Here is a 57,671-nt window from a genome sequence, read left to right as displayed (position 1 = left end):
CCGGTTCTACAGCCACTGCCAAAGCCGCGGCGGCGTCGTTAAGTGGTGTGTTTTCGAAGCAGGTCAATGAGCTGGCCGACCGAATTGTGCATTTGCGTTTGCTGCTCGAAGCCACACTTGATTTTCCTGAAGAGGAAATCGAATTTCTTGAGAAGGCAGATGCCAAAGGTCAACTTGCGGATATCTTGAATGCGCATCGACAGTTGCTCGGTGCAGCGCAGGAAGGAGTGAAGTTTCGCGATGGCTTGCAAATTGTGCTGGTGGGCGAGCCCAATGTGGGCAAGTCGAGTTTGCTGAACGCTTTGGCCGGTGAGGAAATCGCAATCGTGTCGGCCATTGCGGGCACCACGCGTGATCGAATCAAACAGGAACTGAATATTCGCGGCATACCTTTGGTGCTGGTTGACACGGCAGGTTTGCGTGACACCGCCGATGAGGTGGAAAGAATCGGCATAGCGCGAACCCGAAAGTCGGTGGAAGAAGCCGATTTGTTGCTTATTTTGAAAGACGCAACTCAGGGCCTCCAGGATGCATTGAATACCCACCTTGAACTGCCTGTTCATTTGCCCACAATCACCGTGTTGAACAAGGTTGATTTGCTGCCTGAGGTGCCACAATTGCCGAGCCATGTATTACCGGTATCCGCAAAGAACGGTCTGGGACTGGAACAGTTGAAAGACGCCATACTGGCCAAGGTGGGCATTGCCCATACGCCCGACCATGGTTTCATGGCACGGCAGCGCCACGTTGATGCTTTGAAGGTGTGTGGTCAGCATTTGGCGGTTGCACATGAGTTTGCACAACAGGACGATCGGATTCTGGATTTGTTCGCTGAAGAGTTGCGCCTGGCGCATGATGCTTTGGGAGAAATCACCGGGCGTATGTTGCCCGATGATTTGCTGGGATTGATTTTCAGCCGGTTCTGTATCGGCAAATAAGGTTTAGTCGCAAAACACCAGTTGTGGGTCGGCAAAGGCCATTTGTTCGATTAGTTCTGATTCCTGCTCAAACACGGCACTCAAAAACACCAGCTGCTCGCACAGCGATTCAATCGATTCGTTGTGGCTATCCGGATCCAGATGTACCACCTGCTGGGTGCGTTCCACTTCGTCCAGGTACTGCGCCATCAGGGTTTGCAGGGTTGGTTTGTTCAGTGCCCAGGTTTTAAGCTGGACCACCAAGGCGAAGCGTGCCTGTGCTGAGGCGGTTTTGCGCAGTTGTTGGGCAAAGTGGTTCAGGCCATGCGCCACATTGTCCAGTTCCATGGTGACTCGCGCCTCGGACTGGCGAAAGTAAAGTGGTTCACAGTCGTGTTGCTGATGTTGGACCAGTGCAATTGTCATGATGGCTTGCTCCGCAAAGGATTCGGTATGAGTCCATCTTACTGAGTTGAATTTTCTTGCCCATTCCGTGAAATGAGGATGCTTGTTTCTGATGCCCCCCCGAAATGCGGAACCCTTTGTAAAAAAAGGCAAAAAGCAGGCTTAATTGTTCCCCTGAATTCATGTACTCTTGGGGTGGAAGAAGAGACCCTAAGGTCCTGTGTGCCCGACTTAGCCTGCGAACAATGAAAAATCAAAAAATATTGGTGCTCGAAGATCATCCGCTGATTTCGATGGTGATCGAGGACGTCTGCAAAGACATGGCCCCTCACGCACAAATTCACGTGGCAACCAGTTTGGTTCAAGCCCGAGAACACTTGTTTGAAAAACCGGACCTGATCATCTTTGATCTTACCCTGACCGATTCCAAGGGACAGGAAACAATAGACTGGTTGGACTCCATGTTCCCGAAAGTGTGTGGGTTGATTTATACCGGTTTTGTCAATGAGGACATTCAAACCCGCGCCGCGCACTCGGGCTATTCGGTGGTGGAGAAAACCTGCAGCCAGTCGGCTTTGGCCCATGAAATTGAGTCTGTGCTTTTTAAATCCGGCATTTTGAATGGCAGTTCATCAGACAGCGCGCCAGCCAACGAACACCAATCCAATATTGTGGCCTATCCCGGTGCAAAACCGTTGACTTGGCGGCAAGTGGAAATCATGAGAATGACTGCAGAAGGTTTGTCTGCAAAAATGGTTGCCCAGCGCATTGGGCTTAGTCCCGAGACAGTGCGTGGACACATTCGGGAAATTTTCAAACGCTTGGAAGTATCGAACAAGGCGCAGGCGGTGAACGTGTTTCTGAAGGCTGAACGCAGCGTGAAAATGAAGCTGAACGATTAATTTTCGTCAGTGGTTGGGGTGGGGCACGCGTTTAAGATCCACGCCTACCGTGAGGGTACCTATCATGTAATCCCCGTCGTACACTGGCACGCTCACTTGGGCAATCATGGCTTTGGTGCTGTCGTCCCAGCGGGCGCGGGAAATATGCGAATCGGGTTTTCTGGAAGGCAGGTTGGTGTCAAAAATCGCGGTGAATTTTTCTTCATCACCTTGCCAATAATCGGTGGTCACCGTATTCATGGCGACGGTTTCCCCTTGGTTGCCCGTCAAAATCGCTTCTTTGAAATAACTTTGTTTGTTCATCGCGGCGGCCAGTAAACCTGAAACTTTTGAGTTCATGATTTGATCGGCCTCGGGCAAACGGCCTTTTAGTTTGATCCACCTCTCATCCAGTTCCATGATCCTTTCTTTGCCAAGTTGACGGGCATTAGACGCCTTGACGGCCTCAATGACCTCAGGCTTGCTTGCCAAGGCTTTGATCTCCTTGATCAAGGTGCCAGCGCAAAAGGCGTAGGCGTTGGCGTTTGCAAGAAAGAAGGCTGTCAACAGCAGACCCAAGTTCAACCAAGGCCTTTTGCATCCAAAATTGACGTTGTACTTGTCCATGTTCTGCTTATTTGGCGAGTTACTCGGCCAGTACCTTGATGAGTTTCAATTTAGTCTTGGTTGGATTGCCTTGCAACTCCTTTCGGGTAAGGTAGCCCAAGGCATTGGGATTGTTGGTCAGTAGGTCGACCATGTGTTGGCTGTTGCGCGCAACGGTGGGGGTTTTGCTGATGCCGATGCATTCCAGAAGTCGCTGAACAGTTCGAAATTCCTCAGTGGTGAAACCCAGGGTGCCTGAAATAAAGCGGCTGCGTTCACCAAACGCATCGTCCCGATCAATGACCAGCACGGAGGAATCACCCACAGCCTGACTTTGGCCTGTGTACAAATCGCGCAGTTTTGTTTTCGAAATTTCATTGAAATGGATGCTGCTGGAACCCACCAACACCACTTCGGCGCGAGCCACGCCGGGGGTTCCCACCATCGTCAACAACGCGAGGCTGGTAATCACTGAATGCAAAAAATGTTTCACGTCAAACCCTTGAAAATACTTTGACTACTTTGGGTAAGTTCTTGACACTACAAATACTATGAACTTTTTATTTTGTTAAATCTTGTGAACTCAGTGTAAGACATGCTGTGTGCGAACACAATTACTTGCGCACAGCTTTGTTCAATGTTTTCCAAAACGATTAATCAACACCAGAATTTTCTCGGCTTCATCCACGATGGTGGGCCACACATCTTTGATTTCTGTCATCACCATGGTTTGTGTGGTCGGATCTTCCAGTGATTTATCCATTCTAGAGAACTGTTGTTTGACACTCTCTGTGCCCAACATGCCCAGTACGCCCGCCAGGGAGTGAATTTCCCGTTTGAAGGTTTGAATGTCCTTGTTTTTTGCGCAATCTTCCAGGCGTTCAATCAGGTTTTCACTGGTTTGTAAAAATTTGCCGAGGTACTTTGCCATTCGCTCGGGCTCAAAACTGTCTACTTTGAAAATTGCAGAATGGCGTGGGCTGGTGGCTGGTTCGGTGGCTGTGGCGGCATGCTCGGACAAGGGCATGCGGGGTGTGTCATGCCTGGTTTCAAATCCTGTCAATACACCTTCTTTGTTGCGCAGGCAGCGCTTGATGGCGTCGAACAGGTTTTTCTCGTGAAATGGTTTGGTGAGCACATCGTTAATGCCGTGTTCTTCGCAACGCACACGGGTTTGCTCGAAGGCGTGTGCTGTAAGTGCCATGATCGGGGTTACACAATGCACCGCATTTTCCCGAACCCAGGTTGCCAACTGGTAGCCGTCAACAAAAGGCATTTCAAGGTCTGAAATCATCAAGTCAAATGGCTCGGGCGTGTTTTTAAGTATCTGGATTGCTTCGCGACCGTCTTTCGCACAGCGGATCTGGTAGTTTTTCGGACTCAGGAAATCCAGCAGCAATTCCATGTTCAAAGGGTGATCTTCTACTATTAACAGTTTGGCTGAACGCGCTTCGGTTTTATCAACAGCCTGTGTTTCGCTGGTTTTGGCAGCTTTGCGTGAAGTGGTGGTTTTTGTGGCTGGTGCAGGTGCAGATTGCTGCACTTGGCGCTCAGCCAGTTTCATCAGGTGCACTGGCAAAATGGGTGTAGTCAACACCCGGTTGTTGGGGTCTGCGCCGTGAATGCGTTGTAGTTCGGTTGCGTTGCGGTTGGAAAGCCAAACCAGATTGTTGTTTTGGTTCAGGTGATTTGCCTTGAGCAGAGACAAAAGTTCGGGCGAGGTGGTCGCAATATCGCTGTCGATAAATACAATGTCTTTGGCTTCAAATGGAAGTTGATCTGTGATTAGTTCCTCGGCGGATAGCACGGCTAGCGGCACATAGAACTGGTCAAGAATGCTGGAGATCGAGCGGTGCAGTTTTTGGTCCAGCGAGCAAATATAGGCTCGTTTGATGTCTGGGCCATGCAACAAATTTGGATTGCGAGCCGGTGCCTCAGCTTCCTGTGTTTTCAGGTTCAAGGTGAAATAAAACACCGAGCCGCGCCCCGGTGTGGAATGGGCATGAATGTCGCCCTCCATCAGGTGCACCAATTCTTTGGCGATGCTGAGCCCCAGGCCGCTGCCGCCGAACATCCGTGTGGTGCTCGAATCAGCTTGCGTGAACTTGTCGAATACGCGTTGCAACTGGTCTTTGCTCATGCCAATGCCGGTGTCGCTGACACTGAATTGCAGGGTAACCTGGTCGTCGAGTTGCTTGAGGACTTTGACAGTGAGGTTGATGTGTCCTTCGCTGGTGAACTTGATGGCGTTTCCAATCAGGTTTTTCAGAATTTGACCCACGCGCAAAGAATCGCCAACCAGTCGGTTCAGGGTTGATTGCAGGCCTTTGCCTTGAAGGGTGTACAGCAGGCGAATGTTTTTATCCAGCGCTGAGTTGCCTAAGGTGCCAAATACTTCTTCCAGCACATCGTCAAGGCGAAATGGACGCTGCTCCAGCTTGAACATGTCGGATTCAATTTTTGACAAGTCCAGAATGCTGTTGAGCAAGTGAAGCAGATTGTCGCCTGACAATTGAATTTTGGTCAGGTAGTCTTTCTGCTTTTCGTTCAAATCGGTTTTCAGCGTGAGTGCTGTCATGCCGAGAATCGCATTCATGGGGGTGCGAATTTCATGACTCATATTGGCCAGAAATGAGCTCTTGATTCGTGATTCGTTCTTTGCCCGTTCTTTCTCCACGTTGGCCAGGCTGACCTCTTCAAGCGCTTGTTTCACGCGTTCGCTTTTTTCCAGGTCGCGCTGGAATGAACGAATCATGCGATTGAACGCGCGAATCAGCAGGTTGATTTCATGCGAGCCTGTGCGGTTGTTTACACGCACGGTGTAATCGCCCTTCATGATTTCTTCACTGGCGTTGTACAGCGAATTAATAGGGTCGATCACCTTTTTCTTGATGGACACCAAACCGATGAACAAGCCCAACAAAAAGAGCAGGGTGAACACCACATCAAGATAAACGCTGTAGGTGAGTTCCTTGCGAGAGGCGTCAATCAAACCGAGGTAGCGGCTTTTTTCACGCGCAATGAAGGAGGACAATTCTGCAGACAGTGCATTGGTTAGTTCAATGTGTTCACGGTCGAACAACACACCGAATGTTTCTTTGACTTCGGGCGGTGACAAGTATTCGCCCTCCCGTTTCTCAACGAAGCGGGTAATACCGCTGGCAAACGCGCTGAGTTCATTTTTCTCAAGTTGATGGCGCAGGTCGAGGATTCGCTCAATGGCAGGCTCGTTTTCAGCGATAAATCTCAGCGAATAAAGCCTTTCACTGAGGTTTTGCCCGATACCCCAAGACACGGCAGAATCTTTGTTTTGACCTGTGATGACATCGACCCAGTAGTCTGCGTCGACTTCGGTGGTGTAAATACGGCTGCCGTTGTGCAGCCCAACAATGTCAAGATAGTGGTTGATGTACTCCGGGTTGCGGCTGGCTGCGTAAAGTAGCACCAGCTTGCGCATGGCTTCAAACTCGGCGAGCGTGCGGGTCAAAATGGCTTCGTCGGAAGCCCAGGCCTGATAATAATCTTCCTGAACTGTTTGCTGGTGAATCGAAATACTCTTCACACCGATGCCGAATACCGAGAACACCAGAATGAGTAAGCCAAATATTCGAATCAGCAGGGTCAGTTTCATGGGCCAGCCTTGTTATTGGTATTGTTCGGCCCAGGTTCAGTGACTTTGCGCTTCTTCAAGTAACCGCGATTGTCGTTCTGCCTTGGTGAAAATAGACACTGCATGGGCTCGATTCTGAGCGCCTAGTCTAACAAGGACTTCACGCATGTGGGCACGAACAGTCTCAGGACTCAAGTTCATGTCGCGGGCAGCCTCTTTTGCGGTCATTCCCACAGCAATGCGACGCATGATTTCAACTTGTCGCCAAGTCAGCGGTTTTTTGGAGCCTGGCGCAATGATGTTGGATTGAAACTCGTTTTTGGACTTCATTTTGTCCGCACTCATTCCTTCCTGGCAGCTCACGCCTGTGGCCATCAACCCTTTCATGACTGCATCCAACAGTTCATGGTAATCAGCAGATTTTCGCACACACGGAATTTCCATTTCGTCCAGTTCCTGGAGGATGTCGTCGTGTGTGGTGCCAGTAAATGCCAGCAGTTGCGAGAAAGGGAACAGGTTGCGCACGCGTCTGGCAGAGGCGACGCCCTCGCAGTCGGGCAAGTTCAAATCAAAAATGACGAGGCGCGGATTTTCGTGAATGTGCTGTTCACTGGCCTGGATGGTGGGCACCTTGAGCACACTCAGGTCCGGGGCGTGCTCGGTGAGCATGTCGGCCAGCATCATGGACACCAGTGGATGATCTTCAATCAAAAGTACAGCGTTGGGGTTCATTCGGCAACCTCCCAATTTGTTTGCCAAAAATAAAAACCGGTATTACCGATATGTTTGAATGATGTTACGTGTGAACCCTCGAAGCGATGCCCCTTCATTTGGAGGATGGCTTCATTTGAAGCGTGCGGGTACAGAATGATTTCTCCCTCAAATAGGGGGGGGGTCTCTTTGTGTTGATGGTGGTCAACCTGTCATCCACTAACCTATGGGTATTGAGTTTAGATGCCGTTTGGCCAGGTGAATGTCGTGAGTGAGTCGGAATCAAAACCACTGGAAGTCTGGGTTGCTGAAGATTCACCTTTCTACCGGCTTGTGGTGGAAGAGGCCATTGAAGAAATTGCCAAGGTGACTTATCTGTCTATTTCGCTGACGGTGTTTGAGCGCTTCGGTGATATCCGTGCAGCATTCAATCAAGCCGAACGGGGCTTGCGGCCTTTGCCATCTGCCGTATTGTCCGATCTCCATTTTCCCGACAATGCACACGACGATTTGCGAGACATTCTGGTGTTCTACAGCAGGTATGTGCATGCTGTGCCAGTGTCTTATATGTCTTGTAATCTGGAAAGCCTAGAGCTCGCCGAAAGCCTTGCAGAGCACCGTTCAGATGCTTTACAGCCAGCCCGGTTTTTACGCAAAGACACCGCAGAAACAATGACCAATCTAGTCAAAACCATTCATGCAATGGTGTTTGCACCACGCACTCAGCATTCAAGCCTTGGTGCCACGCTGGCCTAAACCCGGCTCTCAATCAGTTCTCAAAAACCCGAAACACGATCAGGAAACAAGGCGCGTTTCGCGCGGTGTCCAGAAACGGTGAAATCAGAATGTCGCAAGTCACCTTATTCTCCGGGTTGATCTCATATTCTGTTTTTACTAGAATTTTTTGGTGGCTTAAAAATCCGACAAGCAACTGGCGATAGTGCCTGGTCGGGATGCGACCGTGGATGAGGTGATATGGATTACGCCCTAGCCATTTGTCTCGTGCCTGGCCCACAAATGTCTCGAATGCCGAGTTTATATACAACAAACCAAATGGGTCTTTGGTGTTGCGAATGTCATTGGTCACCATAATGACTTCGCGAATTTGTTCAATCGCTGAATTCAGCATGTACAAATCGCTGCTTTGATTTTTGCGCTTGGTGATGTCTTTGATCAGGATCGTGTAACCAGTGCCCGACTTGAAGACACGTAGTGAAATCCAGCGTTTGATGAATCCTACAAACTGTTCAACAGATTTGGAGAAGCCCACTTGGTCGACTGTTTCCAGCAATGCTGCAAACTGGTTTTTGTCGAGGTCCGGGATCAATTCATTCAAGGGCATTGCATGAACAAAAAGTTCTTTGTCTTTTTGCAGCAGGGTTTTTGCATTTCGGTTCACAAAGCTGACATTCAGGCTTGAGTCGATTTCAACAAGACCATCGGTAAGGTTGTCGACAATCAGGTTGTAGGTCAGCAGATTCTTTTCAAGTGATTGCTCCACTCGGCGCGTTTCAGAGATGTCGACAATTGAGCCGTACAGTCCCATCGGCACGCCCTCGTCGCTGATGGAGGGGCGAATCATCATGCGAAACCATTTCTTTTTCTCGTGTTGCCCGAGTGCTTCAAACTCAAGGCTGGCCGGTTTACGGTTGTTGATGCATTCAATAAAAAGCACCGCGATATTGCGGCCAGACAATCTGGATAGAATGGAACTGAGGTGAAAAATTGAATTGAGCGAGTCTTTGCTGGAGCCCAATACCTCGCGAAGCATTTCAGTGGTTTTTAGCGATCCACTTTCCAGGTGGTAGTACCAGCCACCCACTTTGGCCAGAGTGCCAGTCAAATTCAGAAGACTTTCATCAAAAATTGATTTTTGAACCGAAGATGATTTGTTGATCATCGCTGTAAAATTGACGATCACCCATGGTTTTTTAAATGCAGTGAATCCTTTTTTCGGGCAAAGCTCCATGCGTAGCCATGTGCTGTTTTCATCCTGAAAGTTCAGGCGCACCCAAGCTTCCGAGGGCAAATTGTTTTTCAGGCATTGATTCAGTATTTTCGAGAACGTTTCTTGGTCTTCGCCGTAGAGCAAATCTATAAAACTTTCCTTGAGTTTTATTTTTGTGAATTCTTCATCACCTGCGCTGGCCAGGCCGGTGATTAATCCCTGATGGTCAAGTGCGAGCCTGCCTTTCACGGTTTCCCTCAAAAAAGACTTGGGAAACTTTTTCAGGTCCAGATGAGGCTCCATGCGCGACATACTGTCGGAATCGTTTGACACTTCTTGGTGAAGGGCTCCCAGCGCAGGTTCGCTGATTTTTTTCACCAAACCGAACAAGCGGTTGTCACCTGCGTTGCCGCTGTCATAAACCTGTTCTTCAAAGCGCACAATATCGCCACTGGGCAAACGGACGCGATACACAAACGCATTTCCGTCGCGTTTAAGTCGCGCTTTCTCGACCATTTCCCGGTCTTCGTCAATTGGTAAGTTATGGAACCAGCTGGCCTGTACCACACGGGTTTGCGAAAGGTTGAGCCATTTTTCCATGGAGGGCGACAGTTCAATCAGCTCACCGTGATCGGTGTTCTTCCAGCTACCCAAACCTTGATTGTTGTAGTTGTGTTGTTGTTTGGAATTCAATTCGTTTGATTCTTTGGCTTTCAGCGCACGCTCAACAAGGCTGTGTTCAACCAATTTGGCCAAGGCAATTGCAACTGACACTTCAGATTTTGTCCAGGTTCTCGCAGTGTTGTCGAGCAGGCAAAATGTGCCAATGTTGTTGCTGTTCACTGAGCGAATGGGGATTCCCAAATAAGCGCGAATCCAGGGGCTGCCAAGTACCAGGGGGTTGGTCTTGAACACTGGGTGTTCAAGGCAGTCGTTGATAACATGCGGCTGATCATGTTGAATGGTGTGAGAACAAATGGAAAGATCGCGGGGGACTTCCTTGACTTCGAAACCACGTTTTGCTTTAAACCAAAGTCGATCAGAATCTACAAATGCAATGAAGCAGAATGCGCAATTGAACGCAGACAAACCCAAGTCCACTAGCGCTTCAAAGTACTCCTCTTTTTCTGTGTCCAGAATATCGAGTTGGTAAAGCTCGGTGAGCCTGACCGCCTCGTTGATTTCTTTTGGACTGCTCATTGTGGAAGTGTCTCCGTCCCTTTTTTCTCTCGGTAACCACTTTACACTTTGTCACCCGTACGAGGGACCACACTTTTGAACTACCCAATAAAAAATAGGAAAGTTTCGTGGGTAATTACCCTAGTTCGTGCTTAAAAGCGCCCGTATTTGTTCTACGCGTTTGCGGTTTGCGTCCAGGTCGCTGTATCCAACCCGCGAGGCCGAGCGAACATGAAGTAATCCACTGCCCTGGTCTATGCGAAATTCCACATCGTCCACAAAGCCAAAAAGATCGCTTGTGAAAGTGCTGGCCATGTATTGATCATTGGAAAAATTTACATCGCCACCCAAGAGTTCGATGACTTCTTTCACCTTCAGCAAAGGTTCTTCTCCCATGCCTGGCGTAATCGGCAAGGCGGCAATGGAGTGATTGTCCGAGGGTGAACTCTCGCTGCTTACACAGTTCGGTTTATTGGGGCAGGGTGCCAACTGCCCATTGGCCAGTCCGGGGGGCGCACCGGTTTCTGAGTACAGGCCAAGGCCGAAGAAAACGATGATTACCAATGTGATCAATACGATCAAGCTGAGCGATGCTCTTTTCACGTAAAAGCCCCTTCTGTCATATACTGATTGTTGAATTTTCTCCAGTTTAGCGGTCAGTGAGATCAGATGTCCAAGCCTTTGCAGTTTAAGTTGTCCGAAGAAGATGTTTCCCGCATTGTAGAAATGGCCTGGGAAGATCGAACACCATTTGAAGCGATAGAACTTCAATTTGGTTTGAATGAATCTCAAACCATTGAACTCATGCGCGCCAGCATGAAAGCCAGCAGTTTCAAAATGTGGCGCGAGCGTGTCACTGGTCGCAAAACCAAGCACCTGAAGTTGCGTGGCTTTGTTCGCACCAAAGCCTATGCGCCGGGGCATTACAAACTTCGCTGATGAAGTTCGTTCACTGAGTAACCAAGCACCTGCTTTAACCGGGAGGTTTTAAATGCTAAAAGAACGGCACAACTCCCCATTGGCAGCGCGCAGTGGGCGGGAATGGATGCTCTGGTTCGGGCGGGCCTCGCAGCATTTGCCCGATCTTCACCGCGCATTCCAGTTTTTGGAGAGCAGTTGTGAGCTTCTCGACTCAAATGACGAAGCCGACTTGAAGTCCAGGCCACGAAAGCTGAAACAACTGATTAATCGTTTTGTTGGTCAGGCGCGTTGCCCTTCCGCGCAATCGTGCGAGCGGATAGCAATTCGCACTCAGATTCTTGATGGCTGGCTGCAATCGGAATTGCAACGCCCACACGACCCCAATTTGTTGGTGGAGTTGGGCGCACATGGACTGCAAAAGTTGTTGGCCATTTGCGAGGGCGCCGATGACAAGCACGGCTTGTTGCTCAAGGCAGTGCGCGAATTCACGCGCGACTGGTTGAGCATTGTTTCAGCGCGAATTGAAAATCCCATTGAGCGTGCGCACCTGGTGTATCCAGTAGCCATGTTGGATCAGGCTGGTCTGGTAGACCCTTCCTGGTGGTGGAAGCAAATCGCTTTGTGTGATCGCCACACCGTGTTGGGTTTGCTTGAACTCGAAATCAATGAAATGAATGAAATGCAGCCCACCAGCAATGTAAGTTGGCGTTCTTTCGACAAGCGGTGGAGAAGGCTGCGCGTTCGCGCACTTCTTGAGTATCTTGGTGAAAAGCGCCTGTTGGCCGAGTTGCTCAGGAAGTCGGCTGTTGATGATTTTGAAGCGGTCGTGGCAGTTCGCATGTTGCGCGATGCCGGTCGGTCGCGAGATGCGATTGTGCAGGCCGAGCAGTGGCTGCGTGCCCTGCCCAGAAGCCCGGTGTTGGCTGAAGCGCTGTTCGATTTGTATTGCGAGGATGGCTGGGATGAAGAGGCGTTGGCATTGGCTGTGACCCACCACGGTTACGACCCCAACCCCGTGTGGATTGAGCGTTTGGGGCGACTGGTGTTGCCCGCAGCCAAAGCGCAAGCCAAAGTTTGGAAAAAACAGCTGGCCGCCTAGGCGGAGTTACAACAAATCCATTTGACCCTTGCGGGTTTTATAGCGGAACGATTCAAGCACAGTCTTGCCCTGCGGGTTGGCAAAGTGTTTTAATTCGATGCCCGCATGCAACTGCCCTGTTTGCACCACGCGCAAATACCAGCCGCAATTGCCCTGCTGAATCATTTGCTTTGGGGCTGCACCAAAACCCATGCGAATGGCAAATTTGTGGCATGGCTCGCGTGGGTCGGTGACCCGCAGCCGAACCTCGCCCAATTCAAACTCATCTCCAATTCTTACCAGGGTTTCATCCAGACCCTCCACCACCAGATTTTCGCCCAAAAATCCCCAGGGCAAATTGGTGTCCAGGTTTTTCTCTTGGCGGCGCGCTTTCCAAAACTCATAGTGCTCAGCGGGCATCATGTACACGGCCTTGTCCAATCCACCATGCACTGACAAATTGCATTGCTCATCGCCTTCCAGACCCAGCTTTTTCAATTCGACGGGGTTCGGGTTTTGTTCAGTGCTCACAGCCTGTTTTTTGATTCCGCTTGCTTCGGTTTTGATGTCACCCGATGCCGTTCGATAGACCAGTGGGGCAACCAGGCCCGTGCAAATTGCAATCAGCTTCATGAGTCTTCCGTAGTCATTTTGTTTTGCCACTTTACATGGCCTGTGTCGGAAAGCAAACAACGTATGCGATTAGGCGATAATGCCTATAGGAAAAACTTATTTCCGTTTGCTTACAACATGTTAAACTCGAGGGCTAAGTTTGCGGATAAGCGACAAATCGATCGCCCGTGTGCTTGGTGTCATGTTCCGGTCACACTGTAGAGCAACGCCAAAGCCCCCGCACAAAAGAATTACATTTGTCTATCTGGAGGTTTTAGCATGAGTGCAGTGCTGTCTATGGTCAGCCAGACCGTGCCATCGTATGTCAAGCACAAGAAACTTGTGGCTTGGGTGCAAGAAATTGCGGCCCTTACCGAGCCCAAGAATATTGTGTGGTGTGATGGTTCACAAGAAGAGTACGATCGCCTTTGCGCAGAAATGGTTGAAGCAGGAACACTGCGCAAACTCAACCCTGAAAAGCGCCCCAATTCTTACCTGGCTTGGTCTGATCCCTCAGACGTGGCCCGCGTGGAAGACCGTACCTACATCTGCTCTGAAAAGAAAGAAGATGCAGGCCCCACCAACAACTGGGAAGATCCTGCCAAAATGCGCGCCACCTTGAACGGTTTGTTCAAGGGCTCCATGCGTGGTCGCACCTTGTATGTGGTTCCGTTCTCCATGGGTCCATTGGGCAGTCCAATCGCGCACATTGGTGTTGAGTTGTCTGATTCCGCCTACGTGGTCGTGAATATGCGCATGATGACGCGCATGGGCAAAGCGGTGTATGACGTACTGGGCGAGAACGGCGAATTTGTGCCTTGCGTACACACAGTGGGCGCGCCCTTGGAAGCTGGCCAGAAAGACGTGGCTTGGCCTTGCAACCCCACCACGAAGTACATTGTTCACTACCCTGAAACTCGTGAAATCTGGTCTTATGGTTCCGGGTACGGCGGTAATGCCTTGCTGGGCAAGAAATGCTTGGCTTTGCGCATTGCCTCTACCATGGGTCGTGACCAAGGTTGGTTGGCCGAGCACATGCTTATTCTGGGTGTTACTAACCCAGAGGGTAAGAAGTACCATGTGGCTGCAGCTTTTCCTTCGGCTTGCGGCAAAACCAACTTCGCCATGTTAATTCCACCCGCATCCATGAAGGGCTGGACTGTTACCACCATTGGTGACGACATTGCCTGGATCAAGCCCGATGCAAACGGTAAGCTTCGCGCCATTAACCCGGAAGCGGGTTACTTTGGCGTGGCCCCCGGCACCAACACCAAAACCAACTCAAACTGCATGGCTTCACTGAACGCCAATGTGATTTTCACCAACGTCGCTCTGACAGACGACGGCGATGTGTGGTGGGAAGGATTGTCCAAAGAAGCACCCGCGCACCTCGTTGATTGGACGGGTCAGGACTGGACGCCTGATTGTGGCCGCAAAGCTTCGCACCCGAATGCCCGCTTCACAGTGGCTGCCGAACAAAACCCTGTGATCGACAACAACTGGGACAACCCAGCAGGTGTTGAAATTGACGCCTTCATTTTTGGTGGTCGTCGTTCAACCACCGTGCCGCTGGTTACCGAAGCCCGCAATTGGGTTGAAGGTGTTTACATGGCAGCCACCATGGGTTCAGAAACCACAGCGGCGGCTTTCGGTCAGCAAGGTGTGGTTCGCCGCGATCCGTTCGCCATGCTGCCATTCTGTGGCTACAACATGTCTGACTACTTCCAGCACTGGCTCGATTTGGGCAAGAAGCTGGAGTCGTCTGGTGCCAAGTTGCCCAGCATTTTCTGCGTAAACTGGTTCCGTACCGATGCAGATGGGAAATTCATTTGGCCTGGTTTTGGCGAGAACATGCGAGTACTGGCATGGGCCTTGGAGCGAGTTGAGGGCAAAGGCAAGGGCATTGACCATGTATTTGGCACCTCACCGAGCTACGACGACATTTCTTGGGATGGTCTGGAGTTCAGTAAAGAGCAGTTCGACTCTATCACCGCGATTGATAAAGCGGCTTGGCTTGAAGAGTTGAATCTGCATGCTGAATTGTTCGAGAAACTGAAGCACAACCTGCCAGCTCAACTGGAAGAAACCAAAGCACAAATCGCAAGCCGCTTGGCGGCCTGATTTGGCTTGAACGTTTTGACTTTTTTCTGATACTCCGGAATTAGTCCTATGGCGGGCGCCCACAAGGCGCCCGTTTTCTTTTCTGCGGAATTTCTTCATGTTTGAAAACATTGAGTTGTGGGTGTTGCTCGCCTTGTGTGTCGCTGCATTTGGTGCGGGGCTGATCGATGCCATGGTAGGTGGTGGGGGGTTGATCCAGATTCCGGCCCTGTTCGGGTTAATGCCTTCCCAGGGTCATGCCACCTTGCTGGGCACCAACAAAATATCCAGCGTGGTGGGTACCACATTCGCGGCTTATAAATACGCCAAGGCCATTCAGGTTCCATGGAATGCAGTTGTGCCAGCCACGGCGATGGCGCTGATAGGCGCCTACTGCGGCGCATATATCGTGACGCAAATTTCGACCGAGGTGCTGCGTTTGATGTTGCCCTTGCTGTTGATCGCTGTGGCCATTTACACCTTTTTGCGCAAAGACCTGGGCAGTGTGCATGCACCCAAGTTAGACAAGAATCGTGAACGATTCTTCGGTGCTTGCGTGGGGTTGGCGATTGGTTTTTATGACGGGTTTTTCGGCCCGGGCACCGGTTCGTTTTTGATGGTGGCTTTTGTTGTGTTCTTCGGCTTTGATTTTTTAGCCGCCACCGCAGGCGCAAAAATGGTGAACATTGCCTGCAACCTGGCTTCGCTTGCCTGGTTTGCGCCCGCAGGGCATGTGATTGTTGCTTTGGGTTTGTTGATGGCTGTGTTCAACTTGGCCGGTGCAAGGGTGGGTGCCAGTTTGGCCATTCGCAAGGGTGCCGGGTTTGTGCGTAAAGCGCTGTTGGCGGTTGTGTTTTTATTGATATTGCGCACCAGTTACGACAGTTATTGGCCGTATGTGAAAGCGTGGTTTGAGTGATTGTTCCACGTGGAACATGTGGGGAAGTCGGGTTTGGCGCAATATGCGGGATGCTATATGGATGATCTGAGGCTTGTGTGCTGCACCAGCTGGCCTAAGCAAGTCTTCTGATCCCGGCTTGATGCCTCTGGCTTGGGTCATGCGAAACGCGAACGCGTCTTCGCATCGACCTTTCAGGTCGCCCCGCGCTGCGAAGTCGCCGGGAAGCCTTGCAAAGCCGGCCAGCCCGTGCAGCACCCAAACCTCACTTTGCGCACACAACGGGTATGTGTCGCAAGTGCGTTACAAGTCTATTTGCCAGCGCACTCAGGCTGCAATGCCCTCGCAGCGCCGATCAAGAAAACCTGCCCTTGGTGTTGAATTCACCGTCCGTTCGGCAAGGCCGAAAGCGCAGCCCGCCCGCTGTTTAGCGGGTGCGCTTAGGGCGGTTAATCAACAACAAGGGGGCTGTCAGGTTTTCTGGCGAAAGAGGGTATGCGCCTGAGCAAGCGACGTAAGCGAGGTGCGAGGTGCGAGGTAAGGAGTCGAGCGAGGCAAATAGGCGCGCGAGCAGGTGTGTACCAAAGCAGCCGATCAATCAGGAAAGTATGCGATTGAGCAACCTTGTCTGTTTTCTGTTCCACGTGAAACATGTTCACTTGGGCAAAATCATGCCGAAGCATATAATTGCGCCATTGTCGCCGAATCAAGTGTGTTTGATTTCGGCATTTGAATGTTGAATCCCATGTCGGATTCCGGCACCCAGTGCCAGGAGTGAATCATGTTTTATCCCGAAGAGTTTGATGTCATTGTTGTGGGCGGTGGTCATGCCGGCACCGAGGCTGCGCTTGCAGCCGCGCGCGCAGGAAGCAAAACCCTGCTACTGACCCACAACATCGAAACGCTTGGGCAAATGTCATGTAACCCGTCGATTGGTGGTATCGGTAAGGGCCATTTGGTCAAAGAGGTGGACGCCTTGGGCGGTGCAATGGCCATCGCCACCGATGAAGCTGGCATTCAATTCCGTATTCTTAACAGTTCCAAAGGCCCGGCGGTGCGGGCTACCCGTGCGCAAGCAGACCGTGTTCTGTACCGCCAGGCCATTCGAACGCGTCTCGAGAATCAAACCAATTTAAGCATTTTCCAGCAGTCTGTTGAAGATCTGTTGTTGGAAGGTGATCGAGTGTGCGGTGCGGTTACGCAGATCGGCTTGAAGTTTAAGGCCAGAGCTGTGGTGCTGACGGCCGGTACTTTTTTGAATGGCAAAATCCATGTGGGTTTGCAAAATTACTCCGCTGGTCGGGCAGGGGATCCTCCCTCGATCGGTTTGGGCATGCGCCTGCAAGACATGAAGTTGCCGCAAGGTCGTTTGAAAACCGGTACGCCGCCACGCATTGACGGTCGCAGTATCGATTTCTCAGTGATGCAGGAGCAGCCGGGTGATCTTGATCCCGTGCCCGTGTTTTCTTATCTGGGCAACGCAGCCATGCACCCGAAGCAGCTGCCGTGCTGGATCACACACACCAACCAGAAAACCCACGACATTATTCGAGGTGGACTGGACAGAAGCCCAATGTACACCGGTGTGATCGAAGGTGTGGGGCCCCGTTACTGCCCATCGATCGAGGACAAAATCCATCGCTTCGCGGACAAGGAATCTCATCAGATTTTCCTGGAACCCGAGGGCTTGAGCACCAATGAGTATTACCCGAACGGTGTTTCTACGTCTTTGCCATTCGATGTTCAGTTGAAACTGCTTCACTCCATTAAAGGTTTGGAGAATGCGTACATCATGCGGCCAGGGTATGCGATTGAATATGATTATTTCGACCCGCGCGCGTTGAAAACCACGCTTGAAACCAAGGCCATTGAAGGTTTATTCTTCGCAGGCCAAATCAATGGTACTACGGGTTATGAAGAGGCGGCCGCCCAAGGTTTGTTGGCGGGCGTGAATGCGGCACTGATGGTGCAAGGCAGAGAGCAATGGACTCCCCGCCGTGATGAGGCGTATCTGGGCGTGCTTGTAGATGATTTAACCAGCAAGGGTGTGGCAGAGCCTTACCGCATGTTCACCAGCCGCGCAGAGTACCGTTTAAGCTTGCGTGAGGACAATGCAGATCAGCGCCTCACGCCAATTGGCCGCAAGCTCGGTTTGGTCGATGACACCCGCTGGAAGGCTTTTTCAGAAAAGCGGGAGTCAGTGGAGCAGGAAAAGCAGCGTTTACGTTCCACGTGGATCAATCCGAAAATTGTGACCCAGGCCGAGGCAGAGCGAGTGCTGCACAAAGGAATTGATCGCGAGTACAACTTGTACGACTTGCTTAAACGCCCGGATGTCAGCTATCACGATCTCAGCACGCTGAGTAAAGAGAATGGCGAAATGGCTTTGAGCAATCCTTTGCAACAGGGTGATTTGGTTTCTCAGTTGGAAATCGAGGTGAAGTACGCCGGTTATGTGCTGCGCCAACAGGCTGAAGTAGAGCGTGGTGCGGGCAATGAATCAATCCGACTCCCAGCGGACTTTGATTATTCGGGTGTAAACGGTTTGAGCAAAGAGGTGCAGCAAAAGCTGAATACCCACAAGCCGGAAACCATTGGTCAGGCTGGTCGTATTCAAGGTATTACACCCGCAGCCATTTCCTTGTTGCTTGTTCATCTAAAGAAACGTGATTTACTGAATCGAAGTGCCAATGCCGATAAATCTTCCGATGGAACCACGGAGCAAGTGGCTTGAATTCACTGCACCGAAAACCAAAGTCTGAAATCCTGGGGGTTTCAGACCAGGCACTGTTGGAAGAGGGGATCGCCACTTTACGTTTGGGGTTGAATTCAGACCAGCATGCGCAGCTTTTCAAGTATGGCCAACTGATTCAGAAGTGGAACCGGGTTTATAACCTCACTGCCATTCGTAACAATCGGGAGTTGATCACACACCATTTGCTGGACTCCTTGGCTGTGTTGCCTGAAATCTCATTTGCTTTGCAGGCTACGACCAATCCAAGAATTCTGGATGTGGGTGCAGGCGCGGGTCTGCCCGGTTTGGTGTTGGCGATTGCGCAGCCCAGCTGGCAGATCACACTGATTGACACGGTTCAAAAAAAAGCCGCTTTCATGCAGCAGGCCATTGCCAGCCTGGGTTTGAAGAATGCGCAGGCTGTGCACGGGCGAGTGGAGGAATTTCAGCTCGACGCCCCGTTTGATCTGATTTGTTCCCGCGCTTTTTCCAGTATCGGTAATTTCATTGCACTTAGTCAGCATGTGTTGGCTGAGCATGGCCAGTTTGCCGCCCTGAAAGGGAGGGTTGAGGTGGACAGCGAAGTTCCTGCTGGTTGGCAAATTAATGCGCTTCACCCAATTGATGTGCCATTCTTGGATGAGGCCAGGCACTTGTTCATGATTAAACGCTAAAATCAAATCATTCATTCACAGGACAAGAAGATGGCGAAAGTTTTCTGCATAGCCAACCAGAAAGGTGGCGTGGGAAAAACCACCACAGCAGTGAATCTGGCTGCCGGTTTGGCCATGGCAAAACAACGCGTGCTACTGGTTGATCTTGACCCCCAGGGCAACGCCACCATGGGCTGCGGCATCGACAAACGCAGCGTAAAACACACGGTTTATCAGGTGTTGGTGGGCATGGTGGGCGTGGCCGAGGCGACCGTTCGTGCAGAAGGCGAGTTTGATGTTTTGGCAGCCAACCGCGAACTTGCTGGCGCTGAAGTTGAAATGGTTGAGTTTGAGGACCGTGAAATCAAGCTGCGTGAAGCAATTCTTGAGGTGGATGATCAATACGATTTCATTTTGATCGATTGCCCACCCGCACTGTCTCTGCTCACCCTGAATGCCTTGTGTTGCGCCAATGGCGTGGTCATTCCCATGCAGTGCGAATACTACGCACTGGAAGGTTTAAGTGATTTAGTCAATACCATCAAACAAGTGTGCAAGAACTTGAACCCGAATTTGACCATTATTGGTCTGCTGCGCGTGATGTACGATCCGCGAATGACGCTTGCTCAGCAGGTTTCCGCTCAGCTGGAAAAGCATTTTGGCAATAAAGTATTTAAAACCATTATTCCCCGTAATGTGCGCTTGGCTGAAGCACCAAGCTACGGGGTGCCGGGTGTGTTGTTCGATAAAACCAGCAAGGGTGCAAAGGCCTATTTGGACTTCGCCAACGAAATGGTCGACCGCCTGGGTCTTCCCATCGCCGCATAACCTAACAACCAACAAGAAGCCATGAACGCAATTAAACGTACCAAGGGCCTTGGAAGGGGGCTGGAAGCGCTACTGGGCCCATCGGGCGATGATTCTACCCGTGACATGGGCGAGCAGGTCATGACGCTGCCATTGGGCAAGCTGCAGGCGGGCAAATATCAGCCGCGTTCTCGCATGGATGAGTCTTCACTCATGGAGTTGGCTGAGTCCATCAAAAGCCAGGGCATCATGCAGCCCATTTTGGTTCGCCCCATCGGCTCAGGAAAATACGAGATCATTGCGGGTGAGCGTCGTTTCCGTGCATCAAAGTTGGCAGGGCTTGAAGAAGTGCCCGTGCTGGTTCGCGCGGTTCCTGATGAGTCCGCTTTGGCCATGGCCTTGATTGAGAATATTCAGCGTGAAGACCTGAATCCTCTTGAGGAGGCGCTGGGTGTGCAACGTCTCATTCGCGAATTCAATTTAACCCATGAAGATGCAGCGCGAGCCATTGGTCGATCCCGCAGCGCAACAAGTAATATGTTGCGGCTGTTGAACCTGGCTGAACCAGTTCAAACCATGTTGTTGGCTGGCGACATTGAAATGGGTCATGCCCGCGCTTTACTGGCGTTGACAGCAGCAGAGCAAATTGCCTGTGCCAACGAGGTGGTCAATAAACGACTCTCGGTTCGTGAAACAGAAAAGCTGGTTAATGATTGGGCCAGTGACGGCGATCGCTCGGCGACCAAACCCAAACAAACAGCTGATGTGCGCCGACTTGAAGAGGGATTGGCCGATTGGTTAGCCAGTGCAGTTCAGTTAAAAGCCAATGCAAATGGCAAGGGCAGTGTTACTATCAAATTCAATAATTTGGATGAGCTCGACGGTGTGCTCGAGCGCATTGGCTTTCCCAGAGAAGAGCTTTGACTTTTGCACCAAATCGGTGTGAAAAATAAGCCGTTTTCGTTTGACGAGGGGCCGTACAAACCCCTATAATCTGGCGGTTTGTCAAAAACACGTGACCTTACGGAAAATACGTATCCCACTAAGGTTAAATGTGGCAGCGCAGCAAATATGTGGAAAATAGTCGGGCTCCAATGGGTCGTCGGGGTGGCCACGTGCCTCCTTATGTTGTTGGTGTCCCCAGTTCACGCGCAGTCTGCCGCTTGGGGTTTCGTCGCCGTCGCGTTGCCGAGCACTTTGTTCGCCGCACGGTTGGCCTTGGGTAGTAAAACCCCCATGGGCGGAACGTTTGTGTTTTTGGCCGGAGAATTCCTGAAGGTTGGCGCAACAATCGCAATCATGTTTGTAGCGAGTCAAGTTGATCCGAACATTGTTTGGTGGTCCTTGATCCTCACCGCGGTCGTCACCCTCAAAAGCTATTTTTTGGCATTTTTCTTGAGATAAGTATGGCATCTTCACCGAATGGGCAAACGCCCTCAGAGTACATCGTCCATCACTTGCAGCATTTCGCTACCGATAAGCAAAAATTTATCGTCGATTTCTCAGTGATCAACCTTGACACGATGTTTTTCTCCATCCTGTCTGGCTTAATCGTAATCCTCATGTTGCGCAAAGCGGCTTCCAAAGCCACTTCTGGCGTTCCTGGCCGCTTCCAAGGCTTCATTGAAATGCTGGTGGAAATGGTTGAAAACCAATCAAAATCCATTGTGCACGGTGACCGCAGCTTCATCGCGCCGCTGGCCTTGACCGTGTTCCTGTGGATTGTGGTCATGAACACATTTGACTTGATCCCTGTTGACTTGATTCCAATGGCTTGGGGTCACCTGTTGTACAACCTTGGCCTTGCAGCCAGCCCTGGCGACCCCTACATGCGTGTGGTGGCCACCGCTGATCTGAACGGCGCTTTGGGTATGTCGTTGGGTGTGCTTTGCCTGATGCTGTACTACTCCGTCAAAATCAAGGGTGCGGGTGGTTTCGTTCATGAACTGTTCTGTGCCCCATTCGGTGCCAACCCACTGCTGTGGATCCCCAATTTTGTGTTGAACCTCATTGAATTTGCCGCGAAAACCGTGTCTTTGGGCATGCGACTATTCGGCAACATGTATGCGGGCGAATTGGTGTTCATGCTAATCGCTTTGCTGGGTGGCGCTGCTGCGTTGTCCTTGGGTGGTGCGTTTGCCTTCTTGGGCCATGTGTTGGCCGGAACAATCTGGGCGATCTTCCACATTCTGATCGTGTTGCTCCAGGGCTTCATTTTCATGATGTTGACCTTGATCTACATTGGCCAGGCACATCAGGGCCACTGATCGATTTTTAGTTTTTTTGGTTTTTTAATTTTTCATTTTTTCAATTTAAGGAGTTGTCATGACTAACGTTGCTTTCGTAGCTCTTGCTTGCGGCATTATCATTGGTTTGGGTGCGATTGGTGCCTGTATCGGTATCGCGATCATGGGTGGTAAGTACCTGGAAGCTTCCGCTCGCCAGCCAGAACTGATGAACGAACTGCAAACAAAGATGTTCGTTTTGGCCGGTCTGATCGACGCTGCGTTCCTGATCGGTGTTGGTATCGCGATGATGTTCGCGTTTGCTAACCCATTTGTTGGTTAATTTACAGCCACTTCCTTCGAACAACACCGCACGAATGTTTTAAGTCCAATTCGTGCGTTTTAGAGGAAACATGCCGTGAACTTAAACGCAACGCTGTTTGCTCAGCTCGTCGTTTTCTTCATCCTGGCGGTCTTTACGATGAAATTCGTATGGCCCCCGCTGATCAAGAGCATCGATGAGCGTGCAAAGAAAATCGCAGACGGCCTGGCCGCTGCAGAACGTGGTAAGCAGGCTTTGGCAGATGCCGGTCGTAAAGCTGAACAGGAACTGGCTGCTAGCCGTTCTGAAAATCAGCAGCGCCTGGCCGAAGCAGAAAAGCGTGCCCAGCAGATTATTGAAGAGGCAAAACAACAAGCCGAAGTTGAACGCAAGCGAATTCTTGCGCAGGCTGAAGCGGAAGCTGCAAACGAAGCACAACGTGCCCGTGAACAGTTGCGCGATCAGTTGGCAACACTCGTGGTGAAAGGCGCAGAACAAATCCTGAAGAAGGAAGTGAACGCCCAGGCCCACGCAGATTTGCTGAATCAACTGAAAGCGGAACTGTAAGCCTAAAGCTTAAGGAAACACAAAATGGTCGAACTATCCACCATCGCCCGTCCTTACGCTGAGGCAGCGTTTGATGTTGCAAAAACCTCAAACCTGAATCAGTGGAGTGATTGGCTACAGTCGTGGTCGGCAGTCGCAAGCAACGAAGACATTAAATTGCTGGTCAGCAACCCAAAGTTGACTGATGAGCAAGTGTTGAGCGTGTTTGTTGAACTGACCAAGACACCGGCGGAAGCGCAAGCAATGAATTTTTTGGGTGCGCTTGTGGAAAATGGCCGTTTGCTGGCCTTGCCAGAAATCGCTCGACAGTTCGAAGAATTGAAGAACAGCCACGAAGGCTCTGCAGACGCGGTAATCGCATCTGCATTCCCAATGACTGATGCTGAAGTTCAAAACGTACGTGGTGCATTGGAAAAGAAATTTGGATCCAAACTGAACGTAACAGTTCAAGTGGATGAATCGCTGATTGGTGGCGTTTGCGTCACTGTGGGCGATCAAATTTTGGATAGTTCGGTGCGCGGCAAACTTAACGCGATGAAGGCGGCTTTAACAGCCTAACTTGGCCCTCAAACGTAATTGGAGCAATCAATATGCAGATTAATCCCTCTGAGATCAGTGAACTGATCAAGAGCCGGATCGAAGGCCTCGGATCATCGGCCGACATCCGGACACAAGGTACTGTAGTGTCCGTGAGCGACGGTATTTGCCGCGTTCATGGTTTGTCAGATGTTATGCAAGGTGAAATGCTGGAATTCCCAGGCAACACCTTTGGTTTGGCGCTCAACCTGGAACGTGATTCCGTGGGTGTCGTTATTTTGGGTTCTTACGAGCACATTTCTGAAGGCGACATGGTCAAGTGTACCGGCCGCATTCTGGAAGTGCCTGTTGGTCCTGAATTGCGTGGTCGCGTGGTGAACGCATTGGGTGTGCCTATCGACGGCAAGGGCCCAGTGAACGCCAAGATGACTGATGTGATCGAAAAAGTGGCGCCCGGTGTTATTGAACGAAAGTCAGTAGACCAGCCACTGCAAACCGGCGTGAAAGCGATTGACGCCATGGTTCCCGTTGGCCGTGGCCAGCGTGAATTGATCATTGGCGACCGTCAGACTGGTAAAACAGCCGTGGCGATCGACGCGATCATCAACCAGAAAGGCACTGGCGTAACTTGCGTGTACGTGGCTGTGGGCCAGAAAGCCTCTTCCATCGTGAACGTGTTGCGCAAACTGGAAGAGCACGGTGCATTGGAATACACCATTGTTGTGGTGGCCTCCGCTTCAGAATCAGCAGCCATGCAATACCTGGCTCCTTACTCTGGCTGCACCATGGGCGAATATTTCCGCGACCGCGGTGAAGACGCCCTGATCGTGTACGACGACCTGTCCAAGCAAGCTGTGGCTTACCGTCAAATTTCCCTGTTGCTGCGTCGTCCACCCGGTCGCGAAGCTTACCCAGGTGACGTGTTCTATCTACACAGCCGTTTGCTCGAGCGCGCATCACGCGTGAACGCCGAATACGTTGAAAAATTCACCAAAGGTGAAGTGAAAGGCAAAACCGGTTCTTTGACCGCGCTGCCAATCATTGAAACCCAGGCCGGTGACGTAACCGCGTTCGTTCCAACCAACGTAATTTCGATTACTGACGGTCAGATCTTCTTGGAAACCGACTTGTTCAACGCCGGTATTCGTCCAGCGATTAACGCGGGTATTTCCGTGTCTCGCGTGGGTGGTGCAGCGCAAACCAAGGTGGTCAAGAAGCTGTCAGGTGGTATCCGTACCGACTTGGCCCAGTACCGTGAATTGGCTGCGTTTGCGCAGTTTGCTTCTGATCTTGACGAAGCAACCCGCCGCCAGCTGGAACGTGGTCGCCGTGTGGTTGAATTGCTGAAACAGCCCCAGTACGCCCCATTGAAAACATGGGAAATGGCACTGGCCCTGTTTGCAATCAACAATGGTTATTTGGATGATGTCGAGGTATCGAACGTTCTTCCTTTTGAGGTTTCTCTGCGTCAGTTCATGCAGACAAGCCACAAGGACCTGATCGATCGTATCGAGCAGACTTACGAGTTGTCGAAAGACGACGAGCCAAAGCTGCACGAGGCCGTGAAATCATTCAAGAAAACTGGCGCGTATTAATCAGAGCGATCTGATTGTACCCACCGCATAACCCGGAAGGTCTTGTACCTTCCCGGTCATTGGAGGAAATACGATGTCAGGAATGAAGGAAATCCGGACCAAGATCAAGAGCGTGCAGAACACGCGAAAGATCACGAAGGCGATGGAAATGGTGGCTGCGTCCAAAATGCGCAAAGCCCAGGACCGTATGCGTTCGGCTCGTCCCTATGCGGACAAAGTTCGGAATATTTGCGCCAACCTGGCCAAAGCAAACCCGGAATACCGCCATGAATACATGGTGGCGCGCGACGAAATCAAAAACGTGGCTGCGATTGTTGTGACAACGGACAAAGGTTTGTGCGGTGGCTTGAACACCAACATTCTGCGTCTGGTGACCAGCAAGTTCCAGGAGTTTGGCGCCAAGGGTGCAAAAGTACGAGCAACCGCAATCGGTACAAAGGGCGCTGGCTTCTTTAACCGCATTGGTGTTGATGTGACTTCCAAGGTAACGGGTCTTGGCGACAAGCCCCACCTTGAAGCACTGATCGGCGCGATCAAGGTTCAACTTGATGCGTACGTTGCAGGCGAAGTGGATGCCGTGTATTTGGCATACACCCGGTTTGTCAACACCATGAAGCAAGAGGCCGTGTTCGAGCAACTGCTGCCCCTGGGTGGCGAAAGGCTGCAAGCCGATGAGGGTTCCACATCGTGGGACTACATCTATGAGCCGGATGCGAAGGCCGTGATTGACGATTTGTTGCTGCGCTACATCGAAGCATTGGTGTATCAGGCAGTGGCAGAGAACATGGCTTCAGAACAATCAGCACGTATGGTTGCGATGAAGGCAGCGTCAGACAACGCCAAGAATGTGATCAGTGAACTGCAACTTACCTACAACAAAGCCCGTCAGGCTGCCATTACGAAAGAATTGGCAGAGATCGTCGGCGGCGCAGCGGCTGTGTAAGCGGAAGTTCGGAACGATTTTGAATTAAGGAAATAACGATGAGTACTGCGACAAACGAAGGAAAAATCGTACAGTGTATCGGCGCGGTGATTGACGTTGAGTTTTCACGCAACAACATGCCGAAAGTGTACGACGCGCTAACCATGGAAGGTTCCGAACTGACACTGGAAGTTCAGCAGCAGCTGGGTGACGGTGTAGTTCGTACCATCTGTTTGGGTGCATCAGACGGCTTGCGCCGTGGCATGGCTGTGAAAAACACAGGCAAGCCGATTTCAGTTCCAGTGGGCCAAGGCACATTGGGCCGCATCATGGACGTACTAGGTCGCCCAATTGACGAAGCAGGTCCAGTGACCACTGAGTCAACACGTGCGATTCACCAGAACGCCCCTGCTTTCGACGAACTGTCACCTTCGACAGAATTGCTCGAAACAGGCATCAAGGTGATCGACTTGATCTGCCCATTCGCCAAAGGCGGTAAGGTAGGCTTGTTCGGTGGTGCGGGTGTGGGCAAGACCGTGAACATGATGGAACTGATTAACAACATCGCCAAGCAACACGGTGGTTATTCCGTGTTTGCCGGTGTGGGTGAGCGTACTCGTGAGGGTAACGACTTCTACCACGAGATGAAAGACTCCAACGTGTTGGACAAGGTTGCGCTGGTTTACGGCCAGATGAACGAACCTCCCGGCAACCGTCTGCGCGTTGCGCTGACTGGCTTGACCATGGCTGAATACTTCCGTGACGAAGGCCGCGACGTTCTGCTGTTCGTGGACAACATTTACCGCTTTACATTGGCCGGTACTGAAGTGTCTGCGTTGTTGGGTCGTATGCCTTCTGCGGTGGGTTACCAGCCAACACTGGCCGAAGAAATGGGTCGCTTGCAAGAGCGTATTACTTCGACCAAGAAGGGCTCCATTACTTCCGTGCAAGCCGTTTACGTTCCTGCGGATGACTTGACCGACCCGTCACCTGCTACAACGTTTGCTCACTTGGACGCGACAGTTGTGTTGTCTCGTGACATCGCTTCCTTGGGTATTTATCCTGCGGTGGATCCACTGGATTCCACATCACGTCAGGTTGATCCCAACATCATCGGTGAAGAGCACTACAACGTGGCCCGTGGCGTGCAGCAAACACTGCAGCGCTACAAGGAACTGCGCGACATTATCGCGATTTTGGGTATGGACGAACTGTCTCCAGAAGACAAGTTGGCCGTGGCCCGTGCGCGTAAAATCCAGCGTTTCCTGTCACAGCCTTTCACAGTGGCTGAAGTGTTCACCGGTTCACCCGGTAAATACGTGTCACTGAAGGAAACCATTCGCGGCTTTAAGATGATTGTGAACGGTGAGTGTGACCACTTGCCCGAACAGGCTTTCTACATGGTTGGTACCATCGACGAAGCCTTCGAAAAAGCCAAGAAAATTCAGTAATCCGATTGGTGTGTCGTGTGCCGGCGAAGGTGAAAACCGAAGCCGGTGCCCATCACAAAGGAAATGAGTATGTCGACAATCCGCGTGGACGTGGTGAGTGCAGAAGAATCAATCTTCGAAGGTGAAGCAGAGTTTGTTGCTTTGCCCGGAGAGCAGGGTGAGCTGGGTATCTACCCACGTCACACTCCGCTGATTACACGCATCAAGCCCGGTACAGTTCGCATCAAGATTGCAGGTCAGGCTGAAGAAGAAGTGGTGTTTGTGAATGGTGGCGTGTTGGAAGTACAACCCAACTCGGTGACCGTTCTTGCTGACACAGCCCTTCGCGGCAGCGACCTGGATGAAGCCAAAGCCACAGAAGCCAAGCGTTTGGCTGAAGAGGCGCTGGCAAATCGAAGTGCGGACATTGACTATGCTCAAGCACAAGCTGAATTGGCTTCCGCGATTGCACAGTTGCAGGCCATCAAGCGCTTGAGAAAAGTACGCTAAGCAGTACAAGGTTGAAAAGCCAGAGACAAGCCACGGTAAAAAGCCGTGGCTTTTTTCTTGAGCGGACCCATTGTGAAACCCGGTGGAACCTACGTGCGGGGATTCGCAACATAAATGGCAATCAAGGAGCCATTTATGTATCAGAAATTCGATGATTTGTTGAAAGACCTTCAACAGAGTCGCCCAAGCAACATGACCCCTCTGGGTCGCGTGTTTTTCTTCAACGACCAAGCTGTATTGCTGCAACACGGGGAGATGGAAGGCATTACTTGGGTTGATATTCACATTGAATTGAAACGTTTTTGCGTGGACAACCTGGCCGCTGCCAAGAAAGTGTTGCAAGCCAATCGCGAAATGGGCGCATCGACACCCATTCCCTCCTGGTTTGCAGTCGATCCCAAAAATGATTGCCTGGTATTCATCAATCGCCTGGACTGGCGGCATATCACCTGCAAAATTCTGGAAGATCATATTTTGCGGTGCATCGAACAGATGGGAAGTGCGTTGGCGACTGAGGGTGTGTAATCCGCTTTGAATTCTCTACAGGTTAGAATAAAGGCATGAAAATCGCCTTGTATTCTGACCTGCATCTTGAAACGATGCGCCACTTTCCCGCTTTGGCGGCTGTTCCACAACCTGCTGAGGACGTGGACCTGATGATCCTTGCTGGTGACATTCACCAAGGCACTCAGGGTTTAAATGCCCTGGCAGACTTGGGAGAGAAACAGCACATCTACGTGGCAGGCAATCACGAGTATTACAACCACGACATTGAAATTCTTGACGACCATTTGTTTGAACTGGCCGCGAAGAAGCAATTGAATTACCTGCAGCGCACCAGCGTGGTGATTCAGGGTGTGCGTTTTTTGGGTTGTACTTTGTGGACCGATTTCAATATTCAGCCCGGTTGGCGGTTTGGTGCCGAGCTTGTGGCCAAGGCGTTTTTGCCGGATTACAAGTTAATCCGCATGCGCGGCAAACAGTTTTCCCCAAGCATGGGCATCGATTTGCACTACCAGAATATCGATTGGCTGGAGTCTGCACTGTCTTCACCGTTTGATGGAAAAACCGTGGTGATTACTCACCATGCGCCCCACCCGCAAAGTATTCACCCACGCTTTAACTTAAGCCCGATCAATGCGGCGTTTGTATCTGACCTGAGTCGTTTGATGGGCAAAGCCGATGTGTGGGTGCATGGCCATATGCATGATTCCTTCGATTACACCGTTCACAACAATGGTGGTCAAACCCGTGTGTTGGTGAATCCGCGTGGTTATGTTCGCAAAAAAGGCAAAGCTCGAAAAATGGAGCGTGGGCAAGTGCAGGTGACGCCGCAGGCTTTTGAGAATCCATTCTTCAACCCGCACCTGGTGTTTGAAGTATGAAGTTGACGGCCAACCTGAGTTGGCTTTACACCGAGTTCGATTTCCAGGACCGATTGGGTGCTTGTGCGCAGGACGGGTTCAGGCATGCAGAGTGCATGTTTCCTTACGATTATTCTGCCGAACTGTTGCGCGACAAAGCGCTCGAGGCCGGCGTGCAATGGGTGTTGATTAACGCACCAGCAGGTGATTGGGGCAAAGGCGATCGCGGGTTGGCCAGTTCACTTGCGAGGCGAGACGAGTTCAAGCAGTCTATCGAAGTGGCAGTGAATTACGCCAAGGTGTTGGGTGTGCGGAAGGTGCATGTGCTGGCAGGCGTGGTCGATTTGAGCGATGACAGCAGTATGCGGGCCGCTTGGGATTGCTATGAAGAAAACCTGTTGTGGCTGGCCAGCACCATGAAAGCTGAGGCAATTGACTGGTTGATTGAACCGATTAACCGGTTTGACGTGCCTGGTTACCTGTTAAGCCGCCAGGCCGACGCCCATGAACTGTTGGTTCGCTTGAACCAGCCTAACCTGGGTGTGCAAATGGACTTGTACCATTGCCTGCGCACCGAAGGCGAGGTGCTGAATGCACTGAGCGAATACTTACCCACTGGGCGCGTGAAGCACATGCAACTTGCGGGTGTACCCAATCGCGACGAGCCAAGGGCCAGTGAGTACGCGCCGGTGTATGCGCATTTAAAAAAGTTGGGCTACCACGGGCACATGGGTTGCGAGTATCGGCCCAAGGCTGGCACCCGTGATGGCCTGGGCTGGATCCGAAGTACCGGTTTTTCAGGCACAATGGAGACCTTCGAAACTTGAGCTTAAGCGGGAGACCGCTGGAAGAATGCGCATGCAAGACGCTGAACTGAAGCAACTGCTCGAAAACACCAAAACGATCGCCGTGGTAGGTTTCTCCTCGCAGGCCCACAAGCCCAGTTTTTTCGTGGCCAAGTACCTGCAGTCGCAGGGTTATCGAATTTTGCCAATTAACCCGGCTTTGCAAGGGCGGCCCAGTGGCTTGATGGGCGAAACCTGTTACCCCGATTTGAAAACAGCGATCGCGGAAACCGGTTTGAAGATTGATGTGGTGGATGTGTTTCGCCGTGCTGAACACACCCCCGATGTATTGGCCCAGGCCATGAATGTGGGTGCCGGCGCAGTGTGGTTGCAGCAGGGTATTCGCAACGACCTGGTGCAAGCCAAAGCCCGCGCGGCGGGTTTGCCCTTTGTGATGGACCGTTGTTTGAAAACCGAACACCAGCGTCTGTTTTTAGTTTGAATTTACACAAGAAGCACTTACAAACATGAGCAGTTTTCAGCCCGTCAAGAACGACACCTTTCTGCGTGCATTGCGCCGCGAAGCCACTGAGTACACCCCTGTCTGGCTGATGCGCCAAGCAGGCCGCTATTTGCCAGAGTACCGGGCAACACGCGCGAAAGCGGGCAATTTCATGGGTTTGTGCACCAACCCCGAAGCAGCTTGTGAGGTGACCTTGCAGCCGCTGGAGCGCTACAAGCTGGATGCTGCCATTTTGTTCTCGGACATTCTGACCGTGCCTGACGCCATGGGTTTGGGCCTTTACTTTGCAGAAGGGGAAGGCCCCAAGTTTGAGCGTCCGCTGGTTACTGAGGCCGATGTGGCCAAACTGGCGGTGCCTGACATTGGCACCAGCCTGCGCTATGTAACAGATGCAGTCAGCACCATTCGGGGTGCCTTGGGTGGGCGTGTGCCGCTGATTGGTTTTTCAGGCAGCCCTTGGACTTTGGCTTGTTACATGGTGGAAGGCGGTGGCAGCAGCGATTTCCGCAAAGTGAAAACCATGCTGTACAAGCGGCCAGACCTGATGCACCGTATTCTTGAAGTGACCACGGAAGCCGTGAGCCAATACTTGCGAGCGCAAATTGACGCGGGTGCCCAGGCAGTGATGATTTTTGACAGCTGGGGTGGTGCTCTGGCTGACGGTGCATTCCAGAAGTTCAGCCTAAATTACATCAAGAAAATTGTAGCCAGTTTGCCCTTACAGGCGAACCGCGGCGACTTCACGGAAAACATTCCCTCCATCGTCTTCACGAAGGGTGGTGGTTTGTGGCTGGAAGACATTGCATCGAGTGGTGCCAGCGCCGTGGGCGTGGACTGGACGGTGAACCTGGGCCAGGCCCGCGCACGAATCGGTGACCGTTGTGCCATTCAGGGCAACCTGGACCCCAATGTGTTGTTTGCAGAACCAGCTCAAATTGAAGCTGAAGTGGCCAAGGCACTCGAGAGTTTTGGGGTGCCACAAGCGGGTGCAGGTCATGTGTTCAACTTGGGGCATGGAATTTCCCAATTCACCAACCCGGATAGCGTTGAAGTGATGGTGAACGCTGTACATGCCTATAGCCGCAAACAAAGGCAGTAAAAACTTGGACTTATGCACATTTTTGGCGCAAGGCAGAAGAAACGTTTTTTTGCATTGCACGACGAATGGAAAAGCAGGCAGATCAGTTAAGTTATTGTTTTAAAACAGCAAAAAAGCATTTTACAAAATTTGTACTTTACATGAATGCTCACATCCTGTAGCACACCCGTGGATTATTTCCACGGATGTCCACAAAGTTATCCACATTGACTGTTAAAAAATTTGTATTCCGTTTAATTCAAGCCAGCTAGTCCATGAACTTAAAGTAAGCTGTGAAGACAGACCCAAACAAAAACACATCATCTAACCCGATCAAGGGGCATACTTTGCTGGTGAATGTGTTGGTTGCTGCACCGCTTCCCAAAGCTTTCACTTACCAATGGCACAGTGAACACATGCCCCGATTTGGCATGCGTGTCATTGTGCCGTGGGGGCGTCAGCATCGAATTGGCCTGGTTCAGGGTGTTGCTCCCGATCAGCAATTGACCGAGAACATCAAACCCGTGCACTCGGTGTTGGACCAAGGTGAATGCCTGAGCGCCCAGTGGCAGGCCTTGATTGAATTTGCAGCCAAGTATTATCACCATCCTTTGGGCATGATCGCGCTTGAGGCTTTACCCAAGGCTTTGCGGGTTTTAAACGCCCGCGGAGAAGAGCCTGTGATGGTGGCCAAATCCCGAGAACATGCCACGAAGTTGCTGGCAGAGCGTACCGATCCAGACACCAGTGCCAAAGTCAACAAAACCAAAATCGACAAACTTGAAAAGCCGGAGCTGAATGCCGAGCAACTGGACGCTGTGGCGCAGCTGGCCAATGCCAAAGGCTTTAACCCCTTTCTGCTCTATGGAGTAACCGGCAGTGGCAAAACGGAGGTGTACCTGCACACGGTGGAAGAGCGCTTAAAGCACGGTGAGCAGGTGCTGGTGCTGTTGCCAGAAATTAACCTGACCCCTGCAGCACAGGCTTTGTACAAAGAGCGCCTGGCCCCGCACAGGGTTGTGGTAATGCACAGCAACCTGGCTGAACTGACCCGAACCAAGGCTTGGTTCGAGGCTGCAACGGGCGCTGCCGATGTGATTATTGCCACACGTCTGGGTGTGCTGACCCCACTGCCGCGACTTGGCATGATTGTGGTGGACGAGGAACACGACCCTTCATACAAGCAGCAAGACGGCATGCGTTATCATGCCCGCGATTTGGCGCTGATGCTGGCGAAACAGCGTGATGTGCCGATCGTGCTTGGTTCAGCCACCCCTGCCTTGGAAAGTTGGTTGAAAGCCGAACAGGGGGCTTACAAGCGCCTGAGTTTGAAGAACCGCGCGGTGTTGGGTGCCAGCCTGCCGAAAGTGGAGTTGATCAACACGGCCAACTTTCCGGCCAAAGAAGGATTGAGCGAACCAGCCATGCAGGCGCTGGTGCAAAACTTCGAGGCCGGCAAACAAAGCATTGTGTTTTTGAACCGCCGGGGGTACGCGCCACAAATGGTGTGCAATGCCTGCGGTTGGGTGGCCAATTGCGACCATTGCACAGCTCACATGGTATGGCACAAGAATGAACGCATGCTGCGTTGCCACCATTGCGGCGCTGGCCAGCGGGTGCCCACGCATTGCCCCACCTGTGGCAATCAGGACCTGACCGGGTTTGGCCGCGGAACCCAGCGGATTGAAGAAACCCTTGCTGGCCTGTTGCCCACAGCCAATATTTTGCGCATTGATGCGGACAGCACCCGCAACAAAGGGCAAATGGAAGCATTGCTTCAACAGGCGCACAGCGGAGCGGCCGATGTACTGGTGGGCACACAGATGATTGCCAAGGGTCACGATTTTGCCAATGTGGCCCTGGTGTTGGCCTTGAATGTGGATGCCTCGCTGTATTCGCATGCCTACCGTGCCCCTGAACGCCTGTTCGCCCAGTTGATGCAAGTGGCCGGCCGGGCGGGACGCCGCGCAGGCGATGCCCGCATGGTGGTGCAAACCCGTTACCCCCAGCACCCTTTGTTCGATGCATTGAAAGCACACAATTACGAGAGCTTTGCCAGTCACGAAATGCAGGCCCGTAAGGATGCACGCATGCCGCCGTTTTCCCACCAGGCCACCATTCGGGCCGACCACAAAAAGCTGGCCAACTGCCTTCAGTTTTTAAGCACGGCGAGGGAGCTGGGTGAACCCTTGGTGGATGCTGACAATCCTGTTTTTATGTGCGACCCAGTGCCGCTGACTGTGGTTAGGGTAGGCGGGATTGAGCGGGCGCAAATGCTGATTGAAAGCGAATCGCGGCCGGCCTTGCACCGGTTTCTTTCTCTGTGGCTGGCCCAATTGCACGAGCTGCCCGGCAGCGTGCGCTGGTTTTTGGAAGTGGACCCGGTCGATTTGTAAGTGCCCTCTGGTACAGTAATGCCTTCCCCTGGAGTTTCCCCCCGGTATGTCTGTAGGCCTGAACAAAGCCCAAAGCGAAGCAGTTGTGTATGTCGATGGCCCTTGCCTGGTATTGGCAGGCGCAGGGTCGGGCAAAACACGCGTAATCACCCAAAAAATTGCTCACCTGATTCAAAACAAAGGTGTTAGCGCCAAGAACATTGCTGCCGTTACTTTCACGAACAAAGCCGCCAAGGAAATGGAAGAGCGCGCGGCCAAGTTGCTGCATGGCAATGAAGGCAAAGGCTTGTTGGTGTGTACCTTTCACAGCCTGGGCATTCGAATTCTGCGGGAAGAACACAAGCACGCCGGGCTGAAGGCGCGCTTCTCGATTCTGGACGCGACCGATACTTACGGTTTGGTACAACAGCTGTACAGCACCACCGACAAGCAGTTGATACGCAAGGCGCAAAGTGTCATTTCACTGTGGAAAAACGGCCTTGTGGACCCAGACGCTGCTTTGGCGCAGGCCACTACCGAAGAAGAAGGTGATATTGCACGCCTGTACAAAAGCTACGAGGCCACCTTGGCGGCTTACCAGGCTGTGGATTTTGATGACTTGATTTTAAAGCCCACCCGCCTGTTGGCCAGTAATGAAGAAGTGCGCAGCCGGTGGCAAAACCGTTTGCGTTATTTGCTGGTGGATGAGGTGCAAGACACCAATGCTTGCCAGTATGATTTGTTGCGCTTGATTGCCGGGCCACGCGCCATGTTCACTGCGGTGGGTGATGATGATCAGGCCATTTATGCCTGGCGGGGCGCCACCATTGAAAACCTGCGCCAGTTAACTGAAGATTACCCGCAGTTGAAGGTGATCAAGCTGGAGCAGAATTACCGGTCGACCTTGCGAATTTTGCAAGCCGCCAACCGCTTGATTGAGAACAACCCCAAACTGTTTCCAAAAACGTTGTGGAGTGATCACGGCCCAGGCGAACCCATCGTGATTACACCGATGGCCGACGATGAGCATGAGGCCGAGCAAGTGGCCATGATGTTGAGCGGCCACCGCTTTGAGCGCCGCGCCAAATATGGCGATTACGCTATTTTGTATCGCAGCAACTTTCAGGCGCGTATTCTGGAGCAGGCTTTGCGCCGCCAGAAAATTCCGTATATTTTGAGCGGCGGGCAAAGTTTTTTTGAACGCGCTGAAATCAAGGATGTGATTGCCTATCTGCGCTTGCTCGTGAATCAGGACGATGACCCCGCATTCATTCGCGCTGTGACCACGCCCAAGCGTGGCATTGGCCAGAAAACACTCGAGGCATTGGGCACTTACGCTGGAACGCGTGGTGTTTCATTGTTTGAGGCCTTGTTTGAAACCGGTGCAGAAAGCCACTTGAATGCAGGAATGGTCGACGCCTTGCGTACTTTTGGAACCTTCATCAACAAACTGGAATACCGGGCACAACGAGAACCCGCGCGTGATTTGCTCAATGAATTGTTGAGCACCATCAAATATGAGGAGTGGCTGTACGAGCAGCAAGATGAGCGCGGCGCTCAGGCCAAGTGGCAAAACGTACTTGATTTCGTCAAGTGGATGGGCGACAAAGGCGAGGAAGAAGGTTCAACCCTGCTGGACCTGACCCAGAAGGTGGCGTTGATGACGATGCTGGATCGCCAGGACGACGGCACACGCCCCGATGCTGTGCAGCTAAGTACCCTGCATGCAGCCAAAGGACTTGAATTTCCTCATGTGTTTTTGATTGGTTGCGAGGAAAGTATTTTGCCCAGCTTTGGCGAAGGAGAGGGGCGGGAATTGACTGATGACAGGCTGGAGGAGGAACGCCGCCTGATGTATGTAGGAGTGACCCGTGCGCAACGCAGCCTGAACATCACGTGGTGCAGGAAGCGCAAGAAGGCGCGCGAATTGGTGAGCTGTTTTCCATCGCGGTTTATCAAAGAACTTCAGCTGGAAACCGACAAAGACCTGCCCGATGACACCCCGAAAATGAGCCCGAAAGATCGCTTGAGTGCGTTGAAGGGTTTGTTGACCAAGGTAGCGACTTAAAAGAAAACCTGATTAAAATTAAGCCGTGCCCAGCGCCGAGTTTGCTTTTTGTATCAGCGCCTCAGGCGTAACTGGTTTCAGTAGCCAGCCCGCCAGGCCCAGGGCTTTGGCCCGTTGGATCATGTCTTTGTCAGAGTAAGAGGTGATCACCAAAATCGGTACTGTGGCGCCGGTTTTTCGAATTCGATTGCACAGCTCCAGCCCGTCCATGCCTGGCATGTCAATGTCGGTGATGATCAAATCGGGTGCGCCACTGTCGACAATGTCTCGGATCCCTTCTTCAGCGCTCGCTGCTGTGCGCACCAAATGACCAGATTGCGTCAAAATGTGGGCGCATACTTTTCGGATGGTGTTCGCGTCGTCAATCAGCAGAATATTCGCCATGGCGTGATGTATTGGAATTGTGAATTTGTTGTCACAATCATACCGCGTTAGCCTGAAAAACCTCAGACTCCAGCACTTTCACACCAGGTTCGGCTTTCAATGCCTCTTGCAACATGATGCGCGCCAGTTTTTCAACCTTTACACTGCGCAAACGCTTGGGTAAAAGCGGGTTGAACAAGCGGCTGGCCACCAGGCCGATTTCTTCGCCAAGGCGAAATTCTTCACGCTGGCCGTCGAGCAAACCGGGGCGTGCAATGACCACGCTCGGAATACCGGAATTTTTAACAGCTTGTTCAGCCTCGCCTTTGGTGCGCAAGTACAGACCTTTCGCTTTGGCGTTCGCCATCATGGCAGAATTCAGCACGAAGCAAGGCACTGAATGCTGTGCCGCGAGTGCCGCAAACTGAGCCACCAGTGTGTAATCGACAAAGCGGAATTGCTCAGCGGTTTTGGCCACTTTGATGGTGGTGCCCAGGGTACAAATGACCGCATCGGCTTGCCACCACGGCGCTTCTTCGGGAATCGCATTGAAGTCGATTAACTGGTTGAGCAACTTCGGGTGAGGTGTCAGTGGCTTGCGGGTTAGTGCAACCACCTTGCCCACCTGTGGGTGAGCCAAGGCTTGTGCCAATACATGGTGACCCACCACACCGGTAGCGCCAACCAGCAGCAAGGTTTTTTGAATATTCGTTGAACTCAAATCAAGTCCCCAATAAAAAACGCGGCAGTCTTAAGACTAACCGCGTTTCGCTGTCAAAGTCCAAAGGCGTTGTTATGCGCTCTGTGTTTGCTTTTCTGCAGCTTTGCGTTTTTTGCGGGCAATTTGCTTGTCACGCATTTTCTTCATTTGACCCACGATGATGGCCTGATAGGTTTCCGGCAGGGTACGCACCATTGCGTCCATGGCGACAGCGTCGGGGCCAACCAACACGCGGCGCTTGTTGCCTTTCACCGCCTTCAAGATAATGTCGGCTGCTTTTTCGGCGCTGGTAATGAAGAACTTCTCGAAGAATTCTTTGCCCTGTTCAGAGTCAGCACCAGTGAACTCTTCAATTTCAGGGGAGGCCACGCTTTTGCGGGCAATCGCCGTTTTAATGCCGCCGGGGTGAACGCTGGTGGCAGACACGCCGCAGTTCATCATGTCCAGTTCCTGACGCAGGCTTTCGGTGAAACCGCGCACGGCAAACTTGGTGGCGTTGTACGTGCTTTGGGTAGGTTGTGCACACAGGCCAAACAAGCTGCTGGTGTTGATGATGTGGCCTTCGCCCGATGCTTTCAGGTGTGGCAAGAATGCCTTGGTGCCATAAACCACGCCCCAGAAGTTAATGCCCATGATCCATTCAAACTTGTCGTAGTCGATGTGTTCGACCGGGGTTGCATAGGCCACACCCGCATTGTTGAAAATCAGGTTAACCTTGCCGTGGTCTTTGGCGGTTTGATCGGCCCAAGCGTACATGGCTTCGCGGTTGGACACGTCCAGTTGCTGGCTGGTGACCTTGACATTGGGTGCCGCTGCTTTCACCAGTTTCACGGTTTCGGCCAGGCCTTTGGTGTCGACATCGGAGATAGACACGTGGCAGCCTTCTTTGGCCAGTTGAAGTGCAAGGGTGCGGCCCATGCCAGATGCGGCGCCAGTGATTGCGGCAACCTTGCCGTTGAATGATTTCATGTGTCGGTCTCCAATGTACTGTGTTGTAGCTGTAATTTGACAATCGTGGTTGTCAATTTAATGTTGGGCCTGCATACTGTCAATGCCTATTTTTTGAGTATATCTTCCAATTATGAATGCGAAAGCACCGGAGCAAATTGCCAAAGCCGCAGGGCGTCGTTACCGCGGGGTGTCCAATGAAACCCGCAAGGCCGAGCGGCGGCTTAAGTTGATTGAAGCGGGCATCAAGGTATTCGGGTCGACCGGCTACCATGCGGCCACGGTGAAGGGATTGTGCCAGGAGGCGGGGCTTACGGAGCGATACTTTTACGAAAGCTTCAGCAATGCAGAGGCTTTGTTTACCGCCTGCTATTTGCACATTACAGACACCTTGCGGGAGAAGTTGCAAAAGGTGTTGTTGGGTATGGAAGACGACAATCTTGAGCAGGCCACCCGGACAGGTTTGATGGTGTTTTTCAGCCAGTTCAAGGAAAGCCCGCAGGCCGCCCGAATTTTGTTGGTGGAGGTGTTGACGGTGAACCGGCACTTGGAAGAATTGAGCTTGAAAACCTTGTACAGCTTTGTGGAAATGCTGGAAACACTGGCCAAACCCCTGATTGAACAGCGAAAGGACGGGGCAGTGAAAGGCCTGGATTCTACTTTGCTGGCCTCGGGCCTGGTGGGGTCCGTGCTTTACATGGCCGCCCGTTGGAGCTTGGATGGCTGCAAAAAACCTGTAGAAGATGTGGTGGAAAACGCCATGCTGATATTTCGTGGTGTGGGCATGTTGCTGACAGAATAAAAAAACCCGCCTGATGGCGGGTTTTTTTATGGCTGGCTTATTTGCCTTGCCGATTGTTTTGCGAGTTACTTCGCAGCTTCAGCAGCTGGCTCAGCGGCGGGAGCAGCTGGTTCAGGGGCTTTGAAATCTGCGCCCACTTCCTTGCCCATGTAGGCCACTGCGCGGGCTACTTCAATATCGTCCAGGTCGGAATTGCCGCCTTTGGCTGGCATGGCGCCGATACCATTCACAGCGTTCTGCCAGAGGGTGTCGAAGCCTTTGCTCAGGCGGGCTGACCATTGGCCCTGGTCACCCAGCTTGGGAGCACCCGCTGCGCCAGCAGCATGACAGGCAGCGCAAGCCGCGGCATACACTTGTTCGCCAGTTTTCAGTACCTTGGGTGCATTGGCATCGACGAAGTCAACCGTGCCCACTGGTGCGAGGCGCGCGGCGATGGATTCTTCAGAAAACGCATTGCTGCCAGCGGCGGGCTTTTCGCTGCTGCTGACGTAGTAAGCCAGCATGATAATGACGAAAATCGGAATGACAAACGCGGCAACCACTGCATAGATAAGTTGCTTGGGTGTCTTGATTAGAAGTTCGTGTTCGTTTGAATCGCTCATACGACGTCCTGATTGAAAGCGCTGGTTGAAACGTAGTTATTAGGGCTGCACAATACTGGCTGACAAACGCCGGTGGACGCGCCTGCGGGCGTGCCCGATTGATGTTTAAGCCTTGCGGCATGTACGCAGCTGCAAAACAACTGTAAATTGTATCTTGAAAAAGGCTTTAAACCCAACTATTTATTGCTGAAAAATGCAAGCCTGTGCTGCAAAGGGATGAGATTTTGAAAAGTGCATTGAGCGAAAACCATCGCTACGGTTTGCCCATGGTGGTTGTTCACTGGTTGATGGCGGTGGGCATTTTGACGGCATTTGGCGTGGGTTTGTACATGGTGGACATTCCCGGCATTACGCCGTTCAAGTTGAAACTGTTCAACTGGCACAAGTGGCTGGGCGTTACCTTGTTTGCCTTGGTGTTGTTGCGCGTGGTGGTTCGAATGTTGTCGAAAACCCCCAAATACCCGGCACATTGGGGGCACAACACGCTGCTGCTGGCCAAATTGGGGCATTTCGCCTTGTACCTGTTCATGTTGGCAGTACCTGTGTTTGGCTACCTGCACAGCTTGGCCTCGGGTTACCCGGTGGTGTGGTTTGGTGTAATCGAACTGCCTGTGGTGATCGAGAAAAATCTGGAATTGAAAGAGTTGTTTAAAACCTTGCATGAACTTTCAGGCAAAGGCTTGGTCTTGTTGGTGGTAGGCCATGTATTGATGGCCTTGAAGCATCACGTTCTGGACCGCGACGGTATTTTAGGCCGCATGATTCCCGGAATGCGAGCCGACTAATTTTTCGATCAATTGCCGATTGTTTTCAAGCTCCGCAGGATTCATATGAATTACTCATTCGCCAAGGCGTTGACAGGCCTGGCATTCTCAGTTTGTAGCATGTCCGCCCTGGCCGCGCCAATTGATGCAACACAAAGCGAAGTCAAAGCCACCTTCAAACAGTTCAATGTGCCGGTGAGCGGCAATTTCAAGAAATTTACAGGCGATGTGCAGTACGACCCGGCCAAGCCAGCCGACACCAAAGCCACCCTCAGCGTGGACACCGCAAGTTACGACCTTGGCGACCCGGAGTACAACAAAGAGGTTGCTGGCAAAGACTGGTTTGATTCAAAAAATCACCCCCAAGCCACATTTGTGATTACCGGCGTAACTGGCACCGGCAACAATTTGCAGGCCACCGGCGATTTGACCATTCGAGGCATTAAAAAGCCGCTGAAGTTTCCTGTAAAAATTCAAACTTTGGCTGGCAAACACACCTTTACCGGAAAAACCCAGATCAAACGCCTGGAGTACAAAGTGGGTGCAGATGGTGAGTGGGGTGACACCAGCCTGGTGGCTGATGAAGTGGTGATCGATTTTAAATTGGTGGCGCCTGCCAGGTGAGTAGTCACACCTTTGAACGCACAACGAAAGCGAGGAGTCAGGGATGTTCAAGCAAGTATTAAAAACAGTGTTGGGTGGCGCAGTTGCGCTGAGTACGATGGGCTTTGCGCATGCTGCGGTAGACACCTACATGGTCGACCCCAGTCACACTTATCCGTCATTTGAAGCGGACCACCTCGGTGGGCTTTCGCTGTGGCGTGGCCAGTTTGAAAAAACCAAGGGTGTGGTCACTCTTGACCGGGCCAACAAAACTGGCACGGTGGATATCGAGATTGATGCCACCAGCCTGGATTTTGGCCACGGCAAGATGAATGAAGAGGCCAAGGGTGTGGATATGTTTGATGTGGAAGCACACCCCACCATCACCTACAAAGCCAGCAAGATGCGCTTTGAAGGTGACAAGCCAGTGGAGGTGTTGGGTGATTTGACCTTGAAGGGCATTACCAAGCCAGTGCCACTGAAGATCAATACTTTCAAATGCTTAATGCATCCTTTCAAGAAGGCAGAAGTATGCGGAGCAAATGCAGTGGCAGAGTTTAAACGCACTGATTTTGACCTGGGTTACGCTGTGGATCGCGGGTTTTTCCCTGAAGTGAAAGTGCTGATCTCGATTGAAGCAGTGAAGCAGCCGAAGTAATATTTTTGAAGCGTTGGGAATAAAAAAACGGCCAGTGTTTGATTCACTGGCCGTTTTTACTCTAGCACGCCTTATTTGCTGTCGATGACATGTTCCAGTTTTTCAGGTTTGTTGTCGCCGCGTGTTTTCCACAGCGAGAACACCACACCTCCGGCAATCAGGCCCAAGGTCACACTGAGCGAGAACGCAGGCGGGAATTTGCCAATGAAGTTCACCAGGAAAATTTTGCTTCCGATGAACACCAGCACCATTGCCAAAGCGTACTTTAGATAGTGGAAGCGGTGGATCATCGCGGCCAATGCGAAGTACAAGGCACGCAAACCCAAAATGGCGAAGATGTTGCTGGTGTACACAATGAACGGGTCTGTGGTGATCGCAAAGATTGCGGGCACAGAATCAACCGCGAAAATCAGGTCGACGAACTCAATCAGGATCAAGGCAAGCAGCAAGGGTGTGGCAAAGCGAACCACCTTGCCCGTTTTGGGGTCAGGTTCGTTGACCACGAACGCATTGCCACGCAGGCCATCGGTGATGCGCATGCGCTTGCGCAAGAACTTCAGAATTGGGTTGTTTTCAATGTCGGGTTCGCTGTCGGCCATGAACCACATTTTGATACCGGTGATCACCAGGAATGCCCCGAACAGGTAAAGCACCCAGCTGAATTCTTTCACCAGTGCGGCACCCAAGCCAATCATGATGGCGCGCAGCACGATCACGCCCAAAATACCCCAGAACAACACGCGGTGCTGATACTGGCGAGGAATTGCGAAGAACGAGAAGATCATGGCGATGACAAACACATTGTCCATCGACAGTGATTTTTCAATCGCGAAACCGGTGAAGTAGTTCATACCGCTCTCAGAACCCAGGTACCACCACACCCAGGCACCGAACAGACAGGCCGCAGTGATGTAACCGCCCGAGAGCAGCAAACTTTCCTTGACCCCAATTTCGTGGTCATCTTTGTGCAGCACGCCGAGGTCGAAGGCGAGTAGCGCAACCACAATACCGACAAACAACAGCCAAATCCATGCGGCTGTGCCGAGAAAGTCGGTGTGCATGAATTCCATTAAAACGTCCACTTTGATACTCCATGAGGGTTGAATTGAACACGGCGCCATGGTGTACCAGTTGTGATTTCGAAAAAACCAGTATTTAATGAAGTATTACTTCGGTTTTTACGCAGTTAAATTATTGAGGTGCCGCTGATGTTGAACTACCGCCACTTGCATTACTTCTGGATGGTCGCCAAGGAAGGTGGTTTTGCACGTGCTGCTGAGCGCATGGACATGGCCATTCAAACCATCAGCGCGCAAGTGCGTGAGCTTGAAAAAGACCTGGGGCATCAGTTGCTAAAGCCGGATGGGCGTGGCGTGGCATTGACTGAAGCCGGGCAGGTGGCTTTTGCCAAAGCCGAGGAAATTTTTCAGCTTGGCCAAAGCCTGCCGGAGTTGGTGCGAGCGGTGGCCAGCAAACCGGTGAAGCGTTTCAGGGTGGGTTTGTGTGATGGCATCTCGAAACTGGCGGTGCATGCCTTGTTGAAGCCTGTGTTGGATACGGAAGACCTGCACCTGACTTGCCACGAAGGGGAGCCCGAGCAGTTGCTGGCTGAGTTGGCTTTGCACCACCTTGATTTTGTGTTTGCCGGGCAGCCCCCGCCAGCCAACCCCAACTTGCGCATGCAAAGCCGGGTGCTGAATACAACCACGGTGGATTGGTTCGGCGCTTCGAGGTGGGTGAAAAAAAGCAGCGTGAACAATTTTCCACAATGCCTTGCTGAATTGCCGGTGTTACTGCCCACGGGACATTCCCGCTTGCGAATAGACTTGAATTACTGGTTTGAGCAGCAGGGAATTGTGCCCCATGTGGTGGGCGAATTTGAGGACAGTGCCTTGATGTCGGTGTTTGCAGCCCGTGGCCTGGGTGTGTTTCCAGTGAGCCGCCTGGGTGTGTACGACGCGGGTACCTTAAGCGGTTTGCGCCTGCTGGGGCAATGCCCTGATTTGCACGAAGAGATTCATGGCGTGTGGAATGTGAAGGGAATCGACCACCCTTTGGTGGTCGAATTGTTGAAAGCTTAAGCTGCGGCCACTGCGGCTTCAATTTCCGCAAAGGTGCTGGCCTTCACGGGGTCCATCACTGGGATACCCATTTGTCGCGCAATTTGTGTGGAGGAGAACAGGCCCACCACGCGCATTTTGCCCGAGCGGTTGTCCACTACCAGCGCGTGTTGCCGGTTGTGTTCACGCAGTGTGGCAATAATATGGCCCACCTCGGCGCGTGACACTGCGCCAAACTCCAGAAACTCCAGGTCGGGCAGTTTCACCATCACATCATTCACGGTTAGCTCGGGCACATTGCGGTTGCTCGATGAAGCTTCCTTAATTGCGCGCTCGCCGGCCAGGTCGTTAGCGGTGAGCAGGCCTTGAAGATGACCTTGTTCATTGCGAACAAACAGCAGTTTGACGCCGCACACAATCATGGTGGTGCGGGCTTGCTCAAGTGTTTCAGAGCCGGAAATGCTCACGGGGTGTACACGCCGAAGGTCTGTCATGGCGTCGAAGGCTGGCGAATCGGCTGTCAGCTTCAAAGGGCGACTGGGGTCACTGACCGTAATGGTGTCGGTAGCGCCAGCGCTGATGTGTTCGAGTGCTTGGTAGTGTTGTCTGATCATGTTGAAACCCTTTTTGACACACAGTCTTGATGCATCCGCGGGCTTGAGGCCAGCGGGCGAATTTGCAGGACGGACTGCATGCAAAAGGGGGTACAGGCACAAGGGTTTGTTGCCTTGTGTCGTGGCAGCGCAAGCACCGTCCACTAGAAATTTAGTCTACGCTGCTGGCAAAAAGTTTCAAGTCAGTAAAAGCCCGGAGGACACAGGTGAATACCCGTCTATTTCAGCGGTGTACCCAAGGCATAAGGCAGCAGGTTCATGACTTCCTTGCTGACGCCCATGGCCAGGTGGGGCGTGTCGATTTCTATGTGCTCAACATTGGGGCTGAAGCGGTCGATACAGGCTTGCCAACTTACGATGGAGTCTTTCTTGCAGTACAGCGCGACAATGGGGCAAACAATTGGATGCTCAAACCGTTTCAGCGTGCTGTTTTCAATGGATTCGACATCGAGCCCGCGAATGTCGTAGAGCGTTTTTACTGCCGTATATTTTGGCCCGCCAATCACCGGACTGCCGATAGTGACGATGCGGCTTACGTTTTGCTGCACTTCCCGTGCAGCCTCGCGAGCCAGGTAGCCACCCAGGCTCCAGCCCAGCAGTTTGATGGGGGCTTGAGCCTGCTCAGAGTGTTCCTTGATGTCGGCAATGACCTGTGGAAGCAGTTTGCCCACTTCACCGTGGTTAAAACCGGCAGACCAGTGTACGGCCTTGTAGCCTAGTGAATCCAGGTAGCGTTTGATGAAGGTCATGCTGCTGGAACTGGCCCCAAAGCCGGGTAGCAACAACACGGTTTGGCCTTGGCCCACATTCTTGCGGGCCAGGAAACGCCAGCCCACGGCGAGTTTGGCTGCTTCAAATGGTGTTTTGGCCTCGCCCAACAGCAGGCTGAGTTTGGGCTTGCCAATTGAATTGCCGTAGCGTTTCTGGAATTCTGCTTTGTTCATGAGGTGTTACAAGGTTGTGCACACCCGAGAAAATACGGCAAGGCGAGGCGGTACACAAAGAGGAATTCCTCTAGTGGCAGCCAGTTTTACTGCATTAATGAGAGGCTTTGGTTGGCCAAACGTATGCGCAACGCCAGTTCGCGAGCCAGGTTGTTCAGCATGATTCGCCCAAGTTCCGCATGTTCATGGCGAAGTTCCTCAAAGTGACGGGCCGGGAGGAAGAGCAAGTCGCAGGCTGTGTCTGCACGTACGGTGGCCGAACGGGGTTTGTTGTCGATCAAGGCCATTTCGCCCACCAGGCTGCCAGGGCAGAAGCGCATCAACCGCTCGTTGCTGTTGCCAGTGTTTTGCCAGGCGCTGAGTTGCCCACGAATCAGTATGTACAGGCCACAGGGCTGGTCACCCTCTGTGAACAGTTCTTGCCCGGAATGCAGGCTGCGTTGTTCCAGCAGCTTGGAGAACCTTTCTGTCTGTTGAGCACTCATGTCGTCGCACAGGTGGCTTTGTATCAATGCCTGCTCATCGTTGTGGGGTGGGGCGTCTAGCGCGGCGTTACTGAGTAGCTGGTTTTCCATCCACCAGAAAGCGTCGTCAATGTGGGTTTGAATGGACAAATCTGCATGTTCAAGAACTTCTCGCAGAAGATTCTCTCCACCCAGAGTTTGGTTGGGTGATGCCGGAAGCACAGCCACTATCTTCAGGCCCAAAGGTGCGTTGCGCATGAGTCGTTCAATGCAGGCGCATGCCGTGTCGTCCACGTAGCATAGGTGCGTGAAATCCAGCACGATGGATTGAGCGCCAACAAGTTCATCTTGCAAGTGAATGGCAATCCACGGCGCATTGCCAAAAAAGAGATTGCCTTCAAAGCGAACCCATGCCAAATGCTCGAAGGCTTCATGGAGATGCTGTCGCTGGGCACGTGGCCGCATGCTTCGCGAGCGGGCCGCAGGCCAGAATTCCACACTGCGCAAACCACTGCTGGATTGCTGTTGCAGGAAATAAGCCGCCACGAACAACACGCCGACTAGCGTTCCCACCAGCAAGTTGCTCAAACCGGTGACCAGCAGCATTGAGAGCACCACCCACACCGTGAACCGGTCAGAAGGGGCCATGCGCTTGCGTTGGCTGGGCCGGATAAACCGTTTGATCAATCGAAGGGTGCTGCCTTGAATCAGGAACAGCGAGCTGATTGCGACAGCGGTTGCAAGAATGTGAAGGGGGAGGTCTTCAAACACCAGCCAGGTAACGGCGAGCAGCCCCGCAATGAAACACGCATAGCTTGTTTCGCTTCGGCGAGTCTTGGCGCCTAGGGCCAAGGCGGTATTGCTTCGGGAAAAGTAGTTCGAGGAGGGCAGGGCCAAACACAGGCCGCAAACCACATTCGCAAAAGCCAGTACATTGAGTTCGTGTCGGGTGTTGTGCCGTGTGCCCAGGGTTTGGTCCACTTGCAACAAAGATTGCATGCTTTCAAGGACCACCAGCAAGGCCAGCACAGATGAGCCAACCAGCACTTGCAATAACAGTTCGGGTCTGCCAAGCAACAGCCCGGGTATTTGCTGCAAGGCCGCAGCGATGTGGTCGTGATTGCCGTTGAAAAATGGGTGCGCAGGCAGGGTTCCTACTGTCTGCACCGGCAGGTTGCCTGGCCAGGCCCACCACAAAATTGCATGCAGTCCGAAGCCAACTGCCAGACCGTAGATCAGCCCAAGCGGATTCGGGCGCACTGCGCGAAAATAAACGAGTACGGCAATCGCAATTGCGGACACCCCGAGCGCAAGAATTGAAAATGAATCGGGATCTGCCACAGCTTCTGCAATGCTGGTGTACACCGCAAATCCCACAATGGCGGGCAACAATTTGAAGGTTGAGAAAAGGCCGAGCGTAGTATTCATGCCAATCAACACAGGCGCAGGTAAAAATTGCATCAACTTGCCCACGCCTTGTTGTTGGGCCAAAGCAATCAGAGCACCCGCCAATGAAATTTCAATGGCGAGCAGCAACATTAATTCGGTGTGATTGTCAGTGATCTGCAGAAAACCAAGCAGTGAACCCGCGATGATCAAGGCGGTGGACGACCGTGGCCCACCAAACTGAACCGGTGCTTTGCCTGAAAAAGCGCCGATTGCACTGCCCAACAGTGCGCTGGCCAAGCCAGCGTAAATGCCATAGGCCAGACCGGCTTGCCCCAGCGGGGCGAAAGCCAGCATGCCATACACAATTGCTTGAGCGTAACCACCGAATGCGACCAGTGCGCCCGCTTTGATTTCGGTGTTCAAGGAAGAATTCGCGTAGCCGAAGTTGGGTTGAAACCCAGTCTACGCGAATTGGATTATTTCGAGGTGGGCATCACGAATTCTGCGCCTTTCTCGATGCTGTCTGGCCAGCGCTGCATGATTGATTTCTGGCGTGTGTAGAAGCGAACACCTTCCTCGCCGTACGCATGCATGTCGCCGAACAGGCTTGCCTTCCATCCACCGAAGCCGTGCCAAGCCATGGGTACAGGAATGGGTACGTTGATGCCTACCATGCCCACTTGCACCTGACGGCCAAACTCGCGGGCCACATTGCCGTCGCGGGTGTAGCAGCTTACGCCGTTGCCATATTGGTGACTGTTGATCAAATCAAGGCCTTCGGCAAAGTTGGCGACGCGCACACAGCTGAGCACGGGTCCAAAAATTTCTTCAAGGTAAATGCGCATGTTCGGCTTCACGTGGTCGAACAAAGTGCCACCAGTGTAAAAGCCGTTTTCGAAACCGGCTGGTTTTTGGCCGCGACCATCCACCACCAGTGTGGCGCCTTCGTCCACACCAATTTGCACGTAATCTTCAATGCGCTTGAGTGCTTCAGCGGTCACGATCGGGCCCATTTCAGCCGACAGGTCCATGCCGTCTGTTACCTTCAATGTTTTCAGTCGGGCGGCCAGTTTGGGGATCAGTTTGTCGCCCACGTCGCCCACCATCACTGCCACGGAAATGGCCATGCAACGCTCACCTGCACTGCCGTATGCGGCACCAATCAGCGCGTCGGTGACTTGGTCCAGGTCGGCATCGGGCATCACCAAAAGATGGTTCTTTGCACCGCCCAAGGCCTGAACGCGTTTGCCGTTGCGTGCACCTGTTTCATAAATGAACTTTGCAATCGGGGTTGAGCCCACAAAGCTCAGCGCCGCGACGTCGGGGTGATTCAGCAGGGTTTCCACGGCCAGTTTATCGCCGTGTACCACGTTGAATACACCATCGGGCAGACCGGCTTCTTTCAGTAGCCTGGCCATGAAGTTACCCGCGCTGGGGTCGCGTTCGCTGGGTTTCAGAATGAAGGTGTTGCCGCAGGCAATGGCCACGGGGAACATCCAGCACGGCACCATACAGGGGAAGTTGAACGGGGTAATGCCAGCGACCACACCCACGGGTTGGCGCAGCGTCCAGTTGTCGATGTTGGTTGAAACCTGTTCGGTGTAGTCGCCCTTGAGCAATTGCGGAATGCCGCAGGCAAATTCAATGATGTCGATGCCGCGGCTGACTTCGCCTTGCGCATCGGTGAATACTTTGCCGTGTTCGGCCGTGATGATGGCAGCCAGTTCGTCGCGGTGCTGGTTCATCAAGGCTAAAAATTTGTTCATGATGCGCACGCGCTGAAGCGGCGGCTTGTTGGCCCAGGCTGGCAATGCTGCTTTGGCAGCTTCGACGGCTTTGTTCACAGTGGCTACATCGGCCAGCTCAACCTGGCGGGCGACCCTGCCCAGCGACGGGTTGAATACATTGGCTGTTTTGCTGCCAGCCACGCTCACGGAATTGCCGTTGATGAAGTGGGCGACAGTTTGATCGTTTGTGTAGGGTTGCATGTGTCTGGGCCTGCTTGTTTGCTTCGAAAGACTGACATTGTCGCGCAAGCCGGCAGTGGGTTGAATCGGTGCTAACACCAAGCTTCCGGAAATTTTCGGTAAGCGCACCGTGCACTGGCAATTTACTGAAGCCTGTCAGTAAAGCCCTGATTTTTAATCCAATTGTAATTTCCGGAGGTATTACTGACATAAGGCCTGCCACTAAAGGTGGGCCCAGAATGAAAGCAGAGGAGACAGCAGTGATTACAGGCTTGACGAACAAGGCCGCGTTGCGGCGTGGTCTACAGATGGGCGCAGCCAGTGCGGCCCTGTTGATGTTGGTGGGTTGCCTGGGTAGCAGCAACAACGACATCGCCGGCACCGATGGGCGTATCAATCCCAACGAGAACCCCAACCTGAAATACGATGTGAGCATTACCCGCACCACTTACGGTGTGCCGCACATTCGTGCCAAGGATTATGGCAGTTTGGGTTACGGCCAGGGCTATGCCTTTGCGCAAGACAACCTCTGCGTGTTTCTTGAGGACCTGTTGACAATTCGGGGAGAGCGTTCCCGCTTTTTTGGCCCCGACGGCACTTACACGATTGAACCCAACGGTTCTACTGCGAACAACGTGGCCAGCGACTTTTTCTGGAAAAGCCTGTTTGCTTTTGAAGAAGAGGGTGCCGATGGAATTACCCGCAATGCCTGGCAGCGCACCCGCGACAAAACCATTCCCGATTTTCAGAACGTAGTGGCTGGTTATGCCGATGGGGTAAACCGCTACATTGCTGAACTAAAAGCCGGTGAGCATGAGTATGAACAGCCCGATGGCAGCAAGGTGCCTGCCCATGCCGCCTGTGCGGATGCCGAGTGGCTGGCCCCAATTACCACGGATGACATGTACCGCCGCTTTGTGCGGCTGGCTGTATTGGCCAGCAGCTCGGTGTTTGTGACTGAAATTGGCAATGCCCAGCCCCCAGGTGGTGCCACTGCGCGCCCTGCGACCTTGGCCAATGCGGGTAAAAAAGCCAAAACCCCCGGCGTGGCTGAGCAAGTGGCTTTGCTGAAGGCCAACCCGAACCCTTTCACTGCCATGCAGAACAAGGACCATTTCGGCAGCAATATGTATGCCTTTGGTAAGGATGCGACTGCCAACGGTCAATCGCTGGTGTATGGCAATCCCCATTTCCCATGGAAGGGCACAGAGCGCTTGTACCTGAGCCACAATATTCTGGAGATGAATGGTAAAAAAACCATGGATATCATGGGAGTTGGTCTTTATGGCGTACCCGCTGTGCTGATTGGTTTTAACGAACACGTGGCCTGGAGTCACACGGTTTCAACAGCTTTCCGTTTTACGTTCTACCAATTACAAATCAACCCGGCCAATCCAACACAGTACATGTACGAGGGCGAGATGCGCGACATGATCGCCCTGCCCACTGAAATTGAGGTGAAGCAGGCGGATGGCAGCATTACCAAAATGCAGCGCACCATGTACCGAAGCCATTATGGGCCGATGTTGGTGCTTGAGGCCAGCGGAGTGCCTGTGTTGGGTTGGAACCAATTCATGGCCTTTACCCTGCGCGATGCCAACCTTGAAAACGACCGGTTGATTAACCAGTTTGCCAAGTGGAATCTGGCTGAGTCGCTGGAAGAGTTTGTTGACTTGCATGCGAGTGAACTGGGTGTGCCTTGGGTAAATACCGTGGCCAGTGGCCCAGGCAAGCCGGCCTATTACGGTGACGTGACAGTGGTACCGCATGTGACGGACGAGAAAATTGCCGATTGTGCAGCAGAGCCTTTCAATACCGTGGTGGGTCAGTTGTCACCTGGCTTGCCCGTGCTCAACGGTTCACGCGAAGCCTGCGAGTGGGGCAGCGACCCCGATGCACCCGCGCCCGGCATTTTTGGCCCAGGTAACTTGCCCACGCTTCAGCGTGACGATTATGTAACCAACTGCAACGACAGCTACTGGTTGAGCAACCCGCGTCAGCCATTGACCGGTTTTAACCGCATTATTGGTGACGAGAATGCGGAACGCACCTTGCGCACTCGCTTGTGTACGCTTCATGCGGAGCGCAGATTGGGTGGTGCGGATGGTTTGCCAGGCAACCGCTTTACCCAAGACAACCTGAAAGACATTGCGCTAAACAGCGAGATTTATTCCGCTACTTTGGCCAAACAATCGGTGGTGGATGCGCTGTGCCAAGTACCTGTATTGTTGAGTACCGGCTTGATGCCAGTGCAAACCGCTGACGCGTGTGCCGCTTTGGGTGCTTGGGATGGCAAAGCCAACCTGGACAGCAAGGGGGCACACTTGTGGCGCGAATTCTGGAGCAGGGCCATTCGCAATCCAGGCGGTTTGCCTGCAGGTGCGCCGCAATTGCATTTGCCGTTTGATGTGCCAGTGCCATTGTCACTGCCAACCAACTTGTGGGCGAATGGCTTCAATGCAGCTGATCCGATAAATACACCCAACACCTTGAACATTGCCAATCCATTCACTGCAGCTGCTTTGGCCGATGCAATTTTGGCGGTACAGGCCGCTGGTTTTGCGCTGGACGAGCCCTTGGGCAATATTCAAAAATCTGGAGTACAGGCCAGTGCCACGCCAATTTTCGGTGGCACCAGCCCGGAAGGCGCGTTCACGATTGTGAGTACAGAACCCAGCAGGCTGAATTCGGAAGGCTACAAAGTGACTTATGGCAACAGCTACATTCAGGCTGTAACCTGGGATGCGAATGGCAAACCACAGGCTGACGCGATGTTGACGTATTCACTCTCCACTGACCCGGCCAATCCGCACTTTGACGATTACACCAAGGCGTATTCCCAGAAAAACTGGGCTCGTTTGCCTTACACCGATGCTCAAATTCAGGCAGCAAAAGTGGGTCAAACCAAGGTGTTACGCCAGCAAAAGGCGTCAAACTGAGCATGTTATAAATGTTAAATTGATAACAATTGTAAAGTAACAATATAAGGGGGCGAAAGCCCCCTTTTTATTCGATTGTCTGTTTGCAAAACGCGCAATGTGGGCGTGTCAACACTTCAATTTCAAGCCCCATGCTAAGTCGTTTGCGTATTGCGCGTTTCTCTTCAGTCATGTTTTGTGCGTTCATGGGCTTGTCTTCTTTGGGGTGGGCCAATGAGCCACGCATTGCGGTGTCCAAGTCGCCTTTGTCCTTGCCATTTTTCGTGGCTGCGGAAAAGAACCTGTTCGCCAAGCACAAAGTTGAACCCGTGCTGATTGAATGCCTGGGCGGAAATCGATGCGTGAAGGAGCTGACGGAGGGGCGGGTCGACATGGCCACGTCGTCAGAACTGCCATTCATGTTTGCCGTGTTTCAAGGCAAGCCAATTAGTTTGGTGACCACGTTTAACACCAACAAAGACGATATGAAGTTCCTGATCAGAAAAGCCGCCGTGAAAGGTGGTGTCAAAGATTTGGCGGGCAAGCGAATTGGTTATGTTGAGAAAGCGTCGTCGCACTATTACATGGATTTATTCCTGCTCTACAACGGCATTGACCCCAAATCGACGGTGCCCGTGGCCATGGGTGCGGACGCATTGGCCAATGCCTTGGTGAAAGGTGAGGTGGATGCAATTTCGGTTTGGGAGCCTTGGGGACAGATTGCACTGAACCTGGGCGGCGCTGATGTTGAAGTTCTCAATTCGCCGAAGCTCTACAGTCAAACTTTCAACCTGTTGGTCAGTAATGAATACCGTTTGGCACAGATCCGCAAATCAACTGCTGTGCTCAGCGCGCTTGATGAGGCCATTCAGTTCATCAAAAAGAACCCGGATGAGGCCAAAGGCATTATGGCGCGCAAGGTGGGTATGGACCCCGACACAGTCAAGGCCGCGTGGCCAACCTATCAATTTGAATTGACGTTGCAGCAGTCTTTGTTGAGCACTGTGCAAGGCCAGGCAAGGTGGGCCCGGCGTGAAGGACATGTGGGCGCTGCCTTGCCCGAGCCGGAATTTCTGAACTTTGTGGATTCCAGCCTTTTGCGAAAAATTAAACCCAATGCTGTAGATTTCGTGTACCCATGAAACCGATTTTAAGACTCAAGCAAGGCGTACGCATTGCCTTGGTTTTGTTGATTGGCCTCGCTGTGGTGGCAGTGGCCACTGTTGTTTCAATCAATCAGCAGCGTAACTATGTGCTTGAGCAAAGCGTTGCCGCACGCAAAATTTCCCGCTTGTCCACTCGCATGTTGGTGCTGACGCACACAGCATCGGAATACATGACGGAAACCAATATTCGCCAGTGGTGGGTGGTGCATCAATCCATTTCCGATGAACTTGATCATCTGCATTTCTCCGATGAAAGTGCTCAGCTTTCCAGGCAGCTTGATGGGCGACTGGGTGACTTGGCTGCCTTGTTCAGTGGCTTCTCTCACCTGCAACATTCCGACCAACTGAACCTCGATGAGCGCCGCAATAGTGTGTTGACGGATCGTCTGATTTCCGAGGCCGAGCAGTTGGCCGAGTTGAGTTACAAAATTTCTGACACGGCTTTTGAGCGTCAAGAGGCCCTGACGCACCAGCGGAAAATGATTGTTTTGGTGTTTACGCTGTTGTTCGGTATCAATTCCTTGTTGCTGCTGCTGTTGATCCGTTACCGGGTGGTCAGACCGTTAGAGCAAATTGAGAACGCCGCAAACGCCATGCGTGCGGGTAATCTGAATGCGCGTTGCAATTTGCCGGAAGGCGATGAACTTGGCGATGTGGCTGCTGCGCTTGATTCATTGGCTTTGGAGTTGAACAACAAACTGGCCGACGTTACGTCGACCACGCATTTGTTGGAGGTGGCTGGGCGAATGTGCGGTGTAGGTGCCTGGACGCTCGACATTAATACACATGCATTGAGCTGGTCGAAACAGACCTACGCAATTGTCGAAGCCGATTTCACGCGCCAACCCACCCTGGAAGAAGCGATTGCACTTTATCCCGAGGAATCCGCCGCGAAGCTTTCCAAAGCGTTGGATGACGCTGCCCGTACTGGCAGTGATGTGAACATGGAATTGCAGTTGCGCACCTACAAGGGCAACTTGATTTGGGTGCATGTGTTTGGTGAAGTGATTTGGCAAGGTGAAGGCGCCAAGCGCAAACCCTGGATGATTCGGGGGGCCTTTCAAAACATCACCGATCGTCGCCGTGTTGAGGAAGAAATTCGACAAGCCAAAGAAGTGGCCGAGTCGGCCAGCAAGGCCAAGGGAGAATTTCTGTCCAATATCAGCCATGAAATTCGCACGCCGCTGAATGCGGTGGTTGGGCTGGCTTATATTCTGAAGCAAAGCAAGCTGGATTCATCGCAACTGGAGTTTGTCGAGAAACTTGAGAACGCGGGGCGCGGCCTGATCGATTTGGTTAGCGGTGTGCTGGATGTTTCAAAAATTGAAGCCGGTGCCATGGAGCTGGAAAAGCGACCCTTCTCAGCCCGCCACTTGATGGATTCGCTGGCCGATTTAATGACTGGGGCAGTGGCCGACAAACCGATTGAATTTGTGGTGTCTGTAGCCCCCAATGTGCCCGACCAGCTGGTGGGGGATGAGACCAAGCTGCGCCAGGTGCTGGTGAATTTGGCGGGAAATGCCATCAAGTTCACCGAAAACGGTTATGTCAAAGTGGGAGTTACCCTGGATCAGCTGGACACTCACCATTGCGTGTTGCGCTTCATCATTCAAGACACGGGTTTGGGCATGGACGCTGGTGCCATGAAACGTTTGTTCCAGTCATTTTCACAGGCGGATTCATCAATCTCGCGACGTTTTGGTGGCACAGGCATTGGTTTGGCCTTAAGCCAGAAACTGGTGGAGTTGATGGGGGGCACCATCTCGGCTGTGAGTGCGCCTGGACAAGGGAGCTTGTTTGCATTTTCCCTGATGTTGAACCTGGGTTCTAAGGCAAATACAGTGCCTGTTGCCAGCGAGTTTGCATACGATGTGGTGGTGGTCGACAGTTTCAAAACCCAACTCGACAGCGTGGCCCAAATGGTCGAATGGACTGGTGTGGTCCCACAAAGTTTAGTGAACCCGGAACAGGCCTTGAGCCTGCCCAGTGGTCAGCGGCCACGATTGTTCGTGGTAAATAACCAGTTAAGTGATACCAGCGGGCTGGAACTGGCCAACAAGCTGAAAGCTGCGCATGGCTCGGTGGCTACCAAGGTTGCGCTGATGGTGCGGCCCAAGGACGTGGAACAACTGCAAGATCCGTTGTCGATGGGACAACTTGACGCGGTATTGATGAAACCAGTTTCATTCTCGGCCTTGAAAAATGTGTTGCTGGAGGTTACCGGCAACGCGTCGGGCAAGGCCAATTCAGTCAATCGTTTGTTGAATCAAAACGAATTGGTTTTTCTTGCTGGCTTGACCGTGTTGGCTGTGGACGATCACAAACTGAATTTGATGATTCTTAAAAAAATTCTGGAAACTCATGGTGCCAGAGTGATTCTTGCCGAATCGGGGCAGGCTGCGATTCAAGTTCTAAGCGAGCCCAACCACAACGATGTGGATGTGTGTTTGATGGATGTGCAAATGCCAGACATGGACGGAATGCAAACCTGTCAATACATTCGCGACCAGTTGGGTTTGCGGCAGTTGCCTGTACTGGCTTTGACCGCCGGTGTGATGGAGGCTGACCACCAAATGGCTTTGGCCGCAGGCATGGATGAAGTGCTGACCAAGCCCCTGCAAATTGACAGGGTGCTTGATGCAGTAAAACGCTGGGGCACGCACCTGAAACTGAAGACGCAGGCGCATTAAAAGTTAGATTGTTAACTATCATAAAGTACAAACTAGAGGCCTCAAACGGCTCTTATCCCTTCATCAGAGTTGTTCTAATCGATGCAACATCAAGTTGTTAAATCGATCGAGGTTTGATCATGAAACAGTTCGAGTTCGGTGCATGGATCTACTCTTTGCTGCTGGCCTTGCTGTTGGCTGCGCAAAGTGCAGACGCTGCCAATGTGGTGCGTATTGCAGTGCCCCCATCGCCCATGTCGCTGCCATTTTATGTGGCCACCGAGCGAAAGTTCTTCGAAAAACATCAAGTGAAACCCGTTTTGATTGGCTGCGGCAGTGGGCAGGATTGCATCAAAATTCTGGGTGAAGGTGGGGCTGACATTGCGAGCTCTTCAGAGCTGCCCCTGATGTTCGCAGCTTACGAACGAAGCCCCGTTTCCATATTGGCCACACTGGCAACCAACAATCACAGTTTGAAGTTGCTGGTGTCACGCAATTTACTCAATGAGGGCCAATTGAATCTGGTAGGAAAACGAATAGGCTATGTACCCAAGTCGTCGTCACATTACTATCTCGATACTTTTTTGCTGTTTAGGGGCATAGATCCAAAGGATGTAATTGAAGTGCCAATGGCGGCGTCTGAACTCCCGGTTGCTTTGGTGCAAGGCCGTGTGGATGCGATATCTGTGTGGGAGCCGTGGGCAGAGAAAACGCTAAATTTGGCGCACGGTGAAGTGGCGCATGCGAATGCTCCCCGTTTGTATACGCTTACCTTCAATGTCAGCGTGCGCAATCAGTTCAAAAACCAACAGGCAGATACTGTACATCGCGTTTTGAAAGCATTGAGCGAGGCGGTGGATTACATTCGCGACTATCCCTCGCGGGCGCAAGCGTTGTTGTTGAGAAAAAAACTAGTTAGCCAGGAACACATTGAGAAAAGCTGGCATGAGTACATCTTTCGAATGACTTTGCAGCAATCGCTGGTGAGTACCTTGCAAGGGCAGGCCCGGTGGGCCAGGCGCGAGGGTCATATTCAAAGTAATTTGCCAGAAGAGCCTGAGTATTTGGACTATATTGACGCTAGCTTCCTCCGATTGCACAAATCAGACTATGTCGATTTTGTGTATCGCTAAACGGTTTTTATCCAAGTGGCTTACACATGAATAATGTAATCGAGTACTTGCCGCACGGCTTTTGCATTGCATGGAACCCACAGCTGTTGGCCATGCATGTGATTTCAGACCTCTTGATTGCAATTGCTTACTTCTCTATACCCATTGGTATTTTGTATGTGGCCAAGAAGCGCCCTGATGCCGAACTGCAACCCATTTATTACCTGTTTGCTGCGTTTATTCTCGCCTGTGGCGTTACCCACGTGATGGGTATTCTGACGCTGTGGGTACCGCTGTATTTCACGCAAGGCATTACAAAAATTGTGACTGCATTGGTCTCGGTGGCCACAGCAATTTATTTGCTGCCCAAATTAAAGTACATCATGGCCTTGCCGGACCTTGGCAGACTGACCCAAATCAATACCGCATTGGCCGAGGAAATCGTGTCCAGGCGCCAAAGCGAAGCCTCGCTTCGGCAATCTCAAGAACTTGCCTTGCAGGCTCAAAAAACACAGGCTGCTTTTCTGGCCAACATGAGCCATGAAA

General features: G+C 52.2%; 53 protein-coding genes and 1 pseudogene (1 of these 54 running past the window's edge). 37 read left to right on the top strand and 17 right to left on the bottom strand.

Annotation, left to right across the window (positions count from 1 at the left end):
* On the top strand, window positions 1-938 hold the 3' portion of the coding sequence (gene mnmE / locus PY990_RS11585; RefSeq protein ID WP_275271735.1) for a tRNA uridine-5-carboxymethylaminomethyl(34) synthesis GTPase MnmE. It extends 442 nt beyond the left edge of the window; 938 of the gene's 1,380 nt are visible here — the last part of the coding sequence; its start codon lies off the left edge, out of view; it ends in the stop codon at window positions 936-938.
* A 3-nt stretch (window positions 939-941) separates the two neighbouring features.
* On the opposite strand, the gene PY990_RS11580 is transcribed toward mnmE, so the two are convergent.
* The gene (locus tag PY990_RS11580; RefSeq protein WP_105027765.1) at window positions 942-1,343 is read right to left on the bottom strand and encodes a hypothetical protein; all 402 of its coding nucleotides are present in this window, start codon (window positions 1,341-1,343) and stop codon (window positions 942-944) included.
* Window positions 1,344-1,567: 224 nt separating this feature from the next.
* Between PY990_RS11580 and PY990_RS11575 the strand changes: the two genes are divergently transcribed.
* Complete coding sequence (locus PY990_RS11575; protein WP_275271734.1) at window positions 1,568-2,224, top strand: response regulator transcription factor; 657 nt, start codon at window positions 1,568-1,570, stop codon at window positions 2,222-2,224.
* A gap of 6 nt (window positions 2,225-2,230) precedes the next feature.
* On the opposite strand, the gene PY990_RS11570 is transcribed toward PY990_RS11575, so the two are convergent.
* From PY990_RS11570 to PY990_RS11555, 4 genes are all read right to left on the bottom strand, one after another.
* Window positions 2,231-2,830 carry a hypothetical protein gene (locus tag PY990_RS11570; protein ID WP_275271733.1) on the bottom strand — a complete coding sequence of 200 codons (600 nt, stop codon included), beginning with the start codon at window positions 2,828-2,830 and terminating at the stop codon, window positions 2,231-2,233.
* Window positions 2,831-2,849: 19 nt separating this feature from the next.
* Window positions 2,850-3,302 (bottom strand): type 2 periplasmic-binding domain-containing protein, encoded by a 453-nt coding sequence (locus PY990_RS11565; RefSeq protein WP_275271732.1) that lies wholly within the window; start codon window positions 3,300-3,302, stop codon window positions 2,850-2,852.
* A gap of 141 nt (window positions 3,303-3,443) precedes the next feature.
* Window positions 3,444-6,440 (bottom strand): ATP-binding protein, encoded by a 2,997-nt coding sequence (locus tag PY990_RS11560; protein WP_275271731.1) that lies wholly within the window; start codon window positions 6,438-6,440, stop codon window positions 3,444-3,446.
* A gap of 36 nt (window positions 6,441-6,476) precedes the next feature.
* A complete protein-coding gene (locus PY990_RS11555; protein WP_275271730.1) occupies window positions 6,477-7,151 on the bottom strand; it encodes a response regulator transcription factor in 675 nt (224 codons plus the stop codon).
* 246 nt (window positions 7,152-7,397) lie between these two features.
* Here PY990_RS11555 and PY990_RS11550 point away from each other — a divergent pair, with 246 nt between their 5' ends.
* On the top strand, window positions 7,398-7,886 hold the full coding sequence (locus tag PY990_RS11550) for a hypothetical protein (RefSeq protein WP_275271729.1): 489 nt from the start codon (window positions 7,398-7,400) through the stop codon (window positions 7,884-7,886).
* A 13-nt stretch (window positions 7,887-7,899) separates the two neighbouring features.
* On the opposite strand, the gene PY990_RS11545 is transcribed toward PY990_RS11550, so the two are convergent.
* Window positions 7,900-10,278 (bottom strand): GAF domain-containing protein, encoded by a 2,379-nt coding sequence (locus PY990_RS11545; RefSeq protein WP_275271728.1) that lies wholly within the window; start codon window positions 10,276-10,278, stop codon window positions 7,900-7,902.
* Window positions 10,279-10,398: 120 nt separating this feature from the next.
* On the bottom strand, window positions 10,399-10,860 hold the full coding sequence (locus PY990_RS11540) for a DUF1499 domain-containing protein (RefSeq protein WP_275271727.1): 462 nt from the start codon (window positions 10,858-10,860) through the stop codon (window positions 10,399-10,401).
* A 66-nt stretch (window positions 10,861-10,926) separates the two neighbouring features.
* Between PY990_RS11540 and PY990_RS11535 the strand changes: the two genes are divergently transcribed.
* Window positions 10,927-11,196 (top strand): TIGR03643 family protein, encoded by a 270-nt coding sequence (locus PY990_RS11535; RefSeq protein WP_275271726.1) that lies wholly within the window; start codon window positions 10,927-10,929, stop codon window positions 11,194-11,196.
* Between the two features lie 52 nt (window positions 11,197-11,248).
* Window positions 11,249-12,277 (top strand): hypothetical protein, encoded by a 1,029-nt coding sequence (locus PY990_RS11530; RefSeq protein WP_275271725.1) that lies wholly within the window; start codon window positions 11,249-11,251, stop codon window positions 12,275-12,277.
* 6 nt (window positions 12,278-12,283) lie between these two features.
* Here the strand turns inward: PY990_RS11530 and PY990_RS11525 are convergent, their stop codons facing one another.
* On the bottom strand, window positions 12,284-12,889 hold the full coding sequence (locus PY990_RS11525) for an MOSC domain-containing protein (RefSeq protein ID WP_275271724.1): 606 nt from the start codon (window positions 12,887-12,889) through the stop codon (window positions 12,284-12,286).
* A gap of 258 nt (window positions 12,890-13,147) precedes the next feature.
* Between PY990_RS11525 and PY990_RS11520 the strand changes: the two genes are divergently transcribed.
* The 22 genes from PY990_RS11520 to PY990_RS11415 all read left to right on the top strand — a co-directional run bounded on the left by PY990_RS11520 (window position 13,148) and on the right by PY990_RS11415 (window position 36,361).
* Window positions 13,148-14,989, top strand: a complete 1,842-nt coding sequence (locus PY990_RS11520) for a phosphoenolpyruvate carboxykinase (GTP) (protein ID WP_275271723.1) — start codon at window positions 13,148-13,150, stop codon at window positions 14,987-14,989.
* 97 nt (window positions 14,990-15,086) lie between these two features.
* Entirely contained in the window at window positions 15,087-15,887 is an 801-nt protein-coding gene (locus PY990_RS11515) for a TSUP family transporter (RefSeq protein WP_275271722.1), read from the top strand.
* A 760-nt stretch (window positions 15,888-16,647) separates the two neighbouring features.
* Window positions 16,648-18,600 carry a tRNA uridine-5-carboxymethylaminomethyl(34) synthesis enzyme MnmG gene (mnmG, locus tag PY990_RS11510; RefSeq protein WP_275271721.1) on the top strand — a complete coding sequence of 651 codons (1,953 nt, stop codon included), beginning with the start codon at window positions 16,648-16,650 and terminating at the stop codon, window positions 18,598-18,600.
* Entirely contained in the window at window positions 18,597-19,274 is a 678-nt protein-coding gene (rsmG, locus tag PY990_RS11505) for a 16S rRNA (guanine(527)-N(7))-methyltransferase RsmG (RefSeq protein ID WP_275271720.1), read from the top strand. The genes mnmG and rsmG overlap by 4 nt, the downstream gene beginning before the upstream one ends.
* A gap of 30 nt (window positions 19,275-19,304) precedes the next feature.
* Window positions 19,305-20,081, top strand: coding sequence for a ParA family protein (locus tag PY990_RS11500; RefSeq protein ID WP_105027751.1), 777 nt, complete (start codon window positions 19,305-19,307; stop codon window positions 20,079-20,081).
* 21 nt (window positions 20,082-20,102) lie between these two features.
* Entirely contained in the window at window positions 20,103-20,984 is an 882-nt protein-coding gene (locus PY990_RS11495; protein WP_275271719.1) for a ParB/RepB/Spo0J family partition protein, read from the top strand.
* Between the two features lie 147 nt (window positions 20,985-21,131).
* Window positions 21,132-21,464: an ATP synthase subunit I gene (locus PY990_RS11490; RefSeq protein WP_275271718.1), complete on the top strand. Its 333-nt coding sequence runs from the start codon at window positions 21,132-21,134 to the stop codon at window positions 21,462-21,464.
* A gap of 2 nt (window positions 21,465-21,466) precedes the next feature.
* Window positions 21,467-22,327, top strand: coding sequence for a F0F1 ATP synthase subunit A (gene atpB / locus PY990_RS11485; RefSeq protein ID WP_275271717.1), 861 nt, complete (start codon window positions 21,467-21,469; stop codon window positions 22,325-22,327).
* A gap of 58 nt (window positions 22,328-22,385) precedes the next feature.
* Entirely contained in the window at window positions 22,386-22,628 is a 243-nt protein-coding gene (gene atpE / locus PY990_RS11480) for a F0F1 ATP synthase subunit C (RefSeq protein ID WP_008247085.1), read from the top strand.
* Between the two features lie 75 nt (window positions 22,629-22,703).
* Entirely contained in the window at window positions 22,704-23,174 is a 471-nt protein-coding gene (locus PY990_RS11475) for a F0F1 ATP synthase subunit B (protein ID WP_275271716.1), read from the top strand.
* A gap of 24 nt (window positions 23,175-23,198) precedes the next feature.
* Complete coding sequence (locus tag PY990_RS11470) at window positions 23,199-23,732, top strand: F0F1 ATP synthase subunit delta (RefSeq protein ID WP_275271715.1); 534 nt, start codon at window positions 23,199-23,201, stop codon at window positions 23,730-23,732.
* 32 nt (window positions 23,733-23,764) lie between these two features.
* A complete protein-coding gene (gene atpA / locus PY990_RS11465) occupies window positions 23,765-25,306 on the top strand; it encodes a F0F1 ATP synthase subunit alpha (protein ID WP_008247088.1) in 1,542 nt (513 codons plus the stop codon).
* Between the two features lie 73 nt (window positions 25,307-25,379).
* Window positions 25,380-26,249 carry a F0F1 ATP synthase subunit gamma gene (gene atpG / locus PY990_RS11460; RefSeq protein WP_275271714.1) on the top strand — a complete coding sequence of 290 codons (870 nt, stop codon included), beginning with the start codon at window positions 25,380-25,382 and terminating at the stop codon, window positions 26,247-26,249.
* A 38-nt stretch (window positions 26,250-26,287) separates the two neighbouring features.
* A complete protein-coding gene (gene atpD, locus PY990_RS11455; protein WP_275271713.1) occupies window positions 26,288-27,679 on the top strand; it encodes a F0F1 ATP synthase subunit beta in 1,392 nt (463 codons plus the stop codon).
* Between the two features lie 69 nt (window positions 27,680-27,748).
* Window positions 27,749-28,168, top strand: a complete 420-nt coding sequence (locus PY990_RS11450; protein ID WP_040512011.1) for a F0F1 ATP synthase subunit epsilon — start codon at window positions 27,749-27,751, stop codon at window positions 28,166-28,168.
* A 135-nt stretch (window positions 28,169-28,303) separates the two neighbouring features.
* Window positions 28,304-28,693: a hypothetical protein gene (locus tag PY990_RS11445; RefSeq protein ID WP_275271712.1), complete on the top strand. Its 390-nt coding sequence runs from the start codon at window positions 28,304-28,306 to the stop codon at window positions 28,691-28,693.
* A 35-nt stretch (window positions 28,694-28,728) separates the two neighbouring features.
* On the top strand, window positions 28,729-29,553 hold the full coding sequence (locus PY990_RS11440; protein WP_275271711.1) for a metallophosphoesterase: 825 nt from the start codon (window positions 28,729-28,731) through the stop codon (window positions 29,551-29,553).
* On the top strand, window positions 29,550-30,359 hold the full coding sequence (locus PY990_RS11435; protein WP_275271710.1) for a hydroxypyruvate isomerase family protein: 810 nt from the start codon (window positions 29,550-29,552) through the stop codon (window positions 30,357-30,359). The genes PY990_RS11440 and PY990_RS11435 overlap by 4 nt, the downstream gene beginning before the upstream one ends.
* A 31-nt stretch (window positions 30,360-30,390) precedes the next feature.
* Window positions 30,391-30,819, top strand: coding sequence for a CoA-binding protein (locus PY990_RS11430; protein WP_275271709.1), 429 nt, complete (start codon window positions 30,391-30,393; stop codon window positions 30,817-30,819).
* A gap of 25 nt (window positions 30,820-30,844) precedes the next feature.
* Window positions 30,845-31,939 (top strand): uroporphyrinogen decarboxylase, encoded by a 1,095-nt coding sequence (hemE, locus tag PY990_RS11425; protein WP_275271708.1) that lies wholly within the window; start codon window positions 30,845-30,847, stop codon window positions 31,937-31,939.
* Between the two features lie 272 nt (window positions 31,940-32,211).
* Window positions 32,212-34,314 carry a primosomal protein N' gene (locus PY990_RS11420; RefSeq protein ID WP_275271707.1) on the top strand — a complete coding sequence of 701 codons (2,103 nt, stop codon included), beginning with the start codon at window positions 32,212-32,214 and terminating at the stop codon, window positions 34,312-34,314.
* A 46-nt stretch (window positions 34,315-34,360) separates the two neighbouring features.
* Window positions 34,361-36,361 carry a UvrD-helicase domain-containing protein gene (locus tag PY990_RS11415; RefSeq protein WP_275271706.1) on the top strand — a complete coding sequence of 667 codons (2,001 nt, stop codon included), beginning with the start codon at window positions 34,361-34,363 and terminating at the stop codon, window positions 36,359-36,361.
* Window positions 36,362-36,379: 18 nt separating this feature from the next.
* Here the strand turns inward: PY990_RS11415 and PY990_RS11410 are convergent, their stop codons facing one another.
* From PY990_RS11410 to PY990_RS11400, 3 genes are all read right to left on the bottom strand, one after another.
* A complete protein-coding gene (locus PY990_RS11410; protein ID WP_275271705.1) occupies window positions 36,380-36,745 on the bottom strand; it encodes a response regulator in 366 nt (121 codons plus the stop codon).
* A 37-nt stretch (window positions 36,746-36,782) separates the two neighbouring features.
* Window positions 36,783-37,445 (bottom strand): NAD(P)H-binding protein, encoded by a 663-nt coding sequence (locus PY990_RS11405; protein ID WP_275271704.1) that lies wholly within the window; start codon window positions 37,443-37,445, stop codon window positions 36,783-36,785.
* 72 nt (window positions 37,446-37,517) lie between these two features.
* A complete protein-coding gene (locus PY990_RS11400) occupies window positions 37,518-38,414 on the bottom strand; it encodes an SDR family NAD(P)-dependent oxidoreductase (protein WP_275271703.1) in 897 nt (298 codons plus the stop codon).
* 112 nt (window positions 38,415-38,526) lie between these two features.
* On the opposite strand from PY990_RS11400, the gene PY990_RS11395 reads away from it, so the two are divergent.
* Window positions 38,527-39,195, top strand: a complete 669-nt coding sequence (locus tag PY990_RS11395; RefSeq protein WP_171101263.1) for a TetR/AcrR family transcriptional regulator — start codon at window positions 38,527-38,529, stop codon at window positions 39,193-39,195.
* Between the two features lie 65 nt (window positions 39,196-39,260).
* Here the strand turns inward: PY990_RS11395 and PY990_RS11390 are convergent, their stop codons facing one another.
* Complete coding sequence (locus PY990_RS11390; RefSeq protein ID WP_275271702.1) at window positions 39,261-39,797, bottom strand: c-type cytochrome; 537 nt, start codon at window positions 39,795-39,797, stop codon at window positions 39,261-39,263.
* A gap of 236 nt (window positions 39,798-40,033) precedes the next feature.
* On the opposite strand from PY990_RS11390, the gene PY990_RS11385 reads away from it, so the two are divergent.
* From PY990_RS11385 to PY990_RS11375, 3 genes are read left to right on the top strand one after another with little or no spacing between them, the layout of a single operon-like run.
* On the top strand, window positions 40,034-40,582 hold the full coding sequence (locus PY990_RS11385) for a cytochrome b (protein WP_275271701.1): 549 nt from the start codon (window positions 40,034-40,036) through the stop codon (window positions 40,580-40,582).
* Between the two features lie 45 nt (window positions 40,583-40,627).
* On the top strand, window positions 40,628-41,185 hold the full coding sequence (locus tag PY990_RS11380; protein WP_275271700.1) for a YceI family protein: 558 nt from the start codon (window positions 40,628-40,630) through the stop codon (window positions 41,183-41,185).
* A gap of 43 nt (window positions 41,186-41,228) precedes the next feature.
* The gene (locus tag PY990_RS11375; RefSeq protein WP_413789528.1) at window positions 41,229-41,822 is read left to right on the top strand and encodes a YceI family protein; all 594 of its coding nucleotides are present in this window, start codon (window positions 41,229-41,231) and stop codon (window positions 41,820-41,822) included.
* 71 nt (window positions 41,823-41,893) lie between these two features.
* On the opposite strand, the gene PY990_RS11370 is transcribed toward PY990_RS11375, so the two are convergent.
* Window positions 41,894-42,892: a TerC family protein gene (locus tag PY990_RS11370; protein ID WP_413789531.1), complete on the bottom strand. Its 999-nt coding sequence runs from the start codon at window positions 42,890-42,892 to the stop codon at window positions 41,894-41,896.
* 138 nt (window positions 42,893-43,030) lie between these two features.
* On the opposite strand from PY990_RS11370, the gene PY990_RS11365 reads away from it, so the two are divergent.
* Complete coding sequence (locus PY990_RS11365) at window positions 43,031-43,903, top strand: LysR family transcriptional regulator (protein ID WP_275271698.1); 873 nt, start codon at window positions 43,031-43,033, stop codon at window positions 43,901-43,903.
* Here PY990_RS11365 and PY990_RS11360 read toward each other — a convergent pair.
* The 4 genes from PY990_RS11360 to PY990_RS11345 all read right to left on the bottom strand — a co-directional run bounded on the left by PY990_RS11360 (window position 43,900) and on the right by PY990_RS11345 (window position 49,281).
* Window positions 43,900-44,496, bottom strand: a complete 597-nt coding sequence (locus tag PY990_RS11360) for a CBS domain-containing protein (RefSeq protein WP_146106596.1) — start codon at window positions 44,494-44,496, stop codon at window positions 43,900-43,902. The two genes, PY990_RS11365 and PY990_RS11360, sit on opposite strands and share 4 nt — an antisense overlap.
* A 218-nt stretch (window positions 44,497-44,714) precedes the next feature.
* Window positions 44,715-45,440 (bottom strand): esterase/lipase family protein, encoded by a 726-nt coding sequence (locus tag PY990_RS11355; protein WP_138516316.1) that lies wholly within the window; start codon window positions 45,438-45,440, stop codon window positions 44,715-44,717.
* An 86-nt stretch (window positions 45,441-45,526) separates the two neighbouring features.
* Window positions 45,527-47,716, bottom strand: a complete 2,190-nt coding sequence (locus PY990_RS11350; RefSeq protein ID WP_275271697.1) for a cyclic nucleotide-binding domain-containing protein — start codon at window positions 47,714-47,716, stop codon at window positions 45,527-45,529.
* Between the two features lie 53 nt (window positions 47,717-47,769).
* On the bottom strand, window positions 47,770-49,281 hold the full coding sequence (locus PY990_RS11345) for a CoA-acylating methylmalonate-semialdehyde dehydrogenase (RefSeq protein WP_275271696.1): 1,512 nt from the start codon (window positions 49,279-49,281) through the stop codon (window positions 47,770-47,772).
* A 218-nt stretch (window positions 49,282-49,499) separates the two neighbouring features.
* Here PY990_RS11345 and PY990_RS11340 point away from each other — a divergent pair, with 218 nt between their 5' ends.
* From PY990_RS11340 to PY990_RS11320, 5 genes and pseudogenes are all read left to right on the top strand, one after another.
* The gene (locus PY990_RS11340) at window positions 49,500-52,199 is read left to right on the top strand and encodes a penicillin acylase family protein (protein ID WP_275271695.1); all 2,700 of its coding nucleotides are present in this window, start codon (window positions 49,500-49,502) and stop codon (window positions 52,197-52,199) included.
* Between the two features lie 185 nt (window positions 52,200-52,384).
* Entirely contained in the window at window positions 52,385-53,320 is a 936-nt protein-coding gene (locus PY990_RS11335; protein WP_275271694.1) for an ABC transporter substrate-binding protein, read from the top strand.
* Window positions 53,317-56,034: a hybrid sensor histidine kinase/response regulator gene (locus PY990_RS11330; RefSeq protein ID WP_275271693.1), complete on the top strand. Its 2,718-nt coding sequence runs from the start codon at window positions 53,317-53,319 to the stop codon at window positions 56,032-56,034. Before PY990_RS11335 ends, PY990_RS11330 begins: the two co-directional genes overlap by 4 nt.
* Before the next feature lie 119 nt (window positions 56,035-56,153).
* The gene (locus tag PY990_RS11325; protein WP_275271692.1) at window positions 56,154-57,146 is read left to right on the top strand and encodes an ABC transporter substrate-binding protein; all 993 of its coding nucleotides are present in this window, start codon (window positions 56,154-56,156) and stop codon (window positions 57,144-57,146) included.
* Window positions 57,147-57,172: 26 nt separating this feature from the next.
* Window positions 57,173-57,671: pseudogene (locus PY990_RS11320) on the top strand (hypothetical protein); the annotation flags it as partial.

It is taken from the genome of Limnobacter olei (assembly GCF_029087225.1).
In the GTDB taxonomy this organism is placed as follows: domain Bacteria; phylum Pseudomonadota; class Gammaproteobacteria; order Burkholderiales; family Burkholderiaceae_B; genus Limnobacter; species Limnobacter olei.
The sequence above is the reverse complement of the archived record's forward strand: the minus strand, read 5'-3'. Positions and strand labels throughout refer to the sequence as shown.

What these genes read in the sequence shown, in the direction of transcription:
- atpB (WP_275271717.1), top strand. Translation starts at nt 21,467, where the DNA reads ATGGCATCTTCACCGAATGGGCAAACGCCCTCAGAGTACATCGTCCAT.
- PY990_RS11530 (WP_275271725.1), top strand. Translation starts at nt 11,249, where the DNA reads ATGCTAAAAGAACGGCACAACTCCCCATTGGCAGCGCGCAGTGGGCGG.
- PY990_RS11380 (WP_275271700.1), top strand. Translation starts at nt 40,628, where the DNA reads ATGAATTACTCATTCGCCAAGGCGTTGACAGGCCTGGCATTCTCAGTT.
- PY990_RS11470 (WP_275271715.1), top strand. Translation starts at nt 23,199, where the DNA reads ATGGTCGAACTATCCACCATCGCCCGTCCTTACGCTGAGGCAGCGTTT.
- PY990_RS11325 (WP_275271692.1), top strand. Translation starts at nt 56,154, where the DNA reads ATGAAACAGTTCGAGTTCGGTGCATGGATCTACTCTTTGCTGCTGGCC.
- PY990_RS11360 (WP_146106596.1), bottom strand. Translation starts at nt 44,496, where the DNA reads ATGATCAGACAACACTACCAAGCACTCGAACACATCAGCGCTGGCGCT.
- PY990_RS11330 (WP_275271693.1), top strand. Translation starts at nt 53,317, where the DNA reads ATGAAACCGATTTTAAGACTCAAGCAAGGCGTACGCATTGCCTTGGTT.
- PY990_RS11490 (WP_275271718.1), top strand. Translation starts at nt 21,132, where the DNA reads ATGTGGAAAATAGTCGGGCTCCAATGGGTCGTCGGGGTGGCCACGTGC.
- PY990_RS11345 (WP_275271696.1), bottom strand. Translation starts at nt 49,281, where the DNA reads ATGCAACCCTACACAAACGATCAAACTGTCGCCCACTTCATCAACGGC.
- atpG (WP_275271714.1), top strand. Translation starts at nt 25,380, where the DNA reads ATGTCAGGAATGAAGGAAATCCGGACCAAGATCAAGAGCGTGCAGAAC.
- hemE (WP_275271708.1), top strand. Translation starts at nt 30,845, where the DNA reads ATGAGCAGTTTTCAGCCCGTCAAGAACGACACCTTTCTGCGTGCATTG.
- PY990_RS11340 (WP_275271695.1), top strand. Translation starts at nt 49,500, where the DNA reads ATGAAAGCAGAGGAGACAGCAGTGATTACAGGCTTGACGAACAAGGCC.
- PY990_RS11520 (WP_275271723.1), top strand. Translation starts at nt 13,148, where the DNA reads ATGAGTGCAGTGCTGTCTATGGTCAGCCAGACCGTGCCATCGTATGTC.
- PY990_RS11415 (WP_275271706.1), top strand. Translation starts at nt 34,361, where the DNA reads ATGTCTGTAGGCCTGAACAAAGCCCAAAGCGAAGCAGTTGTGTATGTC.
- PY990_RS11450 (WP_040512011.1), top strand. Translation starts at nt 27,749, where the DNA reads ATGTCGACAATCCGCGTGGACGTGGTGAGTGCAGAAGAATCAATCTTC.
- PY990_RS11560 (WP_275271731.1), bottom strand. Translation starts at nt 6,440, where the DNA reads ATGAAACTGACCCTGCTGATTCGAATATTTGGCTTACTCATTCTGGTG.
- PY990_RS11575 (WP_275271734.1), top strand. Translation starts at nt 1,568, where the DNA reads ATGAAAAATCAAAAAATATTGGTGCTCGAAGATCATCCGCTGATTTCG.
- PY990_RS11375 (WP_413789528.1), top strand. Translation starts at nt 41,229, where the DNA reads ATGTTCAAGCAAGTATTAAAAACAGTGTTGGGTGGCGCAGTTGCGCTG.
- PY990_RS11580 (WP_105027765.1), bottom strand. Translation starts at nt 1,343, where the DNA reads ATGACAATTGCACTGGTCCAACATCAGCAACACGACTGTGAACCACTT.
- PY990_RS11440 (WP_275271711.1), top strand. Translation starts at nt 28,729, where the DNA reads ATGAAAATCGCCTTGTATTCTGACCTGCATCTTGAAACGATGCGCCAC.
- PY990_RS11525 (WP_275271724.1), bottom strand. Translation starts at nt 12,889, where the DNA reads ATGAAGCTGATTGCAATTTGCACGGGCCTGGTTGCCCCACTGGTCTAT.
- PY990_RS11545 (WP_275271728.1), bottom strand. Translation starts at nt 10,278, where the DNA reads ATGAGCAGTCCAAAAGAAATCAACGAGGCGGTCAGGCTCACCGAGCTT.
- PY990_RS11570 (WP_275271733.1), bottom strand. Translation starts at nt 2,830, where the DNA reads ATGGACAAGTACAACGTCAATTTTGGATGCAAAAGGCCTTGGTTGAAC.
- atpD (WP_275271713.1), top strand. Translation starts at nt 26,288, where the DNA reads ATGAGTACTGCGACAAACGAAGGAAAAATCGTACAGTGTATCGGCGCG.
- atpE (WP_008247085.1), top strand. Translation starts at nt 22,386, where the DNA reads ATGACTAACGTTGCTTTCGTAGCTCTTGCTTGCGGCATTATCATTGGT.
- PY990_RS11430 (WP_275271709.1), top strand. Translation starts at nt 30,391, where the DNA reads ATGCAAGACGCTGAACTGAAGCAACTGCTCGAAAACACCAAAACGATC.
- PY990_RS11335 (WP_275271694.1), top strand. Translation starts at nt 52,385, where the DNA reads ATGGGCTTGTCTTCTTTGGGGTGGGCCAATGAGCCACGCATTGCGGTG.
- PY990_RS11515 (WP_275271722.1), top strand. Translation starts at nt 15,087, where the DNA reads ATGTTTGAAAACATTGAGTTGTGGGTGTTGCTCGCCTTGTGTGTCGCT.
- PY990_RS11535 (WP_275271726.1), top strand. Translation starts at nt 10,927, where the DNA reads ATGTCCAAGCCTTTGCAGTTTAAGTTGTCCGAAGAAGATGTTTCCCGC.
- PY990_RS11390 (WP_275271702.1), bottom strand. Translation starts at nt 39,797, where the DNA reads ATGAGCGATTCAAACGAACACGAACTTCTAATCAAGACACCCAAGCAA.
- PY990_RS11370 (WP_413789531.1), bottom strand. Translation starts at nt 42,892, where the DNA reads ATGGAATTCATGCACACCGACTTTCTCGGCACAGCCGCATGGATTTGG.
- mnmG (WP_275271721.1), top strand. Translation starts at nt 16,648, where the DNA reads ATGTTTTATCCCGAAGAGTTTGATGTCATTGTTGTGGGCGGTGGTCAT.
- PY990_RS11355 (WP_138516316.1), bottom strand. Translation starts at nt 45,440, where the DNA reads ATGAACAAAGCAGAATTCCAGAAACGCTACGGCAATTCAATTGGCAAG.
- PY990_RS11365 (WP_275271698.1), top strand. Translation starts at nt 43,031, where the DNA reads ATGTTGAACTACCGCCACTTGCATTACTTCTGGATGGTCGCCAAGGAA.
- PY990_RS11400 (WP_275271703.1), bottom strand. Translation starts at nt 38,414, where the DNA reads ATGAAATCATTCAACGGCAAGGTTGCCGCAATCACTGGCGCCGCATCT.
- PY990_RS11495 (WP_275271719.1), top strand. Translation starts at nt 20,103, where the DNA reads ATGAACGCAATTAAACGTACCAAGGGCCTTGGAAGGGGGCTGGAAGCG.
- PY990_RS11410 (WP_275271705.1), bottom strand. Translation starts at nt 36,745, where the DNA reads ATGGCGAATATTCTGCTGATTGACGACGCGAACACCATCCGAAAAGTA.
- PY990_RS11555 (WP_275271730.1), bottom strand. Translation starts at nt 7,151, where the DNA reads ATGAACCCCAACGCTGTACTTTTGATTGAAGATCATCCACTGGTGTCC.
- PY990_RS11395 (WP_171101263.1), top strand. Translation starts at nt 38,527, where the DNA reads ATGAATGCGAAAGCACCGGAGCAAATTGCCAAAGCCGCAGGGCGTCGT.
- PY990_RS11445 (WP_275271712.1), top strand. Translation starts at nt 28,304, where the DNA reads ATGTATCAGAAATTCGATGATTTGTTGAAAGACCTTCAACAGAGTCGC.
- PY990_RS11435 (WP_275271710.1), top strand. Translation starts at nt 29,550, where the DNA reads ATGAAGTTGACGGCCAACCTGAGTTGGCTTTACACCGAGTTCGATTTC.
- PY990_RS11500 (WP_105027751.1), top strand. Translation starts at nt 19,305, where the DNA reads ATGGCGAAAGTTTTCTGCATAGCCAACCAGAAAGGTGGCGTGGGAAAA.
- atpA (WP_008247088.1), top strand. Translation starts at nt 23,765, where the DNA reads ATGCAGATTAATCCCTCTGAGATCAGTGAACTGATCAAGAGCCGGATC.